The organism is Mycobacterium sp. 1274761.0 (genome assembly GCF_001668615.1).
Lineage (GTDB): Bacteria > Actinomycetota > Actinomycetes > Mycobacteriales > Mycobacteriaceae > Mycobacterium.
In genome coordinates this window covers 1-56,672 of record NZ_LZMC01000032.1, presented here as the reverse complement: position 1 = coordinate 56,672, position 56,672 = coordinate 1, and the positions used below count along the sequence as shown (strand labels likewise).

53 protein-coding genes, 2 tRNA genes and 4 pseudogenes (1 of these 59 running past the window's edge) are annotated in these 56,672 nt (G+C 66.3%); 23 read left to right on the top strand and 36 right to left on the bottom strand.

What is annotated here, in order from left to right:
* From nadD to A5651_RS05490, 4 genes are all read right to left on the bottom strand, one after another.
* On the bottom strand, window positions 1–216 hold the 5' end (the start) of the coding sequence (gene nadD / locus A5651_RS05505; RefSeq protein ID WP_082943603.1) for a nicotinate-nucleotide adenylyltransferase. 423 nt of this gene lie to the left of the window's left edge; the window shows 216 of its 639 coding nt (coding positions 1–216); its start codon is at window positions 214–216; its stop codon lies beyond the left edge, outside the window.
* A 214-nt stretch (window positions 217–430) separates the two neighbouring features.
* Window positions 431–1,864, bottom strand: a complete 1,434-nt coding sequence (locus tag A5651_RS05500) for a VWA domain-containing protein (protein WP_066976451.1) — start codon at window positions 1,862–1,864, stop codon at window positions 431–433.
* Window positions 1,865–1,874: 10 nt separating this feature from the next.
* Window positions 1,875–2,750 (bottom strand): MoxR family ATPase, encoded by an 876-nt coding sequence (locus tag A5651_RS05495; RefSeq protein ID WP_066976449.1) that lies wholly within the window; start codon window positions 2,748–2,750, stop codon window positions 1,875–1,877.
* 13 nt (window positions 2,751–2,763) lie between these two features.
* Entirely contained in the window at window positions 2,764–4,011 is a 1,248-nt protein-coding gene (locus A5651_RS05490; protein WP_066976446.1) for a glutamate-5-semialdehyde dehydrogenase, read from the bottom strand.
* 62 nt (window positions 4,012–4,073) lie between these two features.
* Between A5651_RS05490 and A5651_RS05485 the strand changes: the two genes are divergently transcribed.
* Genes A5651_RS05485 through A5651_RS05470 form a run of 4 tightly spaced genes read left to right on the top strand, consistent with a single transcriptional unit; the run spans window position 4,074 to window position 6,777 of the window.
* Complete coding sequence (locus A5651_RS05485; RefSeq protein WP_066976443.1) at window positions 4,074–4,934, top strand: ribokinase; 861 nt, start codon at window positions 4,074–4,076, stop codon at window positions 4,932–4,934.
* A gap of 11 nt (window positions 4,935–4,945) precedes the next feature.
* Window positions 4,946–5,770: an enoyl-CoA hydratase/isomerase family protein gene (locus tag A5651_RS05480; RefSeq protein WP_066976531.1), complete on the top strand. Its 825-nt coding sequence runs from the start codon at window positions 4,946–4,948 to the stop codon at window positions 5,768–5,770.
* A gap of 54 nt (window positions 5,771–5,824) precedes the next feature.
* A complete protein-coding gene (locus A5651_RS05475; protein WP_066976440.1) occupies window positions 5,825–6,154 on the top strand; it encodes a helix-turn-helix transcriptional regulator in 330 nt (109 codons plus the stop codon).
* A gap of 14 nt (window positions 6,155–6,168) precedes the next feature.
* The gene (locus A5651_RS05470) at window positions 6,169–6,777 is read left to right on the top strand and encodes an isoprenylcysteine carboxylmethyltransferase family protein (RefSeq protein ID WP_066976527.1); all 609 of its coding nucleotides are present in this window, start codon (window positions 6,169–6,171) and stop codon (window positions 6,775–6,777) included.
* On the opposite strand, the gene A5651_RS05465 is transcribed toward A5651_RS05470, so the two are convergent.
* Window positions 6,767–7,249 carry a pyridoxamine 5'-phosphate oxidase family protein gene (locus A5651_RS05465; protein WP_066976437.1) on the bottom strand — a complete coding sequence of 161 codons (483 nt, stop codon included), beginning with the start codon at window positions 7,247–7,249 and terminating at the stop codon, window positions 6,767–6,769. The two genes, A5651_RS05470 and A5651_RS05465, sit on opposite strands and share 11 nt — an antisense overlap.
* A gap of 4 nt (window positions 7,250–7,253) precedes the next feature.
* Complete coding sequence (locus tag A5651_RS05460; RefSeq protein WP_066976434.1) at window positions 7,254–9,308, bottom strand: NAD(+) synthase; 2,055 nt, start codon at window positions 9,306–9,308, stop codon at window positions 7,254–7,256.
* A gap of 58 nt (window positions 9,309–9,366) precedes the next feature.
* Between A5651_RS05460 and A5651_RS05455 the strand changes: the two genes are divergently transcribed.
* From A5651_RS05455 to A5651_RS05435, 5 genes are read left to right on the top strand one after another with little or no spacing between them, the layout of a single operon-like run.
* Window positions 9,367–9,906 carry a cysteine hydrolase family protein gene (locus A5651_RS05455; RefSeq protein ID WP_066976526.1) on the top strand — a complete coding sequence of 180 codons (540 nt, stop codon included), beginning with the start codon at window positions 9,367–9,369 and terminating at the stop codon, window positions 9,904–9,906.
* 37 nt (window positions 9,907–9,943) lie between these two features.
* Window positions 9,944–12,376: a molybdopterin oxidoreductase family protein gene (locus A5651_RS05450; RefSeq protein WP_066976431.1), complete on the top strand. Its 2,433-nt coding sequence runs from the start codon at window positions 9,944–9,946 to the stop codon at window positions 12,374–12,376.
* A complete protein-coding gene (locus A5651_RS05445; RefSeq protein WP_066976428.1) occupies window positions 12,373–12,852 on the top strand; it encodes a hypothetical protein in 480 nt (159 codons plus the stop codon). The genes A5651_RS05450 and A5651_RS05445 overlap by 4 nt, the downstream gene beginning before the upstream one ends.
* Window positions 12,853–12,891: 39 nt before the next feature.
* Window positions 12,892–13,725, top strand: a complete 834-nt coding sequence (locus A5651_RS05440; protein WP_066976425.1) for an NAD-dependent protein deacetylase — start codon at window positions 12,892–12,894, stop codon at window positions 13,723–13,725.
* On the top strand, window positions 13,722–14,342 hold the full coding sequence (locus A5651_RS05435) for a hypothetical protein (RefSeq protein ID WP_082943601.1): 621 nt from the start codon (window positions 13,722–13,724) through the stop codon (window positions 14,340–14,342). Before A5651_RS05440 ends, A5651_RS05435 begins: the two co-directional genes overlap by 4 nt.
* A 7-nt stretch (window positions 14,343–14,349) precedes the next feature.
* Here A5651_RS05435 and proB read toward each other — a convergent pair whose 3' ends face one another.
* The 11 genes from proB to A5651_RS05380 form a co-directional block, all read right to left on the bottom strand.
* A complete protein-coding gene (gene proB, locus A5651_RS05430) occupies window positions 14,350–15,465 on the bottom strand; it encodes a glutamate 5-kinase (protein WP_066976422.1) in 1,116 nt (371 codons plus the stop codon).
* Window positions 15,462–16,901: a GTPase ObgE gene (gene obgE / locus A5651_RS05425; RefSeq protein ID WP_066976524.1), complete on the bottom strand. Its 1,440-nt coding sequence runs from the start codon at window positions 16,899–16,901 to the stop codon at window positions 15,462–15,464. The genes proB and obgE overlap by 4 nt, the downstream gene beginning before the upstream one ends.
* 83 nt (window positions 16,902–16,984) lie before the next feature.
* Window positions 16,985–17,251: a 50S ribosomal protein L27 gene (gene rpmA, locus A5651_RS05420; RefSeq protein WP_066976419.1), complete on the bottom strand. Its 267-nt coding sequence runs from the start codon at window positions 17,249–17,251 to the stop codon at window positions 16,985–16,987.
* A 12-nt stretch (window positions 17,252–17,263) separates the two neighbouring features.
* Entirely contained in the window at window positions 17,264–17,575 is a 312-nt protein-coding gene (gene rplU / locus A5651_RS05415; protein WP_066976417.1) for a 50S ribosomal protein L21, read from the bottom strand.
* Window positions 17,576–17,748: 173 nt separating this feature from the next.
* A complete protein-coding gene (locus tag A5651_RS05410) occupies window positions 17,749–20,442 on the bottom strand; it encodes an Rne/Rng family ribonuclease (protein WP_066976414.1) in 2,694 nt (897 codons plus the stop codon).
* A 297-nt stretch (window positions 20,443–20,739) separates the two neighbouring features.
* A complete protein-coding gene (gene ndk / locus A5651_RS05405) occupies window positions 20,740–21,150 on the bottom strand; it encodes a nucleoside-diphosphate kinase (RefSeq protein WP_066976408.1) in 411 nt (136 codons plus the stop codon).
* Window positions 21,151–21,176: 26 nt separating this feature from the next.
* Window positions 21,177–21,575, bottom strand: coding sequence for a DUF4233 domain-containing protein (locus tag A5651_RS05400; RefSeq protein WP_066976405.1), 399 nt, complete (start codon window positions 21,573–21,575; stop codon window positions 21,177–21,179).
* Window positions 21,572–23,023: a folylpolyglutamate synthase/dihydrofolate synthase family protein gene (locus A5651_RS05395; protein WP_066976402.1), complete on the bottom strand. Its 1,452-nt coding sequence runs from the start codon at window positions 23,021–23,023 to the stop codon at window positions 21,572–21,574. Before A5651_RS05395 ends, A5651_RS05400 begins: the two co-directional genes overlap by 4 nt.
* Complete coding sequence (locus tag A5651_RS05390) at window positions 23,020–25,671, bottom strand: valine--tRNA ligase (RefSeq protein ID WP_066976399.1); 2,652 nt, start codon at window positions 25,669–25,671, stop codon at window positions 23,020–23,022. Before A5651_RS05390 ends, A5651_RS05395 begins: the two co-directional genes overlap by 4 nt.
* Window positions 25,672–25,697: 26 nt before the next feature.
* The gene (locus tag A5651_RS05385; protein WP_066976396.1) at window positions 25,698–26,963 is read right to left on the bottom strand and encodes a trans-acting enoyl reductase family protein; all 1,266 of its coding nucleotides are present in this window, start codon (window positions 26,961–26,963) and stop codon (window positions 25,698–25,700) included.
* Between the two features lie 11 nt (window positions 26,964–26,974).
* The gene (locus A5651_RS05380) at window positions 26,975–28,960 is read right to left on the bottom strand and encodes a S9 family peptidase (protein ID WP_066976393.1); all 1,986 of its coding nucleotides are present in this window, start codon (window positions 28,958–28,960) and stop codon (window positions 26,975–26,977) included.
* A gap of 59 nt (window positions 28,961–29,019) precedes the next feature.
* Between A5651_RS05380 and A5651_RS05375 the strand changes: the two genes are divergently transcribed.
* The gene (locus A5651_RS05375) at window positions 29,020–30,183 is read left to right on the top strand and encodes an FAD-dependent oxidoreductase (RefSeq protein ID WP_066976390.1); all 1,164 of its coding nucleotides are present in this window, start codon (window positions 29,020–29,022) and stop codon (window positions 30,181–30,183) included.
* Here A5651_RS05375 and A5651_RS26385 read toward each other — a convergent pair.
* The 5 genes and pseudogenes from A5651_RS26385 to A5651_RS05350 form a co-directional block, all read right to left on the bottom strand.
* A pseudogene (locus A5651_RS26385) lies at window positions 30,175–30,552 on the bottom strand (transglycosylase family protein); the annotation flags it as partial. The gene A5651_RS05375 and the pseudogene A5651_RS26385 overlap by 9 nt on opposite strands.
* 369 nt (window positions 30,553–30,921) lie before the next feature.
* Window positions 30,922–31,149: pseudogene (locus tag A5651_RS05365) on the bottom strand (transglycosylase family protein); the annotation flags it as partial.
* 1,107 nt (window positions 31,150–32,256) lie between these two features.
* Window positions 32,257–32,823 carry a molybdenum cofactor guanylyltransferase gene (gene mobA / locus A5651_RS05360; RefSeq protein ID WP_231988575.1) on the bottom strand — a complete coding sequence of 189 codons (567 nt, stop codon included), beginning with the start codon at window positions 32,821–32,823 and terminating at the stop codon, window positions 32,257–32,259.
* A gap of 10 nt (window positions 32,824–32,833) precedes the next feature.
* The gene (locus A5651_RS05355) at window positions 32,834–33,904 is read right to left on the bottom strand and encodes a 2-oxoacid:ferredoxin oxidoreductase subunit beta (RefSeq protein WP_066976377.1); all 1,071 of its coding nucleotides are present in this window, start codon (window positions 33,902–33,904) and stop codon (window positions 32,834–32,836) included.
* Window positions 33,901–35,838, bottom strand: coding sequence for a 2-oxoacid:acceptor oxidoreductase subunit alpha (locus A5651_RS05350; RefSeq protein ID WP_066976374.1), 1,938 nt, complete (start codon window positions 35,836–35,838; stop codon window positions 33,901–33,903). Before A5651_RS05350 ends, A5651_RS05355 begins: the two co-directional genes overlap by 4 nt.
* 351 nt (window positions 35,839–36,189) lie before the next feature.
* On the opposite strand from A5651_RS05350, the gene fdhD reads away from it, so the two are divergent.
* The 3 genes from fdhD (at window position 36,190) to A5651_RS05335 (ending at window position 37,650) form a co-directional block, all read left to right on the top strand.
* On the top strand, window positions 36,190–37,014 hold the full coding sequence (gene fdhD / locus A5651_RS05345) for a formate dehydrogenase accessory sulfurtransferase FdhD (protein WP_066976523.1): 825 nt from the start codon (window positions 36,190–36,192) through the stop codon (window positions 37,012–37,014).
* 100 nt (window positions 37,015–37,114) lie between these two features.
* Window positions 37,115–37,432, top strand: a complete 318-nt coding sequence (locus A5651_RS05340; RefSeq protein WP_066976371.1) for a hypothetical protein — start codon at window positions 37,115–37,117, stop codon at window positions 37,430–37,432.
* A complete protein-coding gene (locus tag A5651_RS05335; protein WP_066976368.1) occupies window positions 37,432–37,650 on the top strand; it encodes a hypothetical protein in 219 nt (72 codons plus the stop codon). The genes A5651_RS05340 and A5651_RS05335 overlap by 1 nt, the downstream gene beginning before the upstream one ends.
* A gap of 212 nt (window positions 37,651–37,862) precedes the next feature.
* Here A5651_RS05335 and clpX read toward each other — a convergent pair whose 3' ends face one another.
* The 5 genes from clpX to A5651_RS05310 form a co-directional block, all read right to left on the bottom strand.
* On the bottom strand, window positions 37,863–39,143 hold the full coding sequence (gene clpX, locus A5651_RS05330; RefSeq protein ID WP_066976365.1) for an ATP-dependent Clp protease ATP-binding subunit ClpX: 1,281 nt from the start codon (window positions 39,141–39,143) through the stop codon (window positions 37,863–37,865).
* A gap of 399 nt (window positions 39,144–39,542) precedes the next feature.
* On the bottom strand, window positions 39,543–40,190 hold the full coding sequence (locus tag A5651_RS05325) for an ATP-dependent Clp protease proteolytic subunit (protein WP_066976362.1): 648 nt from the start codon (window positions 40,188–40,190) through the stop codon (window positions 39,543–39,545).
* Window positions 40,187–40,837, bottom strand: coding sequence for an ATP-dependent Clp protease proteolytic subunit (locus tag A5651_RS05320; protein WP_197496551.1), 651 nt, complete (start codon window positions 40,835–40,837; stop codon window positions 40,187–40,189). Before A5651_RS05320 ends, A5651_RS05325 begins: the two co-directional genes overlap by 4 nt.
* 54 nt (window positions 40,838–40,891) lie before the next feature.
* Entirely contained in the window at window positions 40,892–42,322 is a 1,431-nt protein-coding gene (tig, locus tag A5651_RS05315) for a trigger factor (RefSeq protein ID WP_066976359.1), read from the bottom strand.
* A 41-nt stretch (window positions 42,323–42,363) separates the two neighbouring features.
* A tRNA-Pro gene (locus A5651_RS05310) sits at window positions 42,364–42,440 on the bottom strand.
* 91 nt (window positions 42,441–42,531) lie between these two features.
* Here A5651_RS05310 and A5651_RS05305 point away from each other — a divergent pair.
* The 3 genes from A5651_RS05305 (at window position 42,532) to A5651_RS05295 (ending at window position 44,223) form a co-directional block, all read left to right on the top strand.
* Window positions 42,532–42,605: transfer RNA gene (locus A5651_RS05305), tRNA-Gly, on the top strand.
* Between the two features lie 171 nt (window positions 42,606–42,776).
* The gene (locus tag A5651_RS05300; RefSeq protein WP_082943599.1) at window positions 42,777–43,595 is read left to right on the top strand and encodes a class I SAM-dependent methyltransferase; all 819 of its coding nucleotides are present in this window, start codon (window positions 42,777–42,779) and stop codon (window positions 43,593–43,595) included.
* 274 nt (window positions 43,596–43,869) lie between these two features.
* Entirely contained in the window at window positions 43,870–44,223 is a 354-nt protein-coding gene (locus A5651_RS05295) for a hypothetical protein (protein WP_156662634.1), read from the top strand.
* A gap of 61 nt (window positions 44,224–44,284) precedes the next feature.
* Here A5651_RS05295 and A5651_RS05290 read toward each other — a convergent pair whose 3' ends face one another.
* On the bottom strand, window positions 44,285–44,626 hold the full coding sequence (locus tag A5651_RS05290) for a hypothetical protein (protein ID WP_231988573.1): 342 nt from the start codon (window positions 44,624–44,626) through the stop codon (window positions 44,285–44,287).
* 198 nt (window positions 44,627–44,824) lie between these two features.
* Here A5651_RS05290 and A5651_RS05285 point away from each other — a divergent pair, with 198 nt between their 5' ends.
* Together A5651_RS05285 and A5651_RS05280 are read left to right on the top strand one after the other, a co-directional pair.
* Complete coding sequence (locus A5651_RS05285; protein WP_066976351.1) at window positions 44,825–46,006, top strand: serine hydrolase domain-containing protein; 1,182 nt, start codon at window positions 44,825–44,827, stop codon at window positions 46,004–46,006.
* Window positions 46,007–46,051: 45 nt separating this feature from the next.
* Window positions 46,052–46,885 (top strand): hypothetical protein, encoded by an 834-nt coding sequence (locus A5651_RS05280; protein ID WP_066976348.1) that lies wholly within the window; start codon window positions 46,052–46,054, stop codon window positions 46,883–46,885.
* Window positions 46,886–46,951: 66 nt separating this feature from the next.
* Here A5651_RS05280 and A5651_RS05275 read toward each other — a convergent pair whose 3' ends face one another.
* From A5651_RS05275 to A5651_RS05265, 3 genes are all read right to left on the bottom strand, one after another.
* Window positions 46,952–47,746: an Fpg/Nei family DNA glycosylase gene (locus tag A5651_RS05275; protein WP_066976345.1), complete on the bottom strand. Its 795-nt coding sequence runs from the start codon at window positions 47,744–47,746 to the stop codon at window positions 46,952–46,954.
* A gap of 3 nt (window positions 47,747–47,749) precedes the next feature.
* Window positions 47,750–48,229 (bottom strand): ribose-5-phosphate isomerase, encoded by a 480-nt coding sequence (locus A5651_RS05270; RefSeq protein WP_066976515.1) that lies wholly within the window; start codon window positions 48,227–48,229, stop codon window positions 47,750–47,752.
* Window positions 48,230–48,306: 77 nt separating this feature from the next.
* Window positions 48,307–48,915, bottom strand: a complete 609-nt coding sequence (locus A5651_RS05265) for a DsbA family protein (protein WP_066976342.1) — start codon at window positions 48,913–48,915, stop codon at window positions 48,307–48,309.
* 125 nt (window positions 48,916–49,040) lie between these two features.
* Here A5651_RS05265 and A5651_RS05260 point away from each other — a divergent pair, with 125 nt between their 5' ends.
* On the top strand, window positions 49,041–49,436 hold the full coding sequence (locus tag A5651_RS05260) for a DUF732 domain-containing protein (RefSeq protein WP_066976339.1): 396 nt from the start codon (window positions 49,041–49,043) through the stop codon (window positions 49,434–49,436).
* Window positions 49,437–49,469: 33 nt separating this feature from the next.
* The gene (gene pepN / locus A5651_RS05255) at window positions 49,470–52,052 is read left to right on the top strand and encodes an aminopeptidase N (RefSeq protein WP_066976336.1); all 2,583 of its coding nucleotides are present in this window, start codon (window positions 49,470–49,472) and stop codon (window positions 52,050–52,052) included.
* Here the strand turns inward: pepN and A5651_RS05250 are convergent.
* Genes A5651_RS05250 through A5651_RS05240 form a run of 3 tightly spaced genes read right to left on the bottom strand, consistent with a single transcriptional unit; the run spans window position 52,049 to window position 53,409 of the window.
* A complete protein-coding gene (locus A5651_RS05250) occupies window positions 52,049–52,516 on the bottom strand; it encodes a DUF5130 domain-containing protein (protein ID WP_066976332.1) in 468 nt (155 codons plus the stop codon). The genes pepN and A5651_RS05250 overlap by 4 nt on opposite strands.
* Window positions 52,503–52,739 (bottom strand): hypothetical protein, encoded by a 237-nt coding sequence (locus A5651_RS05245; RefSeq protein ID WP_066976329.1) that lies wholly within the window; start codon window positions 52,737–52,739, stop codon window positions 52,503–52,505. Before A5651_RS05245 ends, A5651_RS05250 begins: the two co-directional genes overlap by 14 nt.
* Before the next feature lie 25 nt (window positions 52,740–52,764).
* Entirely contained in the window at window positions 52,765–53,409 is a 645-nt protein-coding gene (locus A5651_RS05240) for an HNH endonuclease (protein WP_066976326.1), read from the bottom strand.
* Between the two features lie 132 nt (window positions 53,410–53,541).
* Between A5651_RS05240 and A5651_RS05235 the strand changes: the two genes are divergently transcribed.
* Entirely contained in the window at window positions 53,542–53,946 is a 405-nt protein-coding gene (locus A5651_RS05235) for a globin (protein ID WP_197496550.1), read from the top strand.
* A 9-nt stretch (window positions 53,947–53,955) separates the two neighbouring features.
* Window positions 53,956–55,536 (top strand): alpha-amylase family glycosyl hydrolase, encoded by a 1,581-nt coding sequence (locus tag A5651_RS05230; RefSeq protein ID WP_066976323.1) that lies wholly within the window; start codon window positions 53,956–53,958, stop codon window positions 55,534–55,536.
* A 93-nt stretch (window positions 55,537–55,629) separates the two neighbouring features.
* Here A5651_RS05230 and A5651_RS05225 read toward each other — a convergent pair whose 3' ends face one another.
* Together A5651_RS05225 and A5651_RS24810 are read right to left on the bottom strand one after the other, a co-directional pair.
* Complete coding sequence (locus tag A5651_RS05225) at window positions 55,630–56,295, bottom strand: hypothetical protein (RefSeq protein ID WP_066976320.1); 666 nt, start codon at window positions 56,293–56,295, stop codon at window positions 55,630–55,632.
* Window positions 56,292–56,501 (bottom strand): annotated as a pseudogene (locus tag A5651_RS24810) (acyl-CoA thioesterase); the annotation flags it as partial. The gene A5651_RS05225 and the pseudogene A5651_RS24810, both read right to left, overlap by 4 nt.
* On the opposite strand from A5651_RS24810, the pseudogene A5651_RS25900 reads away from it, so the two are divergent.
* A pseudogene (locus tag A5651_RS25900) lies at window positions 56,496–56,672 on the top strand (acyl-CoA thioesterase); the annotation flags it as partial. The pseudogenes A5651_RS24810 and A5651_RS25900 sit on opposite strands and share 6 nt — an antisense overlap.

Genomic DNA, 56,672 nt, shown 5'->3' with positions numbered 1-56,672 from the left:
GAACCGCGGGTTGGAGGCGGTCGCGATGACGGTCATCAGATAGCGGTCCTCGGCGGGGGTGACATCGCGCTCCTTCTGCCACGGCTGGCCGGTGGGCACGAACACCACTTCGGTCAGATCGAACAGGTCGGCAACCTCGCTGGCGGCGACCAGGTGCCCGTTGTGGACGGGATCGAATGTCCCGCCCATCACTCCGAGCCTGCGTCGAGATGCCACGTTTAGGCAGCTTACGGCAGCGGTCGTGGCCGTCTAGACGGCCGAGAGCCGATGCGCCCCCAGCGGCTCGGACACCTCGAACCAGGCGCGGTCGGCCCGGTAGACGTCGCGGCCGTACTCGACACGCCGGCCGGTGCTGTCGTCGGTGCGCCGGGTGAGCAGGTTGCCCGCCTGGGGCGTGGTGGGTGGGGCGCGGCCGCGGGCGGGCGTTGGGCTAGACCGGCAGTAGCGCGTCGATGACGCTGGCCAGCTGTTTGGCCGAGCGGCACTCGTGCATCGTGATGACTTCCTCATACCGCGGTACCGCCGAGTCACCGCTGCCCCACAGATGACGGGGCTCGGGGTTGAGCCAGTGTGCGTGCCTGCTCGCATTGACCATATGCGCCAGCAGGTCGAGCTCGGGGTTGCGGTAGTTGTTGCGGCCGTCGCCGAGCACCAGCAGCGAGCTGCGCGGCGACAGCACGTTCGGGTACTTGTCGAGGAACGAAACGAACGCATGTCCGTAGTCGGAGTGGCCGTCGCGGGTGTACACACCGGCTTCCCGAGTGATGCGCTGCACGGCCACCGCGAGGTCGGCATCTGGGCCGAACAGCTCGGTGACCTCATCGGTGGTGTCGATGAACGCGAAGACGCGAACACGCGAAAACTGTTGCCGCAACGCGTGAACCAGCAGCAGCGTGAAGTGGCTGAACCCGGCGACCGACCCCGACACGTCGCACAGCACCACCAGCTCAGGACGCGCCGGATGCGGCTTTTTCAAAACGACATCGATCGGCACCCCGCCGGTGGACATTGATTTGCGAAGCGTCTTGCGCAGATCGATCTCGCCCGCCCGCGACCGCCGCCGGCGTGCGGCCAGCCGCGTCGCCAAGGTGCGCGCCAGGGGTGCCACCACGCGGCGCATCTGACGCAGCTGTTCGCCTGAGGCGCGCAGGAATTCGACGTTCTCGGCCAGCTGCGGCACCCCGTACATCTGCACGTGATCGCGGCCCAGCTGTTCGGCCGTGCGCCGCTTCGTCTCGCCCTCGACCATCTTGCGCAGCTGCGCTATGCGTTGGGCTGCAAGGGCTTTGGCGATCTGCTCCTGGGTGGGTGTCGGCTCGTCACCGTAGGGCGCCAGCAGCCCAGCCAACAACCTGCCCTCCAAGTCGTCGAGGTTCATCGCCTTGAGCGCCTGATACGACGAATACGACGGTCCGCGGCTGGAGTTGTACCGGCCGTAGGCCTCGACGATCTGCGCGATCATCGCGGCCAGCCGCTCGTCCATGCTGGCCAGCTCTTCGTTGTTCGACAGCAGGTCGAGCAGCATCTGCCGCATCGCCTCGACATCCTCGGGAGGCAGCCCATCCTCCGTGCTGTCCTCGTCGACCGCGGTCTTGGCGCCCAGCGCCGCAGGGAAGTACAGGTCGAACATCGCGTCGTAGGTGTCGCGGTGGTCGGCTCGGCGCAGCACCGCGCACGCGATGCCTTCCCGCAGCGCCTCGCGGTCGGCGAGACCGAGCACGCTCATCACCCGCCCGGCGTCCACCGTCTCCGACGGGCCCACCGCGATGCCCTGCTTGCGAAGGGCTTCGACGAACTCCACGAGATGGCCCGGGATGCCGTGGGGTGCCAGCGGCTGCGGCGGACGGGTGCGACGGACGGCCATCAGTGCTCTCCTAGTTGAGCCGCAGCTCGCCGCTCGCCTTGATCTGATCGGACTGATGCTTGAGCACCACACCGAGTGTGGCGGCGATCAGCTCATCGTCGATGGTGTCGAGGCCCAGGGCCAGCACCGTGCGCCCCCAGTCGATGGTCTCGGCCACCGACGGCAGCTTCTTCAGCTGCATGCCGCGCAGCACCCCAATGATGCGCACCAGCTCCTCGGCCAAGTGTTCGGGCAGTTCAGGCACGCGGGACAACAGGATGCGGCGTTCCAGGTCCGGGTCGGGAAAGTCGATGTGCAGGAACAGGCACCGGCGTTTCAGCGCCTCGGACAGCTCGCGGGTGGCGTTCGACGTCAGCAGCACGAACGGTGCGCGTTCGGCACTGATCGTGCCGAGTTCGGGCACGGTGACCGCGAAGTCGGACAACACCTCCAGCAGCAGGCCCTCTATTTCGATGTCGGCCTTGTCGGTCTCGTCGATCAGGAGCACGGTGGGCTCGGTTCGCTTGATCGCTGTCAGCAACGGCCGGGTGAGAAGAAATTCCTCGGAGAACACATCGGTTTTCGTCTGCTCCCAGTCGCCGTGGCCCGCCTGGATGCGCAGGATCTGCTTGGCGTGGTTCCACTCGTAGAGGGCGCGGGCCTCGTCGACGCCTTCATAGCACTGCAGTCGCACCAGCCCCGACCCGGTGGCCTGCGCCACCGCGCGGGCCAGTTCCGTCTTGCCGACGCCGGCGGGACCCTCGACCAGCAACGGCTTGCCCAGCCGGTCGGCCAGGAATACCGCTGTGGCGGTTGCGGTGTCGGGCAGATAGCCGGTCTCGGCCAGCCGCCGCGCGACATCGTCGATGTCGGCGAACAGCGGCGCTGGGCGTGCGGGGACGCTCACGTAGTACTCCTAGCTAGGCCGGGCGGGTGTGGCCATCTCCCCACACAATCCACTTGGTCGAGGTCAATTCGGGTAAGCCCATGGGTCCGCGGGCGTGCAACTTCTGGGTGGAGATGCCGATCTCGGCGCCGAAGCCGAACTGTTCACCGTCGGTGAAGGCCGTCGACGCGTTGACCATCACGGCCGCGGCATCGACGCGATCTGTGAATCGTTGTGCCGCGGCGAGATCCGTCGCGACGATGGCCTCGGTGTGCCCGCTGCCGTAATCGTTGATGTGGGTGATCGCGGCGTCGAGCCCGTCGACCACCGCCAGCGCGATATCCATCGACAGGAACTCGGCGCGTAGTTCGTCCTCGGACGGGTCGGCGTGCACCGTCACACCCGAATCCTGAAGGGCGCGCGTCAGCCGCGGCACCGCGCGCTCGGCGATGGCCGCGTCGATCAGCACCGACTCGGCCGCGTTGCAGACGCTGGGCCGTCGCGTCTTGGCGTTGAGCAGGATGCGCTCGGCCACATCAAGGTCGGCCGACTCATGAACGTAGACATGGCAATTGCCGACGCCGGTTTCGATGGTGGGCACCCGCGCGTCGCGGACCACCGCGTCGATCAGACCAGCGCCCCCGCGCGGGATGACGAGGTCGACGAGGCCGCGGGCCTGGATCAGATGGGTGACGCTGGCGCGGTCCTCGCTGGGCAACAGCTGCACGGTGTCGGGATTGCGGTTCTCGATCTGCAATGCATCCCGCAGCGCTGTGACCAGGGCCTGGTTCGACCGCGCCGCCGACGAGCTGCCGCGCAGCAGCACGGCGCTGCCGGCCTTCAGCGTCAGGCCGAACGCGTCGACCGTGACGTTGGGCCTGCCTTCGTAGACCATTCCGATCACGCCCATCGGAACACGCTGCTGACGCAGCTGCAGGCCGTTGGGCAGTGTCTGACCGCGCAGGATCTCGCCGACCGGATCGGGCAGACCGGCGACCTGGCGCAGGCCCGCGGCGATGCCGTCGATGCGCTGCGGGTTGAGCGCTAGGCGGTCCAGCATCGCCTCGGGTGTGCCCGCGGCCCGGGCGGCCGCCAGATCCTCTTTGTTCGCCTCGAGTACTGCAGCGGCCTCGCGCAACACATTGTCGGCGGCGGCGTGCAATGCGCAATTCTTGGCTGCCGTGCTCAGCGTCGCCAGCTCGCGGGCCGCGATCCTGGCCCGGCGCGCAGCGTCGTGCACCTGCTGACGCAAGCCAGGCGTCGACGGTGCTTGCAAACTCATTAAGCCAGCGTATCGAACGTGAATACCGCGCTCGCCGCCGCGCTGGTCTAACTTCTACCAATATGGCAGCGCAGGTATGCGTGGTGGGCAGCGTCAACATGGACCACGTCTTCTCCGTCGATTCGCTGCCGCGCCCCGGTGAGACGGTCATGGCGTCGTCGGTGCGGCCGCTGCCCGGCGGCAAGGGCGGCAATCAGGCGGTCGCGGCAGCGCGGGCAGGAGCAGGCGTCCAGCTGGTCGCCGCCCTCGGTGACGATGCGGCGGGCGACCAGCTGCGCGCCCATCTGCAGGCCAACGGCGTCGGCCTCGACGGCGTCGTCGAGGTGCCCGGGCCCAGCGGGACCGCAGTGATCGCGGTCGACTCCGCGGGCGAGAACACCATCGTCGTCGCGCCCGGCGCCAACGCGCGGCTGACCGTCGCGTCGAGTAAAGCCGAGGCCGTCATCTCCGACAGCGACGTGCTGCTCTTGCAGTTGGAGATTCCCGTGCCGACCGCTGTCGATGCCGCACGGGTGGCACGCGCGGCGGGCTCGGTGGTCGTCGTCAACGCCTCGCCCGCTGGGGCCAAACCTCATGACCTCATCGCGCTGGCCCAGCTGGCCGACGTCGTCGTCGTCAACGAGGCCGAGGCCCGCGAATGGCATTGGCCGGTAACGCATCTGGTGATCACGCGGGGCGGACGCGGGGCGAGTTACCTCGGTCAGGACGAAAGGTTCGACGTCCCCGCACCCACCGTCCGTGCCGTGGATACCACCGGCGCAGGCGACGTGTTCGCAGGCGTGCTTGCCGCCGAGTGGTTGGCCGGACACGAGGAGGCCTTGCGACGCGCCTGTACCGCCGGTGCGCTGGCCACCACGGTGGCCGGCGCGGGTGACTGCGCGCCGTCTGCCGAGCAGATTGACGCCGCAGTCGCCACCCGGTAGGCGTAATGGCCATGTCGACACCCGAAACCGGTCCGCGCCCACCCGACGGCGATTGGCTGGGCACACGCTTCCTGTCGTTCCGGCGCGAGGGCCCGTTCGCGGTGTGCACGCTGGACCGGCCCGAGGCGCGCAATGCGATGACCCCGGCGATGTATTTCGGCATCAAGTACGCCGTCGGCCATGTCGAGGCGGACCCGAATCTCGCCGGCCTGCTGATCACGGGTACCGGCGACGTCTTTGCCCCTGGCGGCGATCTCGGCGGCGGCGGCGACGACAACTGGCTGACGTTCGGCGCCGCGCTCGGCATGGACGTCACACCGTTCGAGAAATTGCGCCAGTCGACCAAGCCCGTGGTGTCCGCGGTCAACGGGCTGTGTCAGGGCGGCGGCCTGCAGATCGCGCTGTGCAGCGACATGGCCGTCGTCAGTGACCGCGCGACGTTCCGCGTGCCCGAACTGTTCCGCGGCATCGCCGACACGTACTTCAGCCAGATGCTGGCCCGGCTCATCGGGCCCGTGCGCACCCGCGACCTGATGCTGACCGGCCGCACCCTCAGCGCAGCCGAGGCCGAGGAGTGGGGCATGGTCTCGCGGGTGGTTCCGCACGACCAACTGATGGACACCGCTCGCGACGTGCTCGCCCAATGCTGCCGGACGGCGCCGGCGGCACGACGGGTCGTGAAGGCCAGCCTGGACAACTACATGGGCCTGTTTGACCGCATCAACATGCAGGCGAGCTACAGCGGCGAAGAGGCCATCGAAGGTTTCCGCGCCTTCAAGGAACGCCGGTCACCGAACTGGGTGCACCCCGACCTGCGGGTGGACGGCCGCATCTGAGTTCATCGCAGTTCAGCCTTCTCTGAATACAGAACCTGCTGTACTGTTTGGCTCATGCCGAGAGTCATCCACAGCGATGCGCTATCGCGGTTCGGATGCGCGCTGTCCGACCCCACCCGCGCGGAGATCTTGTTGAGATTGCGCGACGGGTACGGTTATCCGTCCGAGCTCGCCGAAGCGATCGGGGTCAGCAGGCAGATCCTGTCCAACCACCTCGCCTGTCTACGGGGTTGCGGGCTGGTCATCGCCGAAGCCGAGGGCAGGCGCAGTCGTTACCGGTTGACTGACGAACGGATCGGCCGTGCACTCGACGATCTGATCGGTCTCGTTCTGACCGTCGACCCGGCGTGCTGCCCCGCCGCCGAAGCCGACGCCTGCTGTTAGAGGAAGGTCCGGTCGTGCCCGCTGTCGCGGTGACCCTCTTCGCCGTCTTCGCCCTGCTCGGATTCTGTTGGCGCAGTTGGCTCCAATACCGCCGCACCGGATCGACGGGGTTTCGCGGTATCAGCGGCCGCGTGGGATCGGCAGAATGGTTCGCCGGTGTCGGCTTCGTCGTGGCCATGGTCGCGGCGTTCTTCGCTCCGGTTCTGCAATGGGGCGGTGTGGTGTCGCCGCTCGGGTTACTCCAGGAGACGTGGATCCAGCTGACCGGCATCGCATTAGCGGTCGTCGGCATCGCCGCGACGGTGTACGCACAGATCGACATGGGCGAGTCCTGGCGCATCGGCGTCGACCCGTCAGAGACCACAACGCTTGTCCGCCATGGCGTTTTCGGGATGGTGCGCAACCCGATCTTCACTGCGATGTTGGTCTTCGGGCTCGGCATCGCGTTGGTGACACCCAACGCGGTCGCGCTCGTCGGCTTCGCGCTTCTGGTGGCCACGATCGAGGTCCAGGTGCGTGTCGTCGAAGAGCCCTATCTCGCAACCAGACACGGCGAGGCCTACCGCGACTACGCGGCGAGCGTCGGACGCTTCGTCCCGGCCGTCGGCCGGCTCAGCCGTTGATGATCTTGTCGAGAAAAGACGGCAGCCGGCCGGCCCCGTAGTCGAAGAAGCGCCCCCATCGCGGCTGGACCGAGATGCGAGCCATCTGCGGGTAGACCCTGCGGACTTCGCGTTCGAACTCGGCCTGTTGATCGGGCTCCATGGATTTCCTCGACATCGCGATGTACTCCTCGGCGACGCCGTCGACAATCTCCACCGACGCGACGCCACGCACCAGAAGCGACTTCGCCCCGCCGGGTGAATCCCCGCTGTCAATCGCCACCGCGACGTTCGGCCTGGCCGCCAGCGCGGCGACCTTCGGCGATGTCGTCGCGGTGCAGACGACGATGCACTGCCCGTTCCAGAGAAATCCGACCGGGATCACCCGTGGGAACCCGTCGGGTCCGTTGTAGGCCAGGTGGGCCGCCGTTCGATCGAGCAACTCCTGGGCTCCCGGATGGCTGAGCTCTCGAGCCAATTCCTGTGCATCCATGCGACTATCCTTCGGGGATCTCCCGTTCGATCTCGTCGAGCCAGGTCTTGGCCGACATGTCCGAGGGAGCCCGCCAGTCACCGCGCGGCGACAGCGACCCACCGTGGGACACCTTGGGACCATTGGGTACCGCGGATCTCTTGAATTGCGCGAATGAGTAATACCGCTGCACGAACACCAGCAGCCACTGCCGGATCTCTTTCAGCGAGTACGACGGCCGCTTGTCTTCGGGGAAGCCAGGGGGCCAGTCGCCGCGCTGTGGATCACACCAGGCATGCCAGGCCAAAAATGCCACCCGGGAGGGGCGGAAGCCGAACCGCAACATCTGGAACAGCGAGAAATCCTGCAGCGCATAGGGTCCGACCTTCTGCTCGCTGCTCTGGATCTCTTCGTCCTCGCCTTGGGGCACCAGCTCCGGGCTGATCTCGGTGTCCAGCACCGACGTCAGCACCTCGTTGACGTGATCGTCGAATTGTTCCGATGACACCACCCAGCGGATCAGGTGCTGTATCAACGTCTTCGGCACACCGCCGTTGACGTTGTAGTGCGACATCTGGTCGCCTACGCCGTAGGTCGACCAACCGAGCGCGAGCTCCGACAGGTCGCCCGTGCCGAGCACGATTCCGCCGCGCTGATTGGCGATCCGGAACAGATAATCGGTGCGCAGGCCCGCTTGCACGTTTTCGAAGGTGACGTCGTAAACCTTCTCGCCACGGGAAAACGGGTGACCCATTTCGCGCAGCATCAACTCCGCGCTCGCCGTGATGTCGATCTCTTCGAACGTCACACCGAGCGCCTCGGCGAGCCGGACGGCGTTGCTCTTGGTGCGGTCGCCGGTGGCGAAGCCCGGGAGGGTGAACGCAAGAATGTCACTGCGCGGCCGCTCTTCTCGGTCCATTGCGCGCGCGGCGACGATCAGCGCGTGCGTCGAGTCGAGGCCGCCGGAGACACCGATGACGATCTTCGGGTAGTCCAGCGCACGCAGCCGTTGCTCGAGGCCGGCGACCTGGATGTTGTAGGCCTCGTAGCAGTCCTGTTCCAGCCGTGTGGGATCTGACGGGACGAAGGGGAAGCGCTCCACCTCGCGGCACAGACCGATATCGCCGTCGGGGGGATCGAGTTGAAACTCGATGCGGCGGAATGCATCTGCATCGAGCCCGTGATGGGTGGCGTTGTCGTCGAAGGTGCCCATCCGCATCCGTTCGGCGCGCAGCAGCTCCAGATCCACATCGGCGATCGACCGCCGCGGACCCTTCGGAAAGCGCTCCGACATGGCCAGCTGCACGCCGTTCTCGTAGATCATCGTCTGGCCGTCCCACGCCAGATCGGTGGTCGACTCCCCCTCTCCCGCAGCGGCATACACATACGCCGCAAGGCAGCGCGACGACGCCGACCGGGCCAGCAGACAGCGGTCCTCGGCGCGGCCGATCGTGATCGGGCTGCCCGACAGGTTCGCCAACACGGTGGCCCCGGCCAGCGCCGCTTCCGAACTCGGCGGTATCGGCACGAACATGTCTTCGCAGATCTCGACGTGCAGAACGAACCCGGACAGATCGGTCGCGGCGAACAACAGATCGGATCCGAATGGGACCTCGGCGGCGGCATCACCCCGGCCGATGCGGATGACGCCGCGCACGTCGTCACCCGCCGCCATCTGACGGCGTTCGTAGAACTCGCGATAGGTCGGCAGATACGACTTCGGCACAACGCCGAGGATTTGCCCCCGGTGAATGACGACAGCGGTGTTGTAGATCCGGTGTTGTTGGCGCAGCGGCGCGCCGATCACCAACACCGGCAGCAGGTCGGCCGATGCCTTCACAACGTCGAGCACCGCTTGTTCGACGGCGTCGAGCAGCGCGTCCTGCAACAGGATGTCCTCGATGGAGTAGCCCGACAGCGTCAACTCCGGGAACACTGCCAGCCCGACCGCGTCGTCGTGGCACTGGCGGGCCACCTCCAACACCGAATCTGCGTTGGTAGCGGGCTCAGCGATGGCGGTGTGCAGCGTGCAAGCGGCCACCCGAACGAATCCCTGACCATAGGCGGAGTAGAAGTCCATCACGCTCCAATTCTCGTCCGTCGAGTGTCAACATCCGGTGACGGGGTACCAACAGTTCGTGACTGACACCGCCGTACTGGTCATCGACATGCTCAACACCTATACCCATCCCGACGCGGAGAAGCTGAGTCCGCACGTCGAGGAGATCGTCGAACCGCTGGCCGCGCTGATCAAGAAAGCCGCGAGCAGGGACGATGTCGAGTTAATCTACGTCAACGACAACTACGGGGATTTCAGCGCGCAGTTCAGCGACCTCGTCGACTCGGCGCTGGACGGTGATCGACCCGACCTCATCAAACCGATCGTGCCGCCCGAGGGCAGCCGCAGGATGACCAAGGTGCGTCACAGCGCCTTCTATGCGACGTCGCTGGCCTACCTGCTGAACCAGCTCGAGCCCAAGCGCGTCATCCTCACCGGGCAGGTGACCGAGCAGTGCATCCTGTACACGGCGCTGGACGCCTACGTTCGCCACTTCCCCGTCGTCATCCCGCCGGACGCCGTCGCGCACATCGATCCCGAACTGCGCGACGCCGCGCTGACGATGATGAAACTCAACATGGATGCCGACATCATCTCCGCCTCGAAGTGCCTGGATTGACAGGTTGGACCACCCCGCCATCGGGTAGGCAGCGGAGGTGACGACGCGGAATCGGATCGCCGAGCCCTGGGGCGGGCGAACACCGTATGGCCGTGGACAGCAGTGGCCGACGCGAGAGGACATGTATCTCGACGGCGACATCGGCGAAGAGGATGTCGACCAGTGGGTCCAGTCGGCGTCGGTACTGCATTCCAACGGCGACGGATTGGACATCGCGGTCAAAGACGGACGCATAGTGGGGGTTCGTGGACGCGCACACGACCGCGTCAACCACGGCAGGCTCGACGCCAAGGACCTCTACGGGTGGCAGGCCAATCACGCGACCGACCGGCTGACCACACCGCTGATCCGTGTCGACGGCAGGCTGGTGGAAACCGACTGGGACACCGCGATGGATGTGATTGTGCGCCACACCAAGCAGCTGCTCGAGCAGCGCGGGCCGAGCGCCATCGGCTTCTACACGTCCGGCCAACTCTTCTGCGAGGAGTACTACACGCTGGGCGTGATCGCCCACGGCGCGATCGGCACCAACCACGTCGACGGCAACACCCGGCTGTGTACGGCGACCGCCGCTGCGGCGCTTAAGGAGTCGTTCGGCTGCGACGGCCAGCCCGGCTCGTACACCGACGTCGACCACGCCGACGTCATCGCGATGTACGGCCACAATGTCGCCGAAACTCAAACAGTGCTGTGGATGCGGATACTGGACCGGTTGGCCGGCCCCGATCCGCCCGCGCTGGTGTGCGTCGATCCGCGCGAGACACCGGTCGCCCATCACGCCACCGTGCATCTGGCGCCGTTGCCCGGCACCAATGTGGCACTCATGAACGGGCTGTTGCATGAGATCGTCCGCAACGACTGGGTGGATCACGACTACGTGTCTGCCCACGCCGTGGGCTACGACGAGCTCGCCAAGCGGGTGGACGAGTTCCCGCCCGAGCGGGTCGCTGAGATCTGCCGGATCCCCGCCGACGACATCCGTGAGGCCGCCCGGCTGATCGGCACCGCGACCGCGCTGCTGTCCACGGTGCTGCAGGGCTTCTATCAATCCAACCAAGCGACGGCAGCTGCCGTGCAAGTCAACAACATTCACATCGTGCGCGGGATGCTGGGCAAGCCCGGTTGCGGTCTGCTGCAGATGAACGGTCAGCCCACCGCCGAGAACACCCGCGAGTGCGGGGCCGACGGTGATCTGGCTGGATTTCGCAACTGGTCCAACGATTCTCATGTCACGGAGCTTTCGAAGCTGTGGAATCTTCCGACGCATCAGATCCCGCATTACGCGCCGCCGACCCATGCGATGCAGATGTTCCGGTACGCCGAGCAGGGCACGATCCGGATGCTCTGGGTGAGCGCGACCAATCCCGCCGTGTCGCTGCCCGAGCTCTCCCGCATCCGCAGTGTGCTGGCCCAGAAGCGGCTTTTCCTGGTGGTACAGGATATGTTTCACACCGAGACGACGGCACTTGCCGACGTGGTGCTGCCCGCTGCGGGGTGGGCCGAGAAAACCGGCACGTTCACCAACGCCGACCGGACAGTGCACCTTTCGGAAAAGGCCGTCGACCCGCCCGGCCAGGCCCGCGCCGACCTCGACATCTTTCTCGACTTCGCGCGGCGCATGGACTTCCGCGACCAGGACGGCACGCCGCTGCCGGCGTGGAACGATCCGGAGTCGGCGTTCGAGGCCTGGAAGCAGTGCAGCGCGGGACGGCCGTGCGACTACACGGGGTTGAGCTATGCGAAGCTGCGCGGGTCCGGCGGCGTTCAATGGCCGTGCAACGACGAGCATCTCGACGGCACCGAACGTCTTTACACCGACGGCACGTTTTGGGCGGCGCCGGAGTACTGCGAGTCATACGGCCGCGACCTCGTCACCGGAGCGCCGCTGGAGCCCACCGAATATCGCGCGTTGAACCCCGACGGCAAGGCCATCCTCAAGGCCGCCGAGTACCTGCCGCCGCATGAAAAGCCGAGTCAGGATTATCCTCTGGTGCTCGTCACCGGCCGCACGCTGTATCAGTTCCATACCCGCACCAAGACTGGCCGCGCACCGCAGCTGCGTGACGCCGCACCCGAGCCATGGGTGGAGGTGTCGGCCGCTGACGCCAAGCGGCTGCGCATCGCCGAGGGCGACATGGTCGAAGTCGCCACACCGCGCGGTTCAGTGGTGGCGGCGTGCCGGGTCAGCGGGATCCGCGACGGCGTGGTCTTCGTGCCGTTCCACTACGGCTACTGGGACGATCCCGACGGTCATCACCGCGCCGCCAACGAACTGACTCTGACCGATTGGGACCCGGCGTCCAAGCAACCGATTTTCAAGACCGCCGCCGCTACGGTGCAGCGGGTAGCAAGCGGTATCTCGTCGGCTCCCGCGCCAACGACTGCGGGTTCGGCGCCGGTCGACGGGCATGTCCCCCGCACCACCGGCGGACGGGCGGCCGAGGCGGTCGAAACGGTGCAAGGACGATGAAGCTCGGTCTGGCCCTGCGTGAGCTGCACCGCTCCGAGGTGCGGCTGGCCCGCAGTCTCGACGGGATCGCATCTCGCCACCACAACGACCACGGGATCTATCACGTTGCTCTCGATCTCGGCAAGTGGTCACGCGAACACGTCGCGCTGATCGCGCAGGCCGGCGAACGGTACGGCGTACGGCTGCGCAGCGACCCACGCATCGCGGCCGTTACCGAGTCGGCTCAGGCGTGGATCAGCGACCGTCTGGGCCGGCGGCCGGAGACCGGGGTCCTGCTGCTGGCCGACCTGCGGCGACTGCACCGACTAGCGGCGGGGGTATCGCTGGACTGGGAACTGCTCGCCCAGGGCGCTCAAGGCGTCAAGGACACCGAGCTGCTGGAGCTCTGCGAGCAGTGTCACCCGCAGGCGCTGCGGCAGATGCGCTGGGCGAACGCGATGCTCAAGGAACTCTCGCCGCAAGCGTTGGCGAATTAGACGTCTGCCCGCAGGACCTGATCGCCTACTCTCGATGGGGTGGAAGCGCCCGAACTCGTCGCCCTGTTGCGGGGACGTCGGGTCGCGGTGCTCACCGGTGCGGGCATGTCGACCGACTCGGGGATTCCGGACTATCGCGGACCGGACTCACCCCCGAGCAATCCGATGACGATCCAGCAGTTCATGTCCGACGCGGTGTTCCGCCAGCGGTACTGGGCCCGCAACCATGTGGGCTGGCGGCACATGGCCGATACGCTGCCCAACGCGGGGCACCGCGCGGTGGCCGCGCTCGAGCAGGCCGGCGTCGTCTCCGGTGTCATCACACAGAACGTCGACCTGTTGCATAGCAAGGCCGGCAGCCGTGCCGTCGTCAACCTGCACGGCACCTACGCCGAGGTCATCTGCCTGGACTGCGGGCACACCATGGCCCGCGCCGCGCTGGCCGACATGCTCGAAGCCGCCAACCCGGGTTTCGTCGACCGCGCCGAGGCGGTTGGCGGCATCGCGGTCGCGCCGGACGCCGACGCCGTAATCGGTGACACATCGTCGTTCAGGATCGTCGACTGCGTCCGGTGTGGCGGCATGTTGAAACCCAACATCGTCTATTTCGGTGAGAGTGTGCCCAAAGAGCGCGTGTCGCAGGCTTTCTCGATTGTCGACGCCGCCGATGCGCTACTGGTGGCGGGCTCGTCGCTGACCGTGTTCTCCGGGTTCCGCTTCGTACGCCACGCCGCTGCGCTCGGAATCCCGGTTGCGATCATCAACCGCGGCCGCACCCGAGGCGACGTGCTGGCGACGGTCAAGGTCGATGCGGGCTGCTCCCCCATGCTTGCGCTGCTGGCCGATGAACTGCCGATGGAGATATCGGCGTGAGCGCACCGCTGCTGAACCGGTTGCGGCCGAAAACCTGTCCTACCGAGGAGCGTTGGTCGCTGAGCGTGGGCGACGTGGTGGCCGATGTGGTCAAGGCACCTGAGCCGGTGGGCCGTATTGTGCGCCTGCTCAACCATTTCGGTGGCGTCGCTTTCAGCGCGCAGTCGGTCGAGTTCGATGGTGACGATGTCGACTGGTCTGTGGTGACCGAGATCCGCAGCCGCAACCTGGTCGGCTATCTGCTGTCCGACGCGATCGACAAACAGGTGGGCAAGCTTCCGCTGCCACGGTTCCCGGGACGCGGGCTATTGATCGAGGCCGTCGGAGCGGCGGTGTTGACGGCGCTGGTGGCGGTGGCCCGACGGCAGCTCGAGGACGGTCCGTTGGATGTCCGCATTCCCGCGGAGGTGCACTATCGCGGGGTGCTGCGGCGCAAGGAGCTCTCACCCGGTGTGCTCGCCACGCTCGTGCTGACCGATCCTGCGGTGCGCCGATGCCTGCAAGAGACGGCCCGTGCCCACGGCGTCGACGTACAACCCGCCCACGACGACCCGGTGGTAGCGGCCACGCACCGCGCCGACCGCATCAAATCGGCGATCGCCAAGCTGACTTCGTGAGTTTTCGCTAGAAAACCGCGACGAGATCGTCTGCGTGCACTGCGGGTCGGCGCATCTCGGCGGGCAGTTCCGACGTCGACCGGCCGAGCATCGTCGCGAGCTCGGCAGCGTCGTAGGCGACCACGCCGCGGGCGACCATCGTCTCGTCAGGGCCGCGCAGTTCGACAACGTCTCCGCCGTGGAAGCGTCCCGATACCGCCGTAATGCCCGCGGGCAATAGCGAGCGGCGGTGTTTGACCACCGCGCGCACCGCCCCGTCGTCCAGGATCAGCGCGCCCGCAGATTCCGCGGCGTAACGCACCCAGAACCGCCGCGCGGACATGCGTTCGGGTCGGGGCGCGAAAACCGTGCCGACCGATGCTTCGGTCAGCGCGGTCGCGGCGTCGGAGGCCGCGGCCAGCAACACCGGCACCCCTGCGTCGGAGGCCAGCAGCGCCGCGGACAGCTTCGACGCCATCCCGCCAGTGCCGAGGTGGCTGCCCCGGCCGGCGATGACGCCGTCGAGGTCCGTCGGGCCCGCGACCTCCGGAATGAACCGCGCAGGAACATCTTTGGAAGCCTTGCGCGGATCGCCGTCGTAGAGACCGTCGATATCCGACAGCAGAATGAGGGCGTCGGCGCCTACGAGGTGAGCGACCAGCGCAGAGAGCCGGTCGTTGTCACCGAACCGGATCTCGTTGGTGGCCACGGTGTCGTTCTCGTTGACGATCGCGACCGCGCGCAGGGCGCGCAGCCGGTCGAGCGTGCGCTGGGCGTTGGTGTGCTGTACCCGCATTGAGATGTCGTGCGCGGTCAGCAGCACCTGCCCTACGGGACGCTGGTACCGCGCGAAGGCGGTGTTCCACGAATTGATGAGCGCGACCTGCCCGACGCTGGCCGCGGCCTGTTTGGTCGCCAGGTCAGCGGGCCGCTTGGTCAGCCGCAGCGGCTCCATGCCGGCCGCAATGGCGCCGGAGGACACGATCACGACGTCCGATCCGGCCTTCATCCGAGCCTCGATCGCGTCGGCGAGGGTGGCCAGGCGTCCGGCGTCGAACACGCCGGACGGCGTCGTCAGCGCGGTGGTGCCGATCTTGACGACGACGCTGCGCGCGGTTCGGACCGCGTCGCGATGCACGCTCACGGCTGCGGCTCCCGGCGTTGCTTGCGGGCGCGTTTGCGCTCGTCGGCGCCGACGCGCTCGGTCTGTTCCAGCCGCGCATCGGTGCCGCGGCCCGACATCGGCACGTCGACACCCGCGGGCGTCTGCGGCTCCCAATCGAAGGTCATGTCGCCGATGGTGACCGCGCAACCGGGGGTGGCGCCCAGCCGCAACAACTCGTCCTCGACGCCCAGGCGGGCCAACCGGTCGCCGAGGTAGCCGACAGCCTCGTCGTTGGTGAAATCGGTTTGAGCAACCCACCGTTCGGGCCGCACACCGTGGACCACGAATCCGCCTTCACCGTCGGAGTCCACGCTGAAGCCGCTATCGTTGGCCGGTATCGGGCGGATCACCGGGCGCCGCGGCACGATCTCGGGCTGCGCGGCACGGTAGCGCGACACCAGATCCCACAGCGCGAATGTCAACGGCCGCAACCCTTCCCGGCTGACGGTCGACACTTCGAACACCGGCCACCCGTAGCGCCGTTCGACCTCGTCGCGGACGAAGTCGGCCAGCTCGCGGGCGTCGGGGACGTCGATCTTGTTGAGCACCACGGCCCGTGGCCGCTCGGCCAGATCACCCAGTGCCGAATCACCTTGCAGCGTAGGCGTATACGCAGCGAGCTCAGCCTCCAGCGCGTCGATATCGGAGATCGGGTCGCGGCCGGGTTCCAGCGTCGCGCAGTCGATCACGTGCACCAGCACCGCGCACCGCTCGATGTGACGCAGGAAATCCAGACCGAGGCCGCGGCCCTCGGACGCGCCGGGGATCAGCCCGGGCACGTCGGCGACGGTGAAGGTCTGCTCGCCTGCCGAGACGACGCCGAGGTTGGGCGCCAGGGTGGTGAACGGATAGTCGGCGATCTTGGGTTTGGCCGCCGAGATCGCCGACACCAGCGACGACTTGCCCGCCGACGGGAAGCCGATCAGGCCGACGTCGGCGACGGTCTTGAGCTCGAGGGTGAGGTCGCGGGCTTGGCCCTTCTCGCCGAGCAGCGCGAACCCGGGGGCCTTGCGGGCCCGCGAGGCCAGCGCGGCGTTTCCGAGTCCGCCCCGGCCGCCCGCGGCGGCCTCGAAGCGGGTGCCCGCGCCGACCAGGTCGGCTAGCAGTTTGCCCTTCTCGTCGAGGACGACGGTGCCATCAGGCACCTTGACCTCGAGGTCTGCACCCGCGGCGCCGTCACGGTTGCCGCCCGCGCCCTGCTTGCCCGACGGCGCGACGATGTGGGGCCGGAAGTGGAAGTCGAGCAGGGTGTGCACCTGCGGGTCGACCACCAGCACGACGCTGCCGCCGCGCCCGCCGTTGCCGCCGTCGGGTCCGCCGAGCGGTTTGAACTTCTCGCGATGGACCGAAGCGCAGCCGTTGCCGCCGTTGCCCGCTCTCACGTGAATCACGACGCGGTCGACGAACCGGGGCATCGCGATCACCTCCCTCGCCGAAGCGGACATTTGGGCGCAAAAGTGCGAGTGCCTCGCGCCAAAACGTCGATGTCGACGCGGGGCTAGGCCTCCGAGGCCGCCGGCTCCACAATGCTGACCGTCTTGCGGCCACGCTTGACGCCGAACTGAACGGCGCCGGCGGCCTTGGCGAACAACGTGTCATCGCCTCCGCGGCCGACGTTCACGCCGGGGTGGAAGTGGGTGCCGCGCTGGCGGACGATGATCTCACCGGCCTTGACGACCTGGCCGCCGAACCGCTTGACGCCGAGCCGCTGGGCGGCGGAGTCACGACCGTTGCGCGAGCTGGAAGCGCCCTTCTTGTGTGCCATCTGTTCGCTCCCCTACTTGATGTCGGTGACCTTGAGGACCGTCAGCTGCTGACGGTGACCCTGGCGCTTGTGGTAGCCGGTCTTGTTCTTGAACTTGTGGATGCGGATCTTCGGGCCCTTGGTGTGCTCGAGCACCTCGCCGGTGACGGCGACCTTCGCCAAGGCCTTGGCGTCGCTGGTGACGTTGGCCCCGTCAACGACGAGAGCGACGGGCAGCGAGACCTTGGCCCCTGGCTCGCCGTCGAGCTTCTCGACCTTGACCACGTCACCGACGGCAACCTTGTACTGCTTGCCGCCGGTCTTGACGATTGCATAAGTCGCCATACGTTTCGTGCTCCATGCTTCTCGGGGCGTCGCGCTACCCGTGAGTGCGCGAGCGGGTCTGGGGTGCGGAGCCGCGGTGGGTCCACTGTCCTCGGCATCGGCCGAAAGACAACTGGTCAAGGGTACGTGAAACGCGGCGGCAGGGTCAAATCACCGCAGGTCACGGCAGTCGGTCAGTCGTGGCTGGGCGGTCCTGCCGGCCTTGCGGCGGCCCGGCGGCGATGCCGGCCTACGGGACGGGCCGCCGGAACGTCGTCCTCGTCGTCGTCGTCATCCTCGTCGTCGTCCTCGTCCGAGTCATCGTCCGAGTCGTCGTCCGAGTCATCGTCTGAGTCATCGTCGGAGTCGATGACCTCGATGTCGTCGTCGAGGCCGTCTTCCTCGTCATCCTCGTCCAGGTCGATCTCGTCCTCATCCGAGTCGTCATCGGAGTCGTCCTCCGAGTCGTCCTCCGAGTCGTCATCCGAGTCGTCCTCCGAGTCGTCGTAGTCCTCGTCGAGGTCGTCGTCCTCGAGTCCGGTGTCGGCCGATTCGTCGACTGCCTTCTTGATGGTCTCGGTGTCGGACTCGGCGACTTCCTCGGCCTTCTTGGCCTCGTCACCGGACTCGTCGTCGGAAGAGTCATCGTCGTGCTTGCCGTTGGCGGCGGCCATCGCCTTGAACATCGGATGCTCGCCGGCGGGGTGGGCAGGCACTTTCGCGACGGCGACGTCCTCGGTGCGGCCACTCTTCTTGCCACGCTTGCCGCGCCGCGACTCAGATTTACGACCGCTGGCCGGTGCCGAATCGACAGGGTCGGCGTGCAGCAGAATGCCCCGGCCCGAGCAGTGCGGGCACGGTGTGGAGAACGCCTCGACCAGGCCGGTGCCGAGACGCTTACGCGTCAGCTGGACCAGACCAAGCGACGTCACCTCGGACACCTGATGACGGGTGCGGTCGCGGGCCAGCGCCTCGGTGAGCCTGCGCAGCACCAGATCACGGTTGGATTCGAGCACCATGTCGATGAAGTCGATGACGACGATGCCGCCGATGTCCCGCAAGCGCAGCTGCCGCACGATTTCCTCGGCGGCTTCCAAGTTGTTGCGGGTGACGGTCTGCTCGAGGTTGCCGCCGGAGCCGGTGAACTTGCCGGTGTTGACGTCGACAACGGTCATCGCCTCCGTGCGGTCGATGACCAGCGTGCCGCCCGAGGGCAGCCAGACCTTGCGGTCCATCGCCTTGGCCAGCTGCTCGTCGATGCGGTGGACCGCGAAGACGTCGGGTCCGTCACTGCTGGCGGGCTGGTACTTCGTCAGACGCGGAACAAGGTCGGGCGCAACGGAATTGACGTAGTCATTGATCGTGGACCATGCCTCGTCGCCGGACACGATCAGCCCGGAGAAGTCCTCGTTGAAGAGGTCGCGGATGACCTTGACCAGTACATCAGGCTCTTCGTACAACGCCACCGCTGCGCCGGCGGCCTTTTTCTTGGTTTCGGCCGCCTTCGCCTCGATCTTGGCCCACCGTTCCTGAAGCCGGCTGACGTCGGAGCGGATGTCGTCTTCCTTGACGCCCTCTGAGGCGGTGCGAATGATCACGCCGGCGTCAGACGGAACCACTTCGCGCAGAATCTCTTTGAGCCGCTGACGCTCGGTGTCGGGCAGCTTGCGGCTGATGCCGGTGGACGATGCGCCGGGAACGTAGACCAGGTAGCGGCCGGCCAGAGACACCTGCGTGGTCAGCCGGGCGCCCTTGTGCCCCACCGGATCCTTGCTGACCTGAACGACGACGTAGTCGCCGGGTTTGAGGGCCTGCTCGATCTTGCGGTTGGCGCCGCCGAGGCCCGCTGCCTCCCAGTTCACTTCGCCGGCGTAGAGCACGCCATTGCGGCCGCGGCCGATATCGACGAACGCCGCCTCCATCGAGGGCAGCACGTTCTGCACGATGCCCAGGTAGATGTTGCCGACCAACGAAGCAGACGCAGCCGAGGTGACAAAGTGTTCGACGACGACGCCGTCCTCGAGCACAGCGATCTGCGTGTAGCGGGCGCCCTCGTGCGGCGGCTCGGTGCGCACTTTGTCGCGCACCACCATCACGCGTTCGACGGCCTCGCGGCGGGCCAGGAACTCGGCCTCGCTCAGGATGGGCGGCCGGCGCCGGCCGGCGTCGCGGCCGTCACGGCGGCGCTGGCGCTTGGCTTCCAGCCGCGTCGACCCCGAGATGCCCTGGATCTCGCCGTTGTCCTTGTCTGAACCTGTATCCGCCTTGTCCGGCCGACGCCCGGCTCGTTCATGGACGACGGTGTTGGGCGGATCGTCGGGTGAGACATCGTTGTCGTCGCCGGCCCCGGACTTGCGCCGGCGACGCCGACGGCGGCGCCTGGTGGCCGTGTCGCCACTACCCGATTCGTCGTCGCCGCCGTCGTCGTCGGAGTCGTCGGAGTCGTCGGACTGGCCGGAGGAGCTGTCGTCGGAATCCTCACCCATCTCGTCGCCGCTCTGCTCACCACGGCCGCGGCCGCGGCCACGGCGACCCCGCCGGCGGCGCCGGTTGGGACGCTCGGCCTGGTCGTCGCGGTCCGGACCGCCGTCGTCGTCGTCCTCGTCCTCGTCCTCGTCGACATCGTCGGGTTCGAACTCGACGGGCTGCGGCGCCACGAACAGCGGCATGTACTCGGCGCGTTCGACGACCGTCTCGGTGGTCTCGATGATCAGCCGAGCTTCGGGTTCGCTGCCGTCGACACCGTCGGCGGGTTGGTCCTCGCTCGACTCCTGGCTCGGATCCGAGGGCCCGTCGGCCTCCTGCGCCGCGACCGTCAGCCCGTCGGGCTGGGCCTGGGGCTCCTGAGTCTCTTCTGATTTGTTTTCTGTGGATGCATCGTCGGCCACGTATTCTCCTCAAGCCCCCGGGCGCGTCGTGTCGACGCGGCCACGCGAGGGCTTCCGCTATTGGCCCGGGCCGGTTGCTCCCCGGGCTTGTTGTGGTCTCGCTCCGAGCTGTCCGCTTCTGAACACGCCCGGTGCCTGGCTGAATGATGGCTGGGACGGTCGGCGCCGCACCGCGGGTGAGCGGTGGTCGCGCTCGTCTAAGTCTTCATTCGGGCATCCGGCCCTGGTGTACAGCCGTCTACCCGCAGCCAGTATCCCATACGGGGGGTCGCCGACGGACCAGGCTGGAGTACTCGGCTATCGGCCGGGGAACCAGAGTTCGATTTCGCGGGCGGCCGATTCGGGTGAATCCGAGCCGTGCACGAGGTTCTCCTGGGTGACAAGGGCCAGGTCACCGCGGATGGAACCGGTCGCTGCCTTCTCGACCGGGTCGGTGGCGCCGGCGAGCTGACGGAAGGCCATGATCGCGCGCGGACCCTCCACGATGGCCGCGACCACCGGCCCAGAGGTAATGAATTCCAGCAGCGAGTCGAAGAACGGCTTGCCGTCGTGCTCGGCGTAATGCTTGCGGGCCAAGTCGTCCTCGACGTCGCGCATCTCCAGGGCGGCGATCGACAGGCCCTTGCGCTCGATACGGCTGACCACCTCGCCGATCAGACGCCGTTTGACGCCGTCGGGTTTGATCAACACCAGGGTCCGCTCAGTCACGGCCGACAGCGTACCTGCGGAACCTTTCACTCAGGCGGGGGCTGCTGGCCCGGCAGCAGACCACGCTGCTCGCGGCGCCGCACTTCGCTGCGCAGGTAGAGGATCAGCAGCCACACCGCGGCGAAGACCAGGCCGATGAAACCGACGGCCCCGGAGAAGGCCCATCCGGCGATCAGCACCACCTGGACGGCGAGATTCACCCAGATCGCCCAGGACCGGCCCTGTATCCCGGCCAGCAAGATCAGCACCACCGCCAGGCCGATCAGATACGAGCCCGTGAACACCGTCAGCCCGTTGTCGGCCATCGATACGACGGGCAGCGCCAGCAGCACCACGATGGCTTCGAGGATCAGGGTGCCCGCCATGACTGCGCGGAAGCTCTTCCACGGATCAGGTGCCGGGGGCCCCTTTGGCTGTTCGCTCATGCCGGGTCCCTTCCGAACAGCGTGCGCGCTGCACCGGCGGTGACGACGGAACCCGTGATCACGATGCCGCTGCCGGAGAGGCCTTCGCCGTCGCTGCCCGCATCCTCGACGAGGGCGGTCGCCGTCTCGATGGCGTCGGGCAGCGTGGCCGCGGCGATGACCCGTTCGGGACCGAACCGCTCCTCGGCACGCAGCGCCAGGCTTTCGATGTCCAGGGCGCGCGGCGATCCGTTGTGGGTGACCACGATCTGGTCGAATGCCGGCTCCAGTGCCGCCAGGATGCCGTCGACGTCCTTGTCGGCCATCACCGACACGATTCCGATCAGCAAGCGGAAGTCGAACTCCTCGTTCAGCGTGTGCGCCAGCGCCGCGGCGCCCGCCGGATTATGCGCGGCATCGATGAAAACCGTTGGCGCGCTCCGCATTCGCTCCAGCCGGCCGGGGCTGACGGCGGCCGCGAAACCGGCGCGCACCGCGTCGACGTCCAGCTGCCGATCGGCGCCCGCCCCGAAGAACGCTTCCACCGCGGCCAGCGCGATGACGGCGTTGTGGGCCTGATGTTCGCCGTGCAGCGGCAGAAAGATATCGGAGTACACCCCGCCGAGGCCCTGCAATTCCAGCAGTTGGCCGCCGATCGCGATCTGGCGGCCCAGGACCGCGAACTCGGAATCCTCGCGGGCGACCGCCGCATCTGCCCGCACCGCTTCGGCCAGCACCACCTCCATGGCCTCGGGCACCTGCCTGCCGATCACCGCGACGGTGCTCAGATCCGTGCCCGCGGGCACCAACTCGTGCTGCTGCCTGACGATGATGCCCGCCTTCTCGGCCGCGATATCGGCGATCTCGGTGCCTAGATACTCGGTGTGGTCGATGCCGATCGGGGTGATGACGGCGACCGGCGCGTCGACGACGTTGGTGGCGTCCCAGCGACCGCCCATCCCGACCTCGACGATGGCGACGTCGATCGGGGCGTCGGCGAACGCGGCGAACGCCATCGCGGTGACCACCTCGAACTTGCTCATCGCCGGCCCGCCTGCCACTTCGGACTGCTTGTCCACCAGGGCGACGAACGGCTCGATCTCCTCGTAGGTCGCCACGTAGCGCGCCGGCGAGATCGGCTTGTTGTCGATCGCGATGCGCTCGACCGCCGACTGCAGATGAGGACTGGTCGTGCGGCCCGTGCGCCGATGCAGGGCGGTCAACAAGGCGTCGATGATGCGCGCCACCGAGGTCTTGCCGTTGGTGCCCGCAATGTGGATCGACGGGTAGCCCCGCTGCGGCGAGCCGAGCAGCTCCAGCAGGGCCGAGATGCGGGCCGTGCTGGGATCGAGCTTCGTCTCGGGCCAGCGCTGGTCGAGAAGATGCTCGACCTGCAGCAACGACGCGATCTCGTCCGGCGTCGGGGCCTGCTCCGCGCCGGGTCGCCGGTCAACCGGCTCCCATGTCATGTCAGTGAGGCCAGCCTTGCGGTGATGCGCTCGACTTCGTCGCGGGCCAATGATTGGCGGCTGCGGATCTTGTCGACGACCTCGGCGGGGGCCTTGGCCACGAAGGCCTCGTTGTCGAGCTTGGCGGTGGTGCCCTTGAGCTCCTTCTCCGCGGCGGCCAGATCCTTCTCCAACCGGCGGCGTTCGGCGGCGATGTCGACTGTGCCGGAGGTATCCAGCTCAACGACGACAGTGCCCCGCGTCAGCCGCACTTCGACGGAGGCGGTCGGCGAGAAATCATCCGTTGCGGGCGTCAGCCATGCCAGCGAAGTGACCGCGGGGATCTGGGAGTCCAAATCGGCGGCGGCGACGTCGCTCAGCCGCGCAGGCACCTTCTGCCGATCGGCCAATCCTTGGTCGCTGCGGAACCGTCGCACCTCGGTGACCAGCTTCTGCATATCGGCGATGCGTTGCACGGCAACCTGATCCACCGCGAACCCGGACGGGCGGGGCCATTCGGCGATGACGAGGGACTCGCCACCGGTCAACTCTTTCCACAAGGTTTCGGTGACGAACGGCATCACCGGATGCAGCAGCTTCAACAACGTGTCGAGCACGGCTGCCAGCACTGCGGTGGTATGGGTGATGCCTTCTGCAAGCTGCACCTTGGCCAACTCGACGTACCAGTCGCAGAACTCGTCCCAGGCGAAGTGATACAGGGATTCGCAGGCCCGGCTGAACTCGTAGCCGTCGAACGCCGAATCCACTTCTGCGCGAACCTCTTCCGCGCGTCCCAGGATCCACTTGTCGGCGTCGGTGAGGTCGACGACGTCGGGGAGCGGCGCCGGGGCGGCCCCGTTCATCAACGCGAAGCGGGTGGCGTTGAACAGCTTGGTGGCAAAGTTGCGCGATGCGCGCGCATGGTCCTCGCCGATCGACAGGTCCCCGCCGGGGCTGGCGCCGCGGGCGAGGGTGAACCGCAGCGCGTCGGCGCCGAACTTCTCGACCCAGTCCAGCGGATCGATGCCGTTGCCCCGCGACTTGCTCATCTTGCGACCGAACTCATCGCGGATGAGGCCGTGCAGGAAGATGTTTTCGAACGGCACCTGCGGCTCGCGCGCGCCGTCCTGGGTGATCGCCGGGTCGTCGGAGACGAACTGACCGAACATCATCATCCGCGCGACCCAGAAAAACAGGATGTCGTAGCCGGTGACCAGCACGGTGGTCGGATAGAACTTGGCCAGTTCCGGGGTGTGGTCGGGCCAACCCATCGTGGAGAACGGCCACAGCGCCGAGGAGAACCAGGTGTCCAGCACGTCGGGGTCCTGCTCCCAGCCCTCCGGCGGAGTCTCGTCCGGGCCGACGCAGACGGTCTCGCCGTTGGGTCCGTGCCAGATCGGGATCCGGTGGCCCCACCACAGCTGGCGCGAGATGCACCAGTCGTGCATGTTGTCGACCCAGCCGAACCAGCGCGGCTCCAGGCTCGGCGGGTGAATCACGGTGTGCCCGTTGCGAACCGCATCCCCTGCGGCTTTGGCCAGCGACTCGACCTTGACCCACCACTGCAGCGACAGCCGCGGTTCGATCGGTTCACCGCTGCGCTCGGAATGCCCGACGCTGTGCAGATACGGCCGCTTCTCCTCGACTATCCTGCCCTGGGCGGCCAGCGCTTCACGGACCGCGACACGTGCGTCGAAACGATCCATGCCGTCGAATTGTGTTCCGGTGTCGGCTATCCGGCCCTTGATGTCCATGATGGACGGCATCGGCAGCTGGTGCCGCAACCCGATCTCGAAGTCGTTCGGGTCGTGCGCGGGTGTGACTTTAACTGCGCCCGTGCCGAATTCGGGATCGACATGCTCGTCGGCGACGATGATCATGTTCCGGTCGACGAACGGGTGGGGCAGCGTCGTGCCGACCAGGTGCCGGTAGCGGTCGTCGTCGGGATGCACCGCGATCGCGGTGTCCCCGAGCATCGTCTCCAACCGCGTCGTTGCCACCACGATATGGGGTTCGGCGTCGTCGAGGGATCCGTAACGGAACGACACCAGCTCGCCCTCGACCTCGGAATAGGAGACCTCGAGGTCGGAGATGGCCGTCTCCAGCACCGGCGACCAGTTCACCAGCCGCTCGGCCTGATAGATCAGCCCGGCGTCGTAGAGCCGCTTGAAGATGGTGCGCACCGCACGGGACAGGCCGTCGTCCATCGTGAACCGGTCGCGGCTCCAGTCGACGCCATCGCCGAGCCGACGCATCTGGGCGCCGATCGTCCCGCCGGAGTCGTGCTTCCAGTCCCAGACCTTCTCGATGAACAGCTCCCGGCCGAAGTCTTCCTTCGTCTTACCGTCAACCGCCAGCTGCTTTTCCACCACCGACTGCGTGGCAATGCCTGCATGGTCCATGCCCGGCAGCCACAACACCGCGTAGCCCTGCATCCGCTTGCGCCGGGTCAGCGCGTCCATCAACGTGTGGTCGAGCGCATGGCCCATGTGGAGGCTGCCGGTGACATTGGGCGGTGGCAGCACAATCGAATACGACGGCTTGTCGCTCGCCGGATCGGCCGTGAAGTAGCCGGCGTCGACCCAGCCCCGGTACAGCTCGCTCTCCACCGTCGCCGGATCCCACGACTTCGGCAGGGAGTCCGTTGAGGGTTTGGAGCTGGGGGTCACCGCGCCATTCTATGGAGTGCGGTGCGTCACCCCCGGCCCAGGTTCAACCGCGAAGTCTCCAATGTGACTCCGGCAGCAGGTAACCGTGCCATCAGTGCATCGCCCATCGCAGAGGCGGGTGTCAGTACGCCACGCAGATCCGAGAGCCGGTCACGGTCCTTGGCCAGCGCCAAACCACTCTCGCCGAGCAGCACCGAGGTGGCCTTGTAACCGGGGTCACCCTTCTGTGACATCGTGGCGCGATAGCGGGCCCCGGTGGTCGTAGTGGTGTACGTCTCGACGGTGTAGTGCCCACGCTCGCGCGTACGTTCGCTCGGGCCGGTGCCGGGCTTGGGCAGGACGCGGTCGATGAGGCTTTCCGGCACTTTGTCGAGAAAGCGGCTGGCCAGACTGGTTGTGGCGGCGTTGCCGCCCGCCGACAGTGCCGCGACGACCGGCGCCGCCAGCGAGCGGCCGACGCTCATCTGCTCTGCGTATTCGAGCCGCCGACCGTAGGCGTAGTCGAGTAAAGCGTTGCTGCGCCGCACGATTCGGGTGTTCACGATCGCCATCACGAACGGGCCGACCCAGTAGCCGGTCAGTTCCGGAGCGATGTCGCGACCCCTTCGCCAGCGCAGATCGGGCTGTGCGCCGAACTCCGGTTCCGCGCTGCGGTCCGGCGTCAACGTGTAGGGATCTTCGATCAACCGGCGGACTTCGGCGTCGGCGGAGGCGACCCGCATCACCTCGGTCATCGACGCCGCGGTACCACCCGATACCCCGCCGGCCATCGAGCGCACCACCAGATTCGTGTCGCCGAGCTCACCAGCGCCGTCCTGCTCAGCGCGGCGGTACAGCGCGAAAACGGTGAGATCTGAAGGGATCGAATCGAATCCGCACGAGTGGACGATGCGGGCACCGGTGTCAGCGGCCTGCTTGTGATACAGGTCGATGCTCTGGCGGATGAAATTCGTCTCGCCGGTCAGGTCCGCATAGTCGGTGCCCGCGGCCGCGCACGCGGCAACGAGCGGCAACCCGTATTTGGCATATGGACCGACCGTCGTCACCACCACCTGCGTGCGCTCGGCCATCGCCGTGAGAGTCGTCGGCTGTGACGCATCGGCGGTGATCAGCGGCCAGTCTTGCGCGCTCTGGCCCAACGACTCGCGCACCGCCTGCAGTTTCTCCGTAGAACGCCCAGCAAGGGCGATCCGGGCGTCCCCACCCGCTGCCGCTAGGTACTCGGCGGTGAGCTTGCCGACGAATCCGGTAGCTCCGTACACGACGATGTCGAATTCACGCTCGGTGCTCATCGCTAGCGACGCTACCCCAGCGTCTCAGCCAGCTCGCCTTTCTCGCCGAGGACATGCTCGGCCAGAAACGCAATCATGACCTGGTACCAGATCTTGGCGTTCTGCGGTGACAGGATCCAGTGGTTCTCCGACGGGTAGTAGAGGAAGCGGTGCGGGCTCGTGCCGTCGTCGGCGGCGGGCAGACCGGATTCGGAGAGCAGCTCGTACCACAGCCGCAGCGCCTCGCCGATGGGCACGCGATAATCCTTGTCACCGTGGATGACAAGCATCGGCGTTGTGATATCGCTGACGAATCGGTGCGGCGAATTGGCTTCGGCCATCTCCGGCGTCATCTCGCGCCGCCAGTAATAGGCGGCGTCGGTGGTGGCGTTGAATGCCTCGAGCGCCCACAGGCTCGCGTGTGTGACGATCGCGCGGAACCGGTCGGTGTGTCCGGCGATCCAGTTGGCCATGTAACCGCCGAACGAACCGCCCATCGCCGCGGTGCGGGTGGGATCGATCCGGGGATGTGCGCACGCCGCATCCGTCGCCGCCATCAGGTCGTCGAACGGCGCGTCTCCCCAGTTGCCCCACCCCCGCTGGACGAAGTCTTGGCCGTAACCGGTCGACAGAGCGGGATCGGGCAGCAATACGGCGTAGCCGCGGGCCGCGAGCACCCACGGGTTCCATCGCCACTGCCACGAGTTCCAACTCGCCAGCGGTCCACCGTGAATCCACAGCAGCAGCGGAGCCGGCGTCTGCGTCTCGGGCAGCACCAACCACGAACGCACAGCGGCACCGTCGGAAACCTTCGCCGTGAGCTCGGTCAGTGTTCCCGGCAGCGGAGGCAATTCGACACACGGCAACGCGGTGACGGTGCCGTCGTCGATGCGGACGGGATGCGGCGGAGCGGCGTAGGAGCTCCGCAACGCGTAGACGACGCCGCCTGGCGCGGCCGCCACGTCGGTATAGGCATAGTCATCGGCGGTCAACTGCTCGACGGTGCCGTCGCCCAGCCCGACCCGGAAGACTGGACACCGGCCGCCGTCGTCGGCGGTGACGATCATCGTCTGCCCGTCGTGCGACCAGGTGACCGAAATCGGCCAGCGGTCCCAGTGCGCGGCGACTGTGTCGCGCTCTTCGCCGAACTTTAGATGCCTCAAACTGATTCGCGGAGCCACGTCAGGTGTCGAGTATGACTCGCGAACGAAGGCGACCGCTGATCCGTCCGGCGAGATGACCGGGCTCCACAAATCGGCGTCGGGGTCGTCGGCGATGACGGTCTGTTCGCCGGAGGCGAGGTCGATACGCACCAGCACCGAGTGCACAGATGCGCCACGCGCAGGCTGCTGCCATGACGTGACCGCGAAGCCCCCGTCGGAGCTGATGTCGACATTGGCGTCGCGCAGCGCCCCGCCGGGCTGCGGCGTGAGGTCCGACGACTCGCCCACACCGGCGAGGTTCACCGCGAAGAGATGCGCTGCGGCGGGCCCGATATCCCTGTCCCAGTGCCGGATTGGATAACTGGTGTGCACGATCGCGGTGACCTTGTTGTCCTTGCGCAGCTGTCGGAGTCTGCGGTCGTCGTCGACGTCGCGGGCCGACGGTAACAACGGGGTGCGCACCACCGCGGTCGCGCTGCCACGCGCGGCCTTGGCTAGCTCGACTCCGCCCGGCGGCGTGAAGACGTCGACCGCCTCGCCACCGGCCGCTGGTAGCCGCCACAGTGCTGCGGGCGGATCGTCGTCGTCGTCTCTCGGGCGAGCTGAGACGAACAACAGGTCACCGTCGGACGTGAACGCAGGTGACGATTCACCTTTGGCCCCGCGGGTCAACCGCCGCGCCGGTGCGCGGCCGGCCGGGTCGAGTTCCCAGATCGCGGTGATGTATTCGGTGCGCTTCTCGTTGAGTTCGCTGATGGTCGTCACCACCCGCGAGCCGTCCGGCGAGACCGCCAGCCCGGCTACGCGCGGCAGGGCGAAGTAGTCGTCGAGATCGCCGAACGGCGTTTCGCTCATGCGACGTTCGTAGCACAGGCCGCGACACCGTCAGCCATAAAAGGCGTTAGGTTCGGTTGGTGGCCCAGCAGTATTTCCTTGTCGTTGGAGCGGGAATCGCGGGCCTGGCGACCGCCGTCGCACTACAGCGCCACGGCCACGACGTCGCCGTCCTCGAGAGCCGAGCCGACACCACGGCCGGCGCCGGCATCAGCATCTGGCCCAATGCGCTCGCAGCCCTTGATCACATCGGTCTCGGCGACGCGGTCCGAGCGGCCGGAGGTCGCGTCACCGCGGGCGCCATGCGCTGGCGAGACGGCACATGGTTGCGCCGGCCGTCACCCGAGCGGATGGTCAAGGCCCTCGGCGAGCCGCTCGTCGTGGTGCGCCGTTCGGATCTCAACACGGTGCTGGCCGGCGCTCTGGCGAGCGGGACCGTGCAGACCGGCGTCACGGTGACCGACGTGACGGCGACGACCGGCGGCGTCCGCGTTGCGCTGTCGGATTCGACGACCCTGGAGGCGACCGCGCTGGTGGGTGCCGACGGGACGCATTCGGTGGTGGCCCGTCACCTCAACGGGCCGCTGTACAACCGGTACGTCGGCTACACGGCATGGCGAGGAATCGCCGCCGCGCAGATCGATCCCGATCTCGCCGGCGAGACCATGGGGCCGGGACTCGAATGCGGGCACGTGCCACTGGGCGCCCACCACACCTACTGGTTCGCGACGGAGCGTGCACCTGAGGGCGCCACGGCACCGCACGGCGAGCTCGCGTATCTCAAGGGCCGGTTCGGGTCGTGGGCCGAGCCGCTGCCCGCCCTTCTGGCCGCGACCGATCCGGACACCGTGCTGCGCAATGACCTGTACGACCGCGACCAGGCCCGCGTCTGGTCGCGAGGTCCGGTGCTCGTGGTCGGCGACGCCGCCCACCCGATGCGCCCGCATCTGGGCCAGGGTGGCTGTCAGGGGTTGGAGGACGCTGCGATCCTGGCCGACTTCGTCGACGAATGCGGAGATCCGGCGACGGCGTTCGCGCGGTTCGCCGCGTTTCGTAAGCAGCGGGTCCTGGCGCTGGTGCGGGAGTCGGCGACCATCGGCAGGATCGTCAACCTGCGGCCGGCGATTCTCAGCGCCGCGGCCAGCCGAGCCAGCGCAGTGGTGCCGGAGGCGATGCTGGCAAGGCACCTCGCCACAATCGCCGCACGGACAGCTTTCAGGGCTCCGACGACGGCGTCAGCCTAGGCCCAGCGGGCCCAGGAACGTCGAGCACAGCGCATGGACGTCGACGATGCCCAGGATGGCCCCGCCGCGCACGGCCTTGCAGCCGGTCCCCGACGGGCCTGCTGGACCCGCCGCCGCGGTCCACAGGCCGGGGCCACCCGCGGCCGAGCCGCACTTCGGCCATGCTTTCAACCCCTGGGTGCGCAGGACGTTCTCTGCGACCCTGATCTGGTCCTCACGGGAGGCTGCGGCCGGCGAGCCGACACCGCCATTGGCCGACCAAGTCGACGGCTTGAACTGCAACCCGCCGTATGCCCCGTTTCCGGTATTCGTCGACCAATTCCCGCCGGATTCGCACTGAGCAATCGCATCCCAGTCCACGCTGTCGGCATTCGCAGCCGCTGAGAGCCCCAATGAGGCAAACGAAAGTGCCCCGGCAATTGCGACGAGCCAACCAGCCTTCTTCGCCGTCCGGATGAACGCGTTGCGCTCCTTCATCACTGTGGTCCTTCCCCGACCTTGCAACTAGTGGGTCTTTCGAGTTGGAAGTGTCAGGCGTTACAAGGGAGGTATGTGCGCGTTATCGAGACGGGATAGACCGCAGCTAGCGATGGGACAAATGAGTAAAGAACGCCAAATGAGCTAATAGAGCTATCTGATCTTAAAGTGACTGAAGTGATTGGTGTGACAAATGTGATGAAAGGTGCCGGGCCCCGTAGGACCCGGCACCTAATTCACGTTCAGTGAATCTTCTTGGGTTTAGCCCCGCCTGCCGCAGACCGGCCAAGCGCCGATGCCCTGCGACCGCAGCACGTTGTTAGCCACCCGGATCTGCTCCTCGCGGCTGGCGTTGTGGGGCGAGCCGTTGCCGCCATTGGCACGCCAGGTGCTCATGGTGAACTGCAGGCCGCCGTAGAAGCCATTACCTGTGTTGGTGGACCAGTTGCCGCCCGACTCGCAAGACGCGACGGCGTCCCAGTTCACACCGCTGTCCGCATTCGCGGTACCGGTCGCCAACGCCATCGGTGCCAGGGCCAGTGCCCCCGCGATGGTGGCCAGCCCGAACGTAGTGCGGATGTTCTTCACTGCTTTCCTTTCGCCAAGCGCGCGCCAATAACGCCCGCATCCGCGGGCGCGTGTGCCGTTTCAGGCAAAGGTTTGGGCCGTGCCGTCTCGGTCAGGCACGACAGGGGGAGCGACACATCACTCCGCCGGGATTCACACCCAGCGCCCACAGACGGCAATCCCCGCCGTCCGCGGCCCCGCTCACACGCAGGTTCGTGGTTTTGAATTATTTGCTCGTTTTGGAGCCGGTGAGGAACCTACAAATCGTTTGAGACAAAGTCATATCGGGTATCTCGAAAGTCTCGACAGGATCACGGTTTGATCACGGCCCGTATCTTGCGTCGTTAGCGCAGGTCACCGTGGCGTGTCGGGCCCGGTTACGCACATACCGTCAGCAGCTGCGTGCGTGACTCAAATCACGGGTTAATTGTGTCCTGGGACACGCTGAAACCTGCTGACAGCAGGGCCGAATCTGTGCTGAATGTCCTCAGAAGCCGCTCCGCAAGCCACTTTTCGTTATTTTAAACGCCGAAGCGGTTCGCTGTTAAGCTGTTTCGCCGAAAACCTACTTAACCTCTTGTGTCGCAACGCTTTATCACCAGCTCAGCGTTCTCGCGGCGAGTGACCGCACAACAGAGCGAAATGTCCGGATTCCACGAAAGATACTGAGGCCGTAAAACTTTCAGTAGACATGTGCTACAGCTCAGCCGCCCCTGCCGATCCGTCAGGCAGCAGGCGCAGCGTTTTTGAGGGGATCACGACCAAACTTGTGCAAGGCCTTGGCCCAAATGTCATCCGCCGTTTCACGCTGTAGCAGGGGAAATTACGAGACCAGTGACGTCAAATCAGTTGTGGCGCAGGCGATCCGCAGAGATCAACCGGCCGCCGCCTGTGGTTGTCGTATTGCGCAAAGACCACGAAATAATTTCGGTGGATTAACGACGCGGTCGATCCGAATTCCAGAGACAAATTCGGAAATACCGCACCGCGAATTTGCTGCCACCATTACCGGAGGTAATAACCGCCGATTCAGGCCACGTCGGCGGCGGTGTTCACGTTCGTCAGCGCCCGTTGCGTGGGCATCACGATTCGCTGCGTGTCGACGGTCTCGACCAAGGCGCGCATGCTTCGCTCCCCTGCCGCGACCAGCGCGTCGACCCGGTCAGCCAACGAGGTGCGATAGACACCCGCCAGGTAGTGGTCGCGCCCGTCCCACGGCAGCACCACGTCGACGCCGAGCCGGCCCGCGTGCTCTGCGAGTTCGTCGACGAGCTCCGTGGTCATGTGCGGCATGTCGACTGCGCACACGAAGGCCAGCTCGCAGCCCGCGTCCGCGGCGGCCCGCAGGCCCCGCCCGGTCGCCAGCAGCGGGCCCACTCCGCGGACCTCGTCACGCAGGATCTCAGCCTGCAGCTCCGGTAACGGTTGTCCGGGTGCGGCGACGACGAATACCGGCGTGCAGCGGGCGCTCAGGGCCGAAACGACGAGCTCCACCATCGGGGTGCCGTCGAACAGCATGGTGGCCTTGTCACGGCCCATCCGGCGGGACGCACCGCCCGCCAAAACGACAGCAGCTAGCGCTACAGGCGATGTCACGTCGAAAAGATTAGTCGACGGTCCAAGTATCTTTGCCACGCAGCAGGGCCTGCAGCGCCGCCGTGTCGTGCGGCTTGGCGTCGCGGGCCGAAGCCACCTGTTGACGCGCCGCATCGTCGTACGTCGGCTTGCTGACCTGGCGGAAGATACCCATCACCATGTGCTCGAGGTTCTGCTCGGACAACCGGGACAACGCGAACGCATACGCCGGGTCGTGCACCTGCGCGTTGTGCACGACGATCTCGTCGGCCGAGACGTCGGCCGTCTTGGCCACCTCGAGGCCGTAGCCGGACTGGACCACGCAGTACTCGCCGTCGGCGCCGAAGGTGATCGGTTCGCCATGGTGGAGGTTGATGAGCCGCTCCTCGGCGCCTTCCTTGCGCAGCGCGTCGAACGAACCGTCGTTGAAGATCGGGCAATCCTGCAGGATCTCGACGAGCGCAGCGCCGCGGTGTGCGGCGGCGGCGCGCAGCACCTCCGACAGGCCTTTGCGGTCGGAGTCCAGCGCTCGGCCGACGAACGTAGCGTCGGCGCCCAGCGCCAGCGACACCGGGTTGAACGGATAGTCCAGCGACCCCATCGGGGTGGACTTGGTGATCTTGCCGGTCTCAGAGGTCGGCGAGTACTGACCCTTGGTCAGCCCGTAGATCCGGTTGTTGAACAGCAGGATCGTAATGTTGACGTTGCGGCGCAGCGCGTGGATCAGGTGATTGCCGCCGATCGACAACGAGTCGCCGTCACCGGTGACCACCCACACCGACAGATCCGGACGGGCCAGCGCCAAGCCCGTGGCGATGGTCGGGGCGCGGCCATGGATCGAGTGGAAACCGTAGGTCTCCAGGTAGTACGGGAACCGGCTGGAGCAGCCGATGCCGCTGACGAACGCGATGTTCTCGCGGCGCAGCCCGAGTTCGGGTAGGAAATTGCGAATCGTGTTGAGGATGACGTAGTCACCGCAGCCGGGGCACCAGCGGACCTCCTGGTCGCTAGTGAAGTCCTTTGCCTTCTGCGGTTCGTCGGTCGTCGGCACCCCGGCGATGCCGGGGGTCAGACCGAGGTCGGTTCCTACTAGGTCAGTCATGCGCTAGCTCCCACGCCAGTTTCCACAGTGGCCGCCGCCAACCGCGCGAACTTGGCCTTGTCGCTTTCCTTTTCACCAAGCGTTCCGTCCAGGGCGGCATCGATGATGCCTTCGACCTCGTCGGCCAGGAACGCCATGCCTTCCACCTTCGTCACCGATTGCACGTCAACCAGGAACTTGCCACGGAGCAGCAACGCGAGCTGACCGAGGTTCATCTCCGGCAGCACCACCTTCGGGTAGCGGCGCAGCACCTCGCCCAGGTTCGCCGGGAAGGGGTTGAGGTTACGCAGCTGAGCGTGGGCGACCTTGATGCCCTTGCGCCGCGCACGCCGGCACGCCTCGCCGATCGGGCCGTACGAGCTACCCCAACCCAGCATCAGCAGCTCGGCGTCGCCGGTCGGGTCGTCGACCTCGAGATCGGGCACGGAGATGCCGTCGATCTTGGCCTGGCGCAGCCGCACCATCAGGTCGTGGTTCTTGGGCTCGTAGGAGATGTTTCCCGAGCCGTTCGCGGCCTCCAGCCCGCCGATGCGGTGCTCGAGACCCGGTGTCCCCGGCACCGCGAACTGGCGTGACAGGGTCTCCGGATCCCGGGCGTAGGGCTGGAACGGCTCGCCGGGCCTTGCGAAGGTGTGCATGATCCGCGGGTACATGCTGACGTCCGGAATCTGCCACGGCTCAGAACCGTTCGCGATGGCGCCGTCGGACAGGATCATCACCGGCGTGTGGTAAGTCACCGCGATGCGCGCGGCCTCTACCGCCACGTCGAAGCAGTCCGACGGTGAGCGCGGCGCGAGGATCGCGACGGGCGACTCCCCGTTGCGGCCGAACATCGCCTGCAGCAGGTCGGCCTGCTCGGTCTTGGTCGGCAGACCCGTCGAGGGACCGCCACGCTGCACATCGATGACAATCAGCGGAAGCTCGGTCATCACGGCCAGGCCGATGGCTTCCGACTTCAACGAAATGCCGGGACCGGAGGTGCTGGTGACGCCGAGCGCCCCGCCGTACGATGCGCCGATGGCCGCACCGATGCCCGCGATCTCGTCTTCGGCCTGAAACGTCAGGATGTTGAAGTTCTTGTGCTTGGACAACTCGTGGAGGATGTCCGACGCGGGGGTGATCGGGTAGGTGCCGAGCACCAGCTGAATGTCGGCCAGCTGGCCGGCAGCGATAAGCCCGTACGCCAGTGCGGTGTTGCCCGAAATCTGGCGGTACTCACCGGATTTCAGCTTCGCGGGCGCCACCTCGTAGGTGCTGGCGAACGCCTCGGTGGTCTCGCCGTAGTTCCAGCCCGCCTTCAACGCCAGCACGTTGGCCTCGGCGATGTCGGGTTTGCGGGCGAACTTCTCGCGGATGAACGCTTCACTGTGCTCGAGCTCGCGGCCGTACATCCATGACAGGAGGCCCAGCGCGAACATGTTCTTGGCGCGCTGGCCGTCTTTCTTGGACGCGCCGATCGACTCGACGGCGCCCAGCGTGAGGGTCGTCATCGGGACGGCCTGCACGACGTAGTCGGACAGCTCGTCGGTCTCCAGCGGGTTGGCGTCATAGCCCACCTTGGCGAGGTTGCGTTTGGTGAACTCGTCGGAGTTGGCGATCACCAGGCCGCCGCGCGGCAGGTCGGAGATGTTGGCCTTGAGCGCCGCGGGGTTCATCGCGACGAGGACGTCGGGACGATCGCCCGCGGTGAGGATGTCGTAGTCGGCGATCTGAATCTGGAACGACGAAACACCGGGCAGCGTGCCTGCTGGTGCGCGGATCTCGGCGGGGTAATTCGGTTGCGTGGCAAGGTCATTGCCGAACAGCGCCGCCTCGGAGGTGAAGCGGTCACCGGTGAGCTGCATGCCGTCGCCCGAGTCGCCGGCGAACCGAATGACAACCTTTTCCAGCTTCTGACGAGTCTGCGTGCTGGCTCCGTTGCCGTTCGGACTCACGACCCCTGCCTTTCGCTCTGCGTTACCGGTGCGCGCCTCAGTCGCGGGCTGGTCGCGCCATCGGTGCAGATGTTCCCAAGATTTGATGTCACTCTCAGTACCGATTAAACCACTTCTCTTAGGCTGTAAGTCCGCCGACGCGCGGTCGAGTCGCCGGTCATTGTGGACCGTTCGTACTGGTCACTGGCGTGTGCCGCACCCAGATGAGACAAAACTGTGTCGTTCGTCACTTAGTGGGACACAACCTTTTTAAGGAAATTGTTACCGGTCGGTAGCTGTCTGCTAGCACTCGCTGCCGCCCGGTGCGGATCAGTGGCGTGCGGTGAGATGGGCGTCCGTAGATTGGGCATCATGGGACGGGTCACCGCGCGGCGCAAGGCCAGCCACCTCGCCGCTGGTGAGGAGGTGACGCGACCCGAGACGCTCGTGGTCGAGGAACCTTTGGAGATCCGCGTCAACGGCAAGCCGGTCACCGTCACCATGCGCACGCCGGGTGCCGACGTCGAACTGGCTCAAGGCTTCCTTCTGACCGAGGGCGTCATCGGCCACCGTGACGACCTGGCCACCGTGCGCTACTGCAAGGGCACCGGACCCGACGACCTGAACACCTACAACGTTCTCGACGCGACCCTGTCCCCCGGCGTCGCGATGCCGCAGGTCGACATCACCCGCAACTTCTACACAACGTCGTCGTGTGGGGTATGCGGCAAAGCGTCGCTGGAAGCAGTGCGTACCATCAGCCGCTATTCCCCCGGTGACGACGCAACCCAGGTCGCGGCGGACGCCCTGTCAGCCATGCCCGAGTTGTTGCGCACTGAGCAAAAGGTGTTCGCCAGCACCGGCGGCCTGCACGGCGCCGCGCTGTTCGACGCCACCGGCGGTCTGCTGGCTGTGCGGGAGGACATCGGCAGGCACAACGCCGTCGACAAGGTGATCGGCTGGGCCGTCGAACAGAACAAGGTCCCGCTCACCGAGACCGTGCTATTGGTCAGCGGCCGCGCCTCGTTCGAGCTCACCCAGAAAGCCGTGATGGCCGGCATTCCGGTGATGGCCGCGGTATCCGCACCGTCGTCGCTGGCCGTGGATCTCGCGAGCCAGTCCGGGGTGACCCTGGTGGCGTTTCTGCGCGGCGATTCGATGAACGTCTACACCCGCCCCGACCGCATTCAGAGATAGCCCGCAGTCCGCCTACCTGCAATCTCCAGCTGATCTCCATACAGCCTCCAAGCTTGGGTTCCTGATCTGCGACAGCCTTTCGTCATCGCAAGCAGGCGAAGTGCTTGCGCCCAACGAAAGGTTCGACATGTTCAAGATCGCGATCACGGGCCTCACCGCCGGCGCGTTGACCGCTGCGACCCTGGGGCTGGCCGGAACCGCCGCAGCCTTCCCGGGCAGCGGCAGCGCCGAGGACACCGTCACCGGCCTGAAAGCCGATGGGTTCCAGGTGGCCCTCAACGGAAGCACCAACAACCAGCCGCTGTCGCGCTGCTCGGTTCAGGGCCTGCACCCGTTGACATCCGGACTGGCCAGGCTTTCGCCGGCCGAGAAGCAGAACACCGTTGTGTTCATTGACCTCTCGTGCCCCGACCACTGATGGCTGAGATATTGATCCCCGCGCTGTCGCCCGCCGGGCACTTCGCGCCGATGCTGAACATCGCGCGCGGCCTCGTCGACCGTGGAGACAGGGTCACCCTGCTGTCCGGATATGTGCGTCGCGCCCGTGAACTGGAGGCGGCCGATGCGCAGCGCGACGGCGTCGCCGAGATCGCGGCATTGGTCGACGAGGTCACCGGCGAACTGGTGGCGTCATGACGTGCGCCGACCCGTTCAACCGACCGCCCGATTCGAGTAGTCGACTACGCGTGCCCGCGCAACACCGCGAGGAAAAGGTGGATGCATGGTCAGCAACCTGCAGTTCGCCGCCGTCGCGGCCTACCTGCTGTGGTGCTTGTTCGCGTCGCTGACCAACTAGCAACGCGGTCGGTGGGCGTCGTTCGAGGGGGTCGACGTCCCCGGCCGTGTGCTCAGGCGGACTTGTCGCGGCGCTCCGGCCGAGCAGGCTTGCGCGGCACGATCGTCGGCAGCACGTTGTCGTCGACGGTCTCCTTGGTCACCACGACCTTGGCGACGTCGTCACGGCTGGGGATGTCATACATCACGGGCAGCAGGACTTCCTCCATGATCGCGCGCAGGCCGCGGGCACCGGTGCCGCGGTGGATGGCCTGATCGGCGATGGCCTCGAGCGCCTCGTCGGTGAACTCCAGCTCCACGCCGTCCATCTCGAACAGCCGCGTGTACTGCTTCACCAACGCGTTCTTGGGCTCGGAGAGGATCTTGACCAGCGATTCCTTGTCGAGGTTCGTCACCGATGCCACGACGGGCAGGCGGCCGATGAACTCGGGGATCAGCCCGAACTTGATCAGGTCTTCGGGCATGACCTCGGCGAAGTGATCCTGGGTGTCGATCTCGGCCTTGGAATGCACCTCGGCGCCGAAGCCCAGCCCGCGCTTGCCGACGCGATCGGAGACGATCTTCTCCAGCCCCGCGAAGGCGCCCGCCACGATGAACAACACATTGGTGGTGTCGATCTGGATGAATTCCTGGTGCGGGTGCTTGCGGCCGCCCTGCGGAGGCACCGACGCCTGCGTGCCCTCGAGGATCTTCAGCAGCGCTTGCTGCACACCCTCGCCGGACACGTCGCGGGTGATCGATGGGTTCTCGCTCTTGCGGGCGATCTTGTCGACCTCGTCGATATAGATGATGCCGGTCTCGGCGCGCTTGACGTCGTAGTCGGCGGCCTGAATGAGCTTGAGCAGTATGTTCTCGACGTCCTCACCGACGTAGCCGGCCTCGGTCAGCGCGGTGGCGTCGGCGATGGCGAACGGGACGTTGAGCATCTTGGCCAGCGTCTGCGCGAGGTAGGTTTTGCCGCAGCCGGTGGGGCCGAGCATCAGGATGTTGGACTTGGCCAGCTCGACGGTCTCCGAGCGGGAGTCGCGCGTCTTCTCGCCGGCCTGGATTCGCTTGTAGTGGTTGTAGACGGCCACGGCCAGGGTCCGCTTGGCGGTGTCCTGTCCGATGACATAGCCCTCGAGGAACTCGCGGATCTCCGCCGGCTTGGGCAGCTCGTCGAGTTTGACGTCGTCGGCATCGGCCAGCTCCTCTTCGATGATCTCGTTGCAGAGATCGATGCACTCGTCGCAGATATATACGCCGGGGCCGGCGATCAGCTTTTTAACCTGCTTCTGACTCTTCCCGCAGAACGAGCACTTCAGCAGGTCACCGCCGTCTCCAATACGCGCCATGGTGGTGAAGTCCCTACTTCCTGTCGAAGTCGTTCTCTGTCAAGCCTTGGGGGCTGTCGGGGCGTTTACCCGACGCTACCCGTAGTTTCCGGCGCGGTGCGACCGATAAAGCCGAATCGCGTCGGTGGTATTCAGCTGTGTTTGCGTCAACATATCGCCTCACGCGTCCCACGACCCCCGTGACGCACCGCCGTGTCTCTGGCGTGTCGCTGCCGTTATCGCACCGAGAGGCGCCGAGAAGAGCGTGGAGTTGCGATGTGGCGTTCGCAGCCTTCAACCATACCGTGTGAGAAGCGCCGGGGAGCTGGCCAGCGAAGTCGCCCCGCAAACGCCGAAACTGCGCGCAGATCGCGGGATTCGGTCCAGCCGCGATCTGTAGGCAGTCTCGATGAGAACGGATCAGGCCGTCTGCGCGGAGAGCTTGCGGTATTCGAGCACCGTGTCGATGACGCCGTACTCCTTGGCCTCCTCGGCCGTGAGGATCTTGTCGCGATCGGTGTCCTTGCGGATGGTCTCGGGATCCTTGCCGGTGTGCCGGGCCAGGGTGACTTCCATCAGCGTGCGCATGCGCTCGATTTCCTTGGCCTGGATCTCCAGATCGGAGAACTGGCCCTGGATGACGCCGGCGAGCGCGGGCTGGTGAATCAGCACGCGGGCGTTGGGCAGCGCGAGACGCTTGCCGGGCGTGCCGGCGGCGAGCAGCACCGCGGCGGCCGATGCGGCCTGGCCGAGGCACACCGTCTGAATGTCGGCGCGCACGTACTGCATGGTGTCGTAGATCGCCATCAAGCTCGTGAACGAGCCGCCCGGCGAGTTGATGTACATGGTGATGTCGCGGTCGGGATCAAGCGATTCCAGCACCAGCAGCTGCGCCATGATGTCGTTGGCTGACGCGTCGTCCACCTGCACGCCGAGGAAGATGATGCGCTCCTCGAACAGCTTGTTGTACGGGTTGGACTCCTTGACGCCGAAGCTCGAGTGCTCGATGAACGACGGGAGGATGTAGCGCGCCTGGGGCTGCAGGCGCGCGTCGGTGTGGTCGGTCATTTGTCCAGTCCTGCCGTCGGTCCCGAGCCGTTGAGGCTCGCGCTGGTGATGATGTGGTCGACGAAGCCGTACTCGAGGGCTTCCTGCGCGGTGAACCAGCGGTCGCGGTCGGAGTCGGCTTCGATGCGCTCGATGGTCTGTCCGGTGAATTCGGCGTTGAGGCGGAACATCTCCTTCTTGATGACCGCGAACTGCTCGGCCTGGATGGCGATGTCGGCCGCGCCGCCGGTGATGCCGCCGAGCGGCTGGTGCATCAGGATGCGGGCGTGCGGCAGGGCGTAGCGCTTGCCCTTGGTGCCCGCGGCGAGCAGGAACTCACCCATCGAGGCGGCCATGCCCATGGCATAGGTTGCAACGTCGCACGGCGCGAGCACCATGGTGTCGTAGACGGCCATGCCAGCGCTGATCGAACCACCGGGCGAATTGATGTAGAGGTGGATGTCCTTGGTGGGGTCCTCGGCGGACAGCAGAAGGATCTGCGCGCACAGCTTGTTCGCGATGTCGTCGTCGACCTGTGACCCCAGGAAGATGATGCGCTCGGCGAGCAAGCGCTCATAGACGGAGTCGACGAGGTTCAGCCCTGCCCCGTTCGAACGCATGTCAGTCACGACTGGATACCTGCTTTCTTGATAGCTCTCCTGCGACATTAACCAACGGGCGCGGCGACGCACTCCTTGACAGGCGCGCGTTCGCTCAGAGCGTCACTGCGCGTCGTCGGACGCCTCGTCGTCGGTCTCGTCGTCGGTCTGGGCGTTCGCGGCTTCTACCTGCGCGGCGATCTGGGCAGCCACGTCGGCGGGGTCCGGACTGGTCGACGGGCCGAAGAACTCGGTGGTGTCGATCACGTTGCCGTTGGTGTCGGTGACGGTGGCGCCGTGCACGACGGCGGCGACGGCCAGGCCGCGGCGGACGTCGGCGAACATGACCGGCAGCTGGTTGTTCTGTTGCAGGTACTGCAGCAACTGCTGCGGTTCCAGGCCGTACTGACGCGACATCAGCACGAGCCGCTCGGTGAGGTCGTTCTGGCCGACCTGGATGTTGAGTTGATCGGCGATGGCGTCCATGACGAGCTGGGTCTTGACGGCGCGCTCGGCGTTTTCCTTGTTGTCTTTGTCGAACTCTTCGCGGCTGCTGCCCTGGGCCTCCAGCGCCTTGCCGAAGGCGTCCTCGTCATGGTCGAGGCTGTGGATGGCGTTGTGCACGGTGTCGTCGATCTGGGCCTGCACGATCTTCTCGGGCAGCGGAACCTCGATCTGGTCGAGGAGTGTCTCGAGGGCCTTGTCGCGGATCTGCTCGGCCTGCTGGACGCGCTTTGTGCGCTCGACCTGCTCCTTGAGGCTGGCTTTCAACTCGTCGATGGTATCGAATTCGCTTGCCAATTGCGCGAATTCGTCGTCGGCCTCGGGCAGCTCGCGTTCCTTGACGGAGTTGACGGTGACGGTCACCTGAGCCTCTTCGCCGGCGTGCTCACCGGCGACCAGCTTGGTGGTGAAGACCTTGGTCTCCCCTGCCTTGAGGCCGACGATCGCATCGTCGAGGCCCTCGATGAGCTGGCCGGAGCCGACCTCGTGGGACAGGCCTTCGGTCTTGGCCTCGGGCACGTCCTTGCCGTCGACGGAGGCCGACAGGTCGATGGAGACGAAGTCGCCGTTCTGGGCGGCGCGCTCGACGCCGGTCAGGGTGCCGAAGCGGGCGCGGAGGTTCTGCAGCTCGGCGTCGACGTCCTCGTCGGTGACCTCGATGGGGTCGACCTCGATCGTGAGCGCGTCGAGGTCGGGCAGCGTGATCTCGGGCCGGACGTCGACTTCGGCGGTGAAGACGAGTTCCTCGTTGTCCTCGAGCTTGGTGATCTCGATGTCGGGCTGGCCGAGCGGCTTCACTTCGCTCGTGGTGACGGCCTGGCTGTAGCGGCTGGGCAGGGCGTCGTTGACGACCTGCTGGAGGACGGCGCCGCGACCGATGCGGGCTTCGAGGAGCTTGCGGGGAGCCTTGCCGGGGCGGAAGCCGGGCAGGCGGACCTGCTGGGCGAGCTGGGCGAAGGCCCGGTCGAAGTCGGGTTCCAGCTCGGTGAAGGGCACCTCCACATTGATGCGAACCCGGGTGGGGCTCAACTGTTCGACGGTGCTCTTCACGTGTGGTGCTCCTCTTAGTTGTCTAGGCGACGGCTTGCTTCTGGTCGGGGTGACAGGATTTGAACCTGCGGCCTTCCGCTCCCAAAGCGGATGCGCTACCAAGCTGCGCTACACCCCGCGGACCACCGCAGATACTACGGCCCAGGCACGCCGAACCTTTAATTGGATTTGATTGGATTGCCGCCGGTACAGTGTTGTCCGCTGTACACGCGGGCGTAGCTCAATGGTAGAGCCCTAGTCTTCCAAACTAGCTACGCGGGTTCGATTCCCGTCGCCCGCTCCAACTGAGCACCCGTTGAGGGCGTTTTCCCAGCTAGTCACCGGTTCCGGTGCGGAATCCGTACCCGCTTTGTACCCGGCGAATCGCGGCTCCGGCCTGGTGCGCCTACGCGTCGCGGTGCAATCCTTTAATTGAAACCATCCCGATGCCGTTCGGGCATGTCACTATCCGCACGTGGCGAACGAATATGCCTGGGGTAGCTCCGACCAAGAACGCCAGCGGCTCGCAAGCCAAGGTAACCTTCTGCGTCCGGCAACGGAACGACTTTTTCGGGCTGCCGGCATCGGTCCAGGTGCCCGAGTGCTTGATTGTGGCTCAGGGGGAGGCGACGTTTCTGTCATCGTCGCGGAACTAGTTACGCCATCAGGCCGGGTTATCGGCATTGACCGCGACGCGACTCAGGTCGAGGCCGCCACCCGCCGCGTTAATGATCTCGGCTTGACCAATGTCCGATTTGATACGGCTGACCTCTCCTCACCGCCTGACGGGCCTTTCGACGCAATCGTCGGACGGTTCGTGCTGATGTATCAACCGGACGTGCAGGCAGCATTGCGCATTCTGGCTGACCGACTTACGCCCGGAGGCGTCGCGGCGTTTTTGGAAATGAATGTGAACCTGCCCCAACCGGTGTTCATGTGGCCCGTTAGCCCGCTATCAGAGCAGCTAGTCCGCTGGGTAGACGCTGCGTGGGAGGTCCTCGGGAATCAGACGCGTATGGGGGTTCGCCTGCCGTCGTTGTTGCGGTCAGCTGGCTTGGAACCGCAGCTTCCATACGAGGTAGCCGGAGGTGTAGTTACCGGCGACGCCGCGGTACTGGAGTTCATGCTGGCAATGCTGGCCGGCATTGCGCCAGTGCTGACAAGCAACGGCATCGCTACCGAGGAAGAGGTCGACGCCGATAGCTTCGCTGAACGCGTAAGGGCCGAAATGGGGCCGGATCCAGTAATGATGATCGCCAGTCCGAGCCTCGCGGTGTGGGCGGAGAAGCCTTAACCGTGCAGCGGGATCACGTTGTCCATTCCTGCTGCCGGGCGAGCTGCCATCACGCCCAGCGCGGCCATGCCGTCGTCGTAGCTCTCCTCGAACAGATGGCCATAGATGGCGAGCGTTGTCGTCGGCTTGTATGAAGCCCCAATTCGGGGCCTACCGCAGGGCGAACACGTATTCGGTCGCCTAACAGATCGCCGCGTCTCCGCCTACGAGCTTTCGACCACATTGGGGCGAATGCCTCATGCCAAGAGTGCAAGCCTCCGGCCAACATTCGGGCATGAAAACGAAACCGGCGCCCCCGTGGCGCGCACACATGTCAGTAACCATCTTCGGAATCGCGGCTGCCGTCGTCGCCGCCGGGCTGATACAGCCCGCCGTCTCGCACGCGGAAAAGGTGTGGGATATCGGGGTGTACGACAGCTGCATGAAACAGGCCGGGCAGAGATATGCCTCCGGTAAGACCGATGTCGGGCAGTTCGAAGATGAGAAGGTGTTCTGCTGCACGTCATCCGGCGGCGAATGGAGCGCCTCACAAGGCGGTTGCGTCGCGCCTCCGGCAACATTCCAGACGCAGCAGCCCAAGCCTGGAGACGTCCAAGCGCCGCGACCCGGCAAGGCAGCGTCGACGTAAACCGCACCTACGGCTGAATCCGGCTGGGCCCCAATATCAACTGGGGTCCAGCCGGACTATCTCAGAAGCCGAAACCGACGCCGAAGGGCCAATCCCATCCCCAGTCGTGGTTGTCCGACGGGCACGATACGTCCACGTAGACGGTCGTGGACGAGACCGCCACAGCGTCGGCGGAGTGGTCAGGATTGTGAATAGCGGTGACAGAGCATCGCGAGAGCGGGACGGTCTTGTCACCCGCCACCCAGTTGATTGCGGTCGTGTAGCCCTGATCTTGGAGGTCGCTGATGGTGTCGGCAGCCGACTCGGCACCTGCGACCGGCCAAACGGGGTCCGCGGCGGACGTTGCCGGCGTTACGGTCGCCGCTACCAGCAGTAGCGCGACAGGTGCCAAGCGAGTCCACACCACTGTCACTCCAATCCGGGCCCAGTAGCTCTCTCCGTCAGGAGTACCCCGGAAACGCCCCTCGCGGGCCAGAACGACACCTCGACCGAATCGCAATGCAACCGCAATAGGTTCTCAGCTCCAGACAGGCAGCATTGACAGCCTGCGCCCATACGATCGGCGCCCGAGGCCACCGCGGCCGTCGTCGTCAGGAGGCTCGTGAACCAGCCACCGCGAGTCACCGGATCGTGTTCCCCTGACTTCACCGGCGTCCGCGACGCCTTCGAAGCCAACTTCACCGACCGCGGCGAAGTCGGCGCCGCCGTTGCCGTCTGGGTCGACGGTGAACTCGTCGTCGACCTCTGCGGCGGCAGCGCCACAAAAACCAAACCCTGGCGTCACGACACCCTCGCCAGCATCTTCTCCGGCTCGAAAGCGTTGACCAGCAGCTGCATTCACCTGCTCGCCGACCGCGGCGAACTACATCTCGACGAGCCGGTCGCGCACTACTGGCCCGAATTCGCCCAAGCCGGAAAGCAAGACATCACCATCGCGACGGTCATGGGTCACCGCTCAGGCGTCATCGGACCCCGCACCAGGCTGACACCCGAGGCGACCCTCGACTGGGATGACGTGTGCGCCCATATCGCCAAGGCCGAACCGTGGTGGATGCCCGGCACAGCGCAGGGCTACCACATGGTCAGCTTCGGCTTCATCCTCGGCGAAATCGTCCGCCGCGTCACCGGCCGCACCCTCGGCCACTACCTGCGCACCGAAATTGCCGAGCCGCTCGGAATCGACGTCCATATCGGGCTGCCGAAATCCGAACATCACCGCTGCGCCGACATGGTCAACAAGCCCCACATCCGCGCCGTGCTGGCCAACGGTAACGCGCCTGGCTACCCGACCACCCTCACCGAACACCCCATGGCCGCGTTCTCCATCGCAATGGGCTTCATCCCCGACGACGAGCTCGGCTCCAACGACATCACGGCTTGGCGCACAGCCGAATTCCCCGCAACCAACGCTCACGTCACCGCGCTCGGGCTGGCGACGTTCTACAACGCGCTCGCCCAGGGCAAGCTGCTGAGCTACGAGCACATGGAGAAATGCCGTGTCTCGCAAGGGGGTTTCGACAACGACCTCGTCCTCGGCCCGCGCGTCGCCGACCACGGCTGGGGCCTGGGCTACATGCTCAACCAGCGCGGCGTGAACGGCCCGAACAAGCGCACCTTCGGCCACGGCGGCTCAGGCGGCAGCTTCGGATTCGTCGACCTCGAATACGGGATCGGCTATGCGTACGTCATGAACAATTTCGATGCCACCAAGTGCAACGCCGATCCCCGCAGCGTCGCCCTTTCCGATCAGGTTTACTCCGCTCTGGGCGTAATCCGCGACTAGTCCACAGCCCCGGAGCGGCGATTTCCTGTGGGTACGCTGGTCGCCATGAACAGCGTCTTGCTGGTGCTCATCCTCGTGGTCGTGGCGGCGATCGGCCTGGCCGTGTGGAGCGCGTCGCGCAATTCCGCCAGCCGTAACGCCGCATCGCTCGCCGACGCCAAGGCCGACGCCCGCAGGACCATCGACCGCCTCGGCGGCCAGGTCCTCAACCTCACCGGCACCGACGACGCGTCCAAGCAGGCCCTGGCCGACGCGTCGGAGCGCTTCACGGCCGCCGGCGCGCAGATCGAACAGGCCGCCACCGCCAAGCAGGCACTGCTCGCCAAGGAAAGTGCGCTGGAGGGCCTCTACTACGTCCGCGCCGCCCGCACCGCGATGGGGATGGACCCCGGGCCCGAGCTGGAAACCATCAGCGGGCAGAAATCGGCCGGCGTGGTCACCGAGGACCGGCGGATCAACTTCGAGGGCCGCGAGATCGAGGCCTCCCCCAATCCGACCGAGCGCACCCCGAACTACTACCCGGGCGGGCGCGTCGCGGGTCGGCCCGTGCCCGCCGGTTGGTACTCCGAGCCATGGTGGAAGCCGGCGCTGATCGCAGGAGCATGGGGCCTGGGCTCGGTGCTGCTGTTTGATGCGTTGTTCTCCGGCATGCACGGCGTCGACTACGGCGCCCAGGGCTTCGAAAACGGTTACGGCGACGGCTATTCCGACGGCTTGGCGGCCGGACAGGACGGCGGTTACGACGGCTATGACGGCGGCGGCGATATGGGCGGCGACGGCGGCTGGGGTGGCGACAGCTGGGGCGGCGACAGTGGAGGCGACTGGGGCGGCGGCGACTGGGGCGGCGGCGACTTCGGTGGAGACTTCGGCGGCTTCTGAGCATCGCCGCGTAATGCTTCTCGCACGTTGTCGCACTAAGCGCAGACTCAACGCGACGCGCTGTCCCTACGACTGATCATTGGGACACCAGAACAGGTTGCGGCCTTCGAGCACGGCGGTCCGCAGTTCGGTGCCGCAGATCCGGCACGGTTCGCCGGCTCGGCGATACACATAGGTGCGCGGACGCCCCGGCCGATACGACGGCAGGCCGTGGTCATCCTCTCGCTCGACCGTGACAATCTTGCCGCGTCGCAAACCGACCTTCATCAGCTCGACCAGATCGGTCCACATCGCGGTGAACTCGTCTTCGCTGATCTGCGTGCCCAACCGGTACGGATCGATGCGATGACGGAAAAGCAGCTCATTGCGATACACGTTGCCAACGCCTGCGATCACCGTCTGGTCCATCAGCAGCGCGCCAATTGGCCTGCGGGACTTCGAGATTCGCGCCCACGCCAGCGATCCGTCGGCGTCTCGCCGCAACGGGTCGGGGCCGAGCCGCGAGATGACGTCGTCGATCTCGGCCTCGTCGATCACCTCGCACACCGTCGGCCCGCGTAGATCGCTGCCGAACTCAGCGCCGACCATCCGCATGCGCACCTGGCCCACCGGCGGCGGCATCGGCACCGAAGACTCGCTGAAAGTGCCGTAAAGGCCGAGGTGCACATGCACGACGCGACCGCCTTCGTAGTGGTGGAACAGGTGCTTGCCCCACGCGCTGGCCTTCTTCAGGACCCGGCCGTTGACGGCCGCCGCGCCGTCAGCGAAGCGGCCCTGCGGGCTGGACACGATGACGGGCGCTCGGCCGAACTTGCGCTGGTGAAGCCGTGCCAGCCGGTGAAGCGTATGGCCTTCGGGCATTCGTCAGGCGGGCGCGCCAGGCACGCTGGGCGGGATGTGCGTCTCTTCGTACTTGGCGAGGATGTCGATGCGACGCTGATGCCGCTCCGCTCCCGACCAAGGAGTCGACAGAAACGCGTCGACGATCTCCAGCGCCTCGGGCACCGTGTGCATCCGGGCGCCGATACCGATGATCTGCGCCTTATTGTGCTCGCGGGCCAGCGACGCCGTCTCGGTGCTCCAGGCCAGCGCGCAGCGCGCGCCGGGCACCTTGTTCGCGGCGATCTGCTCGCCGTTGCCGGAGCCGCCGATGACGATGCCGAGGCTTTCGTTGTCGCCGACGGTCTTCAGCGCCGCGGCGATACAGAACGCCGGGTAGTCGTCCTCTGCGTCGTAGGTGAAGGCGCCGCAGTCGGTGGGCTCGTGCCCGTTCTTCTTCAGGTGCTCGATGATCTCGTTCTTGAGTTCGAAGCCCGCGTGGTCAGAGCCCAGGTAGACGCGCATGGCGGCCATTCTGGCATGTCTCATCCGATAGCTGGCAGCCCGAGGATTCTCTTCTTGGTAGAGGCAACAACTGACGTTCAGTCGAACGTCGGCGCTTCGGTGCGTGTCCGCTTGAGTTCCCAGAAGTGCGGGTACGACGCGAACGTCACCGACGCGTCCCACAGCTTGCCCGCCTCTTCGCCCCGCGGAATCTTCGACAACACAGGCCCGAAGAACGCCACACCGTTGACATGAATGGTCGGCGTGCCGACATCCTCACCGACGGGGTCCATGCCCTCGTGGTGGCTCTTGCGCAGCGCCTCGTCGTAGGAGTCGGTGTTGGCGGCCTCCGCCAGGTCGGCCGGCAGCCCGACCTCTTCCAGCGACTCCCGAATCACCACATCGAAGTCCTTATTGCCCTGGTTGTGGATACGGGTTCCCATCGCGGTGTACAGCGGCGCCAGCACTTCCGACCCCTTGGCCTGCTCGGCGGCGATAGCCACCCGTACCGGCTTCCACGCCTGCTTCAAGCCCTCGCGGTATTCCTCGGGCAGGTCACGGCCCTCGTTGAGCACCGCGAGGCTCATCACGTGGAAGTTGACCTCGATGTCGCGGACCTTTTCCACCTCGAGAATCCACCGGGACGTGATCCAGCACCACGGGCACAGCGGATCGAACCAGAAATCGGCGACGGACTTCTCGGGCATGATGTGTCCTCTCAATCGCGGGATCTATGAACTCAGCCACCTTCAACCATGCGCCACGCGAAGCTGTTCCAAACCTTTACCGAAGCGTGTTGTCGATGTGACCAAAGTCGACCACTGTTACACAAGTGAAACGATTATTTACGGTCAGCACGGCCGCCCTGGTCGCGGCCGGCCTAGCACTTGCCGCTCCCGCCCAGGCGGACGACGACACCGCCTTCCTCGACGCACTGAACCGGGCGGGCATCGGCTACGCCGACAATAATCCCGACCTCACCGCCCAACTGGGCGAACGCGTCTGCCCAATGCTGGTTGAGCCCGGCAAGGACTTCGCCCAAGTCGCCACCACGGTCGCCGACAACGGCATCAACCCGGGCCTGGCGTCGTTCTTCACCGGCATTGCCATCCAGATGTACTGCCCGCAGATGATGGGGTCGATCGGCAACGGCACCTTCCTTCAGATGGTGCAGGACAACAACAGCCTGCCGGGCATTCCGGGGTTGCCGGGCATCGTCGGGCGGTAAGACGCCGCCGAGTCCGACCACTAAGTTGGACGTGTGGCTCTTCCGAATCTGACTCGCGACCAGGCAATCGAACGAGCAGCGCTCGTCACAGTCGACCGCTACGGCATTGACCTCGACCTGACCGACGGCACAGGTGCGCCCGGCGAGAAGACGTTCCGGTCCGTCACCACCGTGGAGTTCAGCGCGCTCCCCGGCGCCGACACCTACATCGACATCGCCGCCGAGACCATCCACAAAGCCACCCTCAACGGCATCGACCTCGACGTGTCTGCCTACGACGAAGAAACCGGCATCGCGCTGGCCGGCCTGCAGCAGCACAACACCCTGGTCGTCGACGCGCACTGCTACTACTCCAACACCGGCGAGGGTCTGCACCGCTTCGTCGACCCCGTCGACAACGAGGTCTACCTCTACTCGCAGTTCGAAACCGCTGACGCCAAGCGGATGTTCGCCTGTTTCGATCAACCCGACCTGAAGGCGACCTTCGACATCACCGTCACTGCGCCCGCACACTGGGAAGTGGTTTCCAACGGTGCGCCCACCGAGGCGCAGGTGTCCGGCAACAGCAAGATCGTGACGTTTGCGACAACGCCGAAGATGAGCACCTATCTAGTCGCACTGATCGCCGGACCCTATGCGGTGTGGCGCGACTCGTACACCGACGAACACGGCGAGATCCCGTTGGGACTGTTCTGTCGAAAGTCTCTGCAAGAGTTCATGGACGCCGACCGGCTGTTCACCGAGACCAAGCAGGGCTTCGACTTCTACCACCGCAATTTCGGCGAACCCTATGCCTTTGGCAAGTACGACCAGCTTTTCGTGCCCGAGTTCAACGCCGGCGCAATGGAAAATGCCGGAGCCGTAACGTTTTTAGAGGACTATGTCTTTCGCAGCAAGGTCACCCGCGCATCGTATGAGCGTCGCGCCGAGACGGTGCTGCACGAGATGGCGCACATGTGGTTCGGCGACCTGGTGACCATGCGGTGGTGGGATGACCTGTGGCTCAACGAATCCTTCGCGACATTCGCATCGGTGCTGTGCCAGGCCGAAGCCACCGAGTACACCGAGGCGTGGACGACGTTCGCCAACGCCGAGAAGTCGTGGGCGTACCGCCAGGATCAGCTGCCGTCCACCCATCCCGTCGCCGCCGACATCCCCGACCTCGCGGCCGTCGAGGTCAATTTCGACGGCATCACCTACGCCAAGGGCGCCAGTGTGCTCAAGCAGTTGGTGGCTTACGTCGGGCTGGAAGCGTTCCTCGCCGGCCTGCGTGATTACTTCCGCGACCACGCCTTCGACAACGCCACCTTCGGCGATCTGCTTGGCGCACTGGAGAAGTCGTCTGGCCGCGATCTGTCGCATTGGGGCCAACAGTGGCTCAAGACGACCGGACTCAACACGCTGCGCGCCGACTTCGACGTCGACGCCGACGGGACGTTCAGCCGCTTCGCGATCAGCCAGAGCGGCGCGGCGCCCGGCGCAGGCGAAACCCGCGTCCACCGGCTCGCCGTGGGTATCTATGATGACGACGGCTCCGGCAAGCTGATGCGGGCGCACCGCGAGGAGCTCGACATCGAGGGTGATTCCACCGAAGTGCCTGCGCTGCACGGCGTTCCCCGCGGCAAGCTGATCCTGGTCAACGATGACGACCTGACCTACTGCTCGCTGCGGCTCGATCCCGAGTCGCTGCGGACGGTGCTGACCCGTATCGCCGACATCGCCGAACCGCTCCCCCGCACGCTCGCCTGGTCGGCGGCGTGGGAGATGACGCGCGAAGCCGAGCTGAAGGCCCGCGACTTCGTCGCGCTCGTCGTCAACGGTGTGCACGCCGAAACCGAGGTCGGCGTGGCCCAGCGGCTGCTGCTCCAGGCGCAGACCGCGCTGCGCTCCTACGCCGATCCCGAGTGGGCCTGCTCAAACGGCTGGCCGTCGTTCGCCGACCGGTTGCTGGAACTGGCCCGCGCCGCCGAGCCCGGGTCCGACCACCAGCTGGCCTTCATCAACGCACTGTGCACATCGGTGCTCGCGCTGCGCCACGTCGCGGTGCTGGCCGCGCTGCTCGACACCGACCCGGCCGAACACGGCCTGCCCGGATTGATCATCGACACCGATCTGCGGTGGCGCATCGTCACCGCATTGGCCGCCGCGGGCGATATCGACAGCGACGGTGAGGCAACGCCTTTCATCGATGCCGAGGTCGAGCGCGATCCGACGGCGGCGGGCAAGCGCAACGCCGCCCGCGCCGCGGCAGCCCGTCCGCAGGTAGCGGTGAAGAGCGCCGCATGGCAGCTCGTGATCGAGGACGACACGCTGCCCAACATCGTCGGGCGGGCGATCATCGACGGCTTCGTGCAGCCCGGTCAGCAGGCGCTGCTGCAGCCGTTCACCGCGAAGTACTTCGAGGCCATCCCTGGCGTCTGGCAGCGCCGCTCCAGCGAGGTCGCGCAGACTGTCGTCATCGGGCTGTACCCGACGTGGGACATCAGCGACGACGCGCTCAAGGCCGCCGACCGTTTCCTGGAAGGCGACATGCAGCCGTCGCTGCGGAGGCTGGTGGTCGAGGGCCGCGCGGGCGTCGAACGCTCGCTGCGTGCCCGCGCCTTCGACGTCAGCTAGGCCGGGCGAACGCCGGCGCTGATCACCTTGATGGCGCTGATCAGCCCGGCCATCAGGTTGCCGTAGTTGAACGACGCCGCTGCGGCCTTCACACCCAGCGGTGCCGACTCCTCGATGCCACGTCCGCGCAACTCCGAGCCGTAGACGACCTCGATCGCCTTCTGGTTCGGTGACACGGCGAGCAGCACCGCGTTGTTGGGCGTCGGCACATTGGCCAACACATCTCGGGCCGCCGCGGCGGTGTCGGCGCCGAGATCGCCGATGTACACCGCGAACCGGGCCTTCGCCTTGCGCGAGCCGAACTTCAGCGCGTCGTCGAGCCGCACCAGATCCTTCACAGGGAAGGGGTAGTTGACCGACAACTCGCCGGGCTCGGTGACCCCGGACAGCCGGCCGCTGGAGGTGACGACCCATCCGCGGGGAAGCTGCGCCGACTTGCGTTCGATAACGTCACCACTTGCCACTGGCGCCGCCTCCAATCGTCAACGGGTGCTCGTGCCCATGCGATTCGGGCTCGTCGGCAGCCCACAGAATCGGCCCGTGCGTCCACTCTTCATCGGACATCTTGTACGTCGCAGCGTGCGGTCCCTTGCGGTTCTTGCCGATGCCCCAGATCAACGCGATCAGGATCAGCGTGACCAGCAGCGGCACCCCGCCGAGTAGCGAATGTGTAAGTGCGGTGCTCACGCGCAAACCCTATCGCGGGCACCTGTCAGGCTGCGCCCTCACCCAGGTATCGCATCCACGCCGGGTCGAGTTCCTTCACCGTCGACAGCAGCCGCCAGTGCTGCCCCTTGGGCCGCGCCGGCGTCGAGCGCAGCGTCCAGCCCAGCTCGGTCAGCAGCCGGTCGGCCTTGCGGTGGTTGCACGTCGAGCATGCGGCTACGCAGTTCTCCCAGGTGTGGGCGCCGCCGCGGCTGCGCGGCACGACGTGGTCAACGGTGTCGGCCTTGCTGCCGCAGTAGGCGCATCGAAACCGGTCACGGTGCATCAGCGCGGCGCGGGTCATCGGGATGCGGGCGCGGTAGGGCACCCGCACATACGACCGCAGCCGGATCACCGAAGGCACCGTCACCGAGCGGGTGGCCGAGTGGATCACCGGACCCGACGGGTCGGCGTGCACGACGTCGGCCTTACCGCACATCAGCATGACCACCGCCCGGCGCATCGGCAGCGCCGTCAGCGGCTCGTAGGTCGAATTGAGCAGCAACACCCGGCGACGGCCCCAGAGCGACCCTTCTCGGTTGGCGGGAGGAGCGTCGACACTATGCAGCAGCGTGGGTGTGGGCGCCGCTCCGGTCAGGCTCGCGGCGACATGGCCAGCCGTCCGAGACCGGCTCTTCTTTCGATGCGCCATCTGTCCTCCGAGGAGACAGTCCACCACGGATTGGGGTCTATCGCATAACAAATTCATTTGTGTCTCCTGGTCAGCCGGGTGAACTTCGCATGACATCACCGGCTGACTTGCGGGTTCGGACGACTTGGAACAATGGACGACGTGACTGGACCGCAGCGATCGTTCTACGACGAAGTCGGTGGCCACGACACCTTCAATGCCATCGTGTCGCGGTTCTACGAACTGGTTCGCGAGGACGAGATCCTGCGCCCGCTGTATCCCGAGGACGAGCTCGACGCCGCCGAGGTGCGCCTGCGGATGTTCCTCGAGCAGTACTGGGGCGGCCCGCGCACCTACTCCGACCAACGCGGCCACCCGCGGCTGCGGATGCGGCACAGCCCGTTCAAGATTGGCTTCCTCGAGCGCGACGCATGGCTGCGCTGCATGCACACCGCGGTCGCGTCGATCGACTCAGACACCCTCGATGACGAGCATCGCAAAGCGCTGCTCGACTACCTCGAGATGGCGGCCCATTCGATGGTCAATTCGCCGTTCTAGGGTTGCGGCGTGACTGATTCACGCGACGTGCCCTGGTGGTCGCATGCGGTGTTCTACCAGGTCTATCCGCGGTCCTTTTGCGATGCCAACGGCGACGGCGTCGGCGACCTCGACGGCGTGGCGAGGCGGCTGGACTATCTGGAGACGCTCGGCGTCGACGCGATCTGGCTGAACCCCGTGATGGTGTCGCCGATGGCCGACCACGGCTACGACGTGTCCGATCCCCGCGACGTCGACCCGCTGTTCGGCGGGATGGCGGCGCTGGACCGGCTGATCGCCGCCGCGCACGCGCGCAACATCAGGGTGACGATGGATCTGGTGCCCAACCACACCAGCTCCGCGCATCCGTGGTTCCAGGCGGCGCTGGCGGCGGGTCCGGGAGCCGAGGCGCGCGAGCGCTACATCTTTCGCGACGGCACCGGCCCCGGCGGCATCTATCCGCCCAACAACTGGGTGTCGGTTTTCGGCGGCCCCGCGTGGACCCGCGTCACCGAGCCGGACGGCAATCTGGGCCAGTGGTATCTGCATTTGTTCGACGCCGAGCAGCCCGACCTCAACTGGGAGAACCGCGAGGTCTATGACGATCTCGAGAAGACGCTGCGGTTCTGGCTCGACCGCGGCGTCGACGGTTTCCGCATCGACGTCGCACACGGTATGGCCAAGCCGCCCGGGTTGCCCGATATGGAGGTCGTCGAGGGCGAACTGCTGCTGGCCGAGATGGACAACGACCCCCGCTTCAACCACGACGGCGTCCACGACATCCACCGCCACATCCGCACGGTGCTCAACGACTATCCGCACGCGGTCGCCATCGGCGAGGTATGGGTCTACGACAACGAGCAGTTCGCCCGGTATCTGCGCGCCGACGAACTGCACCTTGGCTTCAACTTTCGCTTGGTGCGGTCCGAGTTCGAGGCTTCGGAGATCCGGGGCGCGATCGAGAATTCGTTGGCAGCCGCGGCGATCGAGAACGCGACGCCGACGTGGACGCTGTCCAACCACGATGTCGAACGCGACGTCACCCGCTACGGCGGCGGCGAGGTCGGGCTGGCCCGCGCCTGGGCGATGGCGCTGGTGATGCTGGCGCTGCCCGGCGCGGTGTTCATCTACAACGGTGAGGAACTCGGCCTGGCCAACGTGGAGCTGCCTGATGAGGCACTGCGCGACCCGGTGTGGGAGCGCTCCGGGCGCACCCGCCGCGGCCGCGACGGGTCGCGGGTGCCGATTCCGTGGCAGGGCGACGCTCCCCCGTTCGGGTTCTCGACCAACCCCGATACATGGCTGCCCCTGCCGCAGGAGTGGTCGGCGCTGACGGTCGAGAAACAGCTGACTGATCCCGGGTCGACGCTGACGTTCTACCGCGAGGCTTTTCGATTGCGGGGCAGCAGAACAGAATTCGAAGGCTCGGCGGTGGAATGGCTGAAATCACCGGCCGACACGCTGGTGTATCGCGTGGTCGCCGGCGGGCTGGTATGCATGTTGAACGCCAGCAGGAAGCCCGTCGCACTGCCCGCCGGCGAGGTGTTGCTGGCCAGCGCTGACCCGGTCGACGGCCAGCTCCCGCCGAACGCCGCCGCCTGGGTCATCTGATTTCGCTCGGTCACCCCTTCAGCGCGAGCAGACGCAAATGCAGGCATTTCGTCGGCGTGTCGCGTGCACTTGCGTCTGCTCGCCGAGGGAGCGTCAGCGTAGGACCACGGCGGGGTCACCGCGGCGGCGGTACACCGACCCGAAGCGGGCGTCGATCCGCAGCCAGGCGGGCTGGGCCCGCACCCGCACGATCTCGTCGGCGGCCACTGACTGCGGATCGCCGTCCTGCGGCAGGAAACCCATTGCGGTCAAGGCGAATACACAGCGCATCGGGATGGCGGCGGCATGGTCGCGCGAGCTGACCGACAGCACCTCCTGATCGAGCAGCGACGCCGGCGGACCATGCGCGCTGCCGTGCTCCTTCGCCAGCGCCACGCCCCGCTGCGCCAGGTCGAGGACCACCCGCGCAGGCACGTCGTCGATGTGGGCAAAGCCGGTCTCCGGCGGCAGGGCGCTGCGCCATGCCGAATCGGTCGGGAAGCCTGGGTCGACGTAGCCGTCGCGGCCCATGGCGCGAAGGCCGTCGGCGAGCGTGTCCGCACCCGCGCTCAGGTCGGCCGGTCGCATCCGGCCCGCCACCACCCGGCTCGCCAGCACATCGAATCCCGTTGCCACCCATGCCACCAGCGCACCACCGGCACGCTCGCGCAGCCGGATCACCGCGGCGGCGTCGAGCCGGATCGCGCGCTCGACGAACGTGGCGAGGTCTTGGCGTTGCGTGGTGTCCTGCAGCCAGATGCCCCGCTCGGGACTGCTCATCGAATCCAGCGTTGCAGATATTCCTGCTGGTCCGGGCTGAGCCGTTGCAACCGTTGCTCTTGGATGTGGACGGTGGCCAGCTGCGTCTCGGCGATTACGGCCGGCTTCGAATCGGCGCGGCTGTTCACCGACCGCACCTCATACCCGATCGTGAAGTCGACGGCGCGCACCCGCTTCGACCACATGGTCACCTGCAGTGGCGAATCCCGTTCCTGCGTGAGCCTTTCGAAGACGTCATCGATGAGACCGGGCTGCTCATCCACGAGGTCAAGATCCTCTACAAGGGCCAGCTGCGGTTGAGGGATTCGCCACTGCAGGTGACCATGTGGTCGAAGCGGGTGCGCGCCGTCGACTTCACGATCGGGTATGAGGTGCGG

What these genes read in the sequence shown, in the direction of transcription:
- A5651_RS05500 (WP_066976451.1), bottom strand. Translation starts at nt 1,864, where the DNA reads ATGGCCGTCCGTCGCACCCGTCCGCCGCAGCCGCTGGCACCCCACGGC.
- A5651_RS05490 (WP_066976446.1), bottom strand. Translation starts at nt 4,011, where the DNA reads ATGAGTTTGCAAGCACCGTCGACGCCTGGCTTGCGTCAGCAGGTGCAC.
- A5651_RS05485 (WP_066976443.1), top strand. Translation starts at nt 4,074, where the DNA reads ATGGCAGCGCAGGTATGCGTGGTGGGCAGCGTCAACATGGACCACGTC.
- A5651_RS05480 (WP_066976531.1), top strand. Translation starts at nt 4,946, where the DNA reads ATGTCGACACCCGAAACCGGTCCGCGCCCACCCGACGGCGATTGGCTG.
- A5651_RS05475 (WP_066976440.1), top strand. Translation starts at nt 5,825, where the DNA reads ATGCCGAGAGTCATCCACAGCGATGCGCTATCGCGGTTCGGATGCGCG.
- A5651_RS05465 (WP_066976437.1), bottom strand. Translation starts at nt 7,249, where the DNA reads ATGGATGCACAGGAATTGGCTCGAGAGCTCAGCCATCCGGGAGCCCAG.
- A5651_RS05460 (WP_066976434.1), bottom strand. Translation starts at nt 9,308, where the DNA reads ATGGACTTCTACTCCGCCTATGGTCAGGGATTCGTTCGGGTGGCCGCT.
- A5651_RS05445 (WP_066976428.1), top strand. Translation starts at nt 12,373, where the DNA reads ATGAAGCTCGGTCTGGCCCTGCGTGAGCTGCACCGCTCCGAGGTGCGG.
- obgE (WP_066976524.1), bottom strand. Translation starts at nt 16,901, where the DNA reads ATGCCCCGGTTCGTCGACCGCGTCGTGATTCACGTGAGAGCGGGCAAC.
- rpmA (WP_066976419.1), bottom strand. Translation starts at nt 17,251, where the DNA reads ATGGCACACAAGAAGGGCGCTTCCAGCTCGCGCAACGGTCGTGACTCC.
- rplU (WP_066976417.1), bottom strand. Translation starts at nt 17,575, where the DNA reads ATGGCGACTTATGCAATCGTCAAGACCGGCGGCAAGCAGTACAAGGTT.
- A5651_RS05400 (WP_066976405.1), bottom strand. Translation starts at nt 21,575, where the DNA reads ATGAGCGAACAGCCAAAGGGGCCCCCGGCACCTGATCCGTGGAAGAGC.
- A5651_RS05395 (WP_066976402.1), bottom strand. Translation starts at nt 23,023, where the DNA reads ATGACATGGGAGCCGGTTGACCGGCGACCCGGCGCGGAGCAGGCCCCG.
- A5651_RS05385 (WP_066976396.1), bottom strand. Translation starts at nt 26,963, where the DNA reads ATGAGCACCGAGCGTGAATTCGACATCGTCGTGTACGGAGCTACCGGA.
- A5651_RS05380 (WP_066976393.1), bottom strand. Translation starts at nt 28,960, where the DNA reads ATGAGCGAAACGCCGTTCGGCGATCTCGACGACTACTTCGCCCTGCCG.
- A5651_RS05355 (WP_066976377.1), bottom strand. Translation starts at nt 33,904, where the DNA reads ATGACTGACCTAGTAGGAACCGACCTCGGTCTGACCCCCGGCATCGCC.
- fdhD (WP_066976523.1), top strand. Translation starts at nt 36,190, where the DNA reads ATGGGACGGGTCACCGCGCGGCGCAAGGCCAGCCACCTCGCCGCTGGT.
- A5651_RS05335 (WP_066976368.1), top strand. Translation starts at nt 37,432, where the DNA reads ATGGCTGAGATATTGATCCCCGCGCTGTCGCCCGCCGGGCACTTCGCG.
- clpX (WP_066976365.1), bottom strand. Translation starts at nt 39,143, where the DNA reads ATGGCGCGTATTGGAGACGGCGGTGACCTGCTGAAGTGCTCGTTCTGC.
- A5651_RS05325 (WP_066976362.1), bottom strand. Translation starts at nt 40,190, where the DNA reads ATGACCGACCACACCGACGCGCGCCTGCAGCCCCAGGCGCGCTACATC.
- A5651_RS05320 (WP_197496551.1), bottom strand. Translation starts at nt 40,837, where the DNA reads ATGTCGCAGGAGAGCTATCAAGAAAGCAGGTATCCAGTCGTGACTGAC.
- A5651_RS05295 (WP_156662634.1), top strand. Translation starts at nt 43,870, where the DNA reads ATGAAAACGAAACCGGCGCCCCCGTGGCGCGCACACATGTCAGTAACC.
- A5651_RS05280 (WP_066976348.1), top strand. Translation starts at nt 46,052, where the DNA reads ATGAACAGCGTCTTGCTGGTGCTCATCCTCGTGGTCGTGGCGGCGATC.
- A5651_RS05275 (WP_066976345.1), bottom strand. Translation starts at nt 47,746, where the DNA reads ATGCCCGAAGGCCATACGCTTCACCGGCTGGCACGGCTTCACCAGCGC.
- A5651_RS05270 (WP_066976515.1), bottom strand. Translation starts at nt 48,229, where the DNA reads ATGCGCGTCTACCTGGGCTCTGACCACGCGGGCTTCGAACTCAAGAAC.
- A5651_RS05265 (WP_066976342.1), bottom strand. Translation starts at nt 48,915, where the DNA reads ATGCCCGAGAAGTCCGTCGCCGATTTCTGGTTCGATCCGCTGTGCCCG.
- A5651_RS05240 (WP_066976326.1), bottom strand. Translation starts at nt 53,409, where the DNA reads ATGGCGCATCGAAAGAAGAGCCGGTCTCGGACGGCTGGCCATGTCGCC.
- A5651_RS05235 (WP_197496550.1), top strand. Translation starts at nt 53,542, where the DNA reads ATGGACGACGTGACTGGACCGCAGCGATCGTTCTACGACGAAGTCGGT.
- A5651_RS05225 (WP_066976320.1), bottom strand. Translation starts at nt 56,295, where the DNA reads ATGAGCAGTCCCGAGCGGGGCATCTGGCTGCAGGACACCACGCAACGC.